The organism is Butyrivibrio sp. DSM 10294 (assembly GCF_028539135.1).
Taxonomy (GTDB): domain Bacteria; phylum Bacillota; class Clostridia; order Lachnospirales; family Lachnospiraceae; genus Butyrivibrio.
Genome location: NZ_JANSWL010000077.1, coordinates 1 through 57,671 on the forward strand (window position 1 = coordinate 1; position 57,671 = coordinate 57,671).

Sequence of the window (57,671 nt, forward strand, 5' to 3'; positions counted from 1 at the left end):
TACATGCTGGCATGTTAAGCATTTTGACTTTATGGCCCAAACAAATATGAGGAATTAGCAATTTACGCAGTAAATTAGCGGTTTCCGAATATTTGTAGAATTGCGAGAATGACGATAGTCATGGAGCAATTCGTATATCAAATGGTGTCAAAAGATACTTTTGACACCTACATCATATATATTGAATCAGCGAAAAGGAAGAACTTAAGATATTAACATATGAATAGGAGGGTTAACATGGGATCGGTTTCTAAGGTGTATTTTACAAGAAACATCACACCGGAGCAGGTGGTAAAAATGTATGACATTCTTGGGAAAAAACTTGAAGGCAAGATTGCGGTGAAGGTACATTCCGGAGAAGAAGGCAATCAGAACTATCTTAAGCCTGAGTTTTGGAAGCCAATGGTTGAGCATGTAGGCGGAACCGTTGTAGAGTGCAACACAGCCTATGATGGTGAGAGAAACAGCACTGACAAGCATGTTAAGCTCATTAAAAAGCATGGCTGGAATGAATATTTTGTAGTGGATCTGATGGACGCAGAAGGGCCTGACGTTGAGCTGCCGATATCCCATGCTGATCATTTGAAGAGTGATCTTGTAGGGAAAAACCTTATGAACTATGATTCAATGCTTGTCCTTTCACATTTTAAGGGACATCCTATGGGCGGATATGGCGGAGCTCTTAAACAGCTCTCAATCGGATGCGCTTCCACGGCGGGAAAGGTCAATATACATTCTGCAGGAAAATATGTTAAGGCAGAAGAACAGGGCGTGGTATGGGAAGATCTTCCTCCACAGGATGCTTTTCTTGAATCAATGGCAGAAGCTGCATCGGCTGTAGTGGACCACTTCCATGGAAACATGGTATTCATCAATGTTATGAAGAATCTGTCTGTCGATTGTGATTGCTGTGCTATTGCAGAAGATCCTTGCATGGCAGATGTAGGCATTCTTGCATCCACGGATCCCATTGCAATAGACAGAGCATGTATGGATCTGATCTATAAATCTGAGGATCCGGGAAAAGACCATTTCCTTGAAAGAGTACAGACAAGGAATGGCGAGCATACCATTGATGCAGCTGCCAAGATGGGCTTTGGCGTAAAGGAATATGAACTTATAACTATTTAAGCCCCTGCGCTGTTATAATGCCTAAGGCCGTAGTTCCAGAGCAGATATGCCGCGATACCGGTAATCACAGCAATTAGTGGTGATAGATAAGCATATTCCGGGTGGGGCAAACTTTTTCCTAGAAGGCTTGCCACAGGGTAATAGCCGGTAAAGGCATAGGGGATGATGAAGGTAAGAAGGAATCCGATTCCTTTGCCATAAATAGTGACAGGATAGTCCGTATAATTTTTTAACCCATGATTGTTATTGGTGAGGAGAGATACTATCTCCTCACTTTTTACTGCCCAAAAGCTGACAGCGCCGGTAAAAATTGTGATGGCAGAAAATATCACAAAGGAAGAGAGAATGTTTATTGCATAGTACAAGACAGCATAGACAGCCCATTCAATGGCTAGCGACCTCATACTGTAGATCCAGAAAAACACGGACAAAACCAGGCGGGGTATGAAGGTATACTGGAACTGCTGCAGCACCATATACAGCATGGGGCCTATGGGCCTTGTGAGATAGAGGTCAAATTTGCCGGTGCGGATCAGCTGGCCCATATCCTTCATGGGGCTCCAGAAAAAGAAGCAGCTAAGGCTGTAGGTCAGCCAGCTGGTGGTAAACATGAATAGGACTTCATTCTGCGTCCATCCAGCGATATTGTCGAAATTATGGAATATGACCATAAATCCCGCGAAGTACACACCTATCTGGATCGTGTTGGCGATTAGTTCAAAAACGAGAGAAAAGTGATAAGCCAGCTTCCCTTTCATATATATGATCACAAAATGTCTGTACATTTTAAGCAGATACATGATTCAGCCTCCCTGAATTACAAGTTTATTTTTTCCTACTATCCAAACAGCTTCCGATACCAGAAACAAAACAGCAAGCCAAATAAGCTGAATGAATATATTTTCGCAGATACTCTCATAAGACATTGGGGTGGTAATGAGGGTGACCGGTATTCCATATATTGCCCGGAAGGGAAGAAACATGTTTATCACGGTGAGAACCCGCGGGAACATTGCAGCAGGAATCCAGGACCCGGACAGGAGCTTGTAAATCGCTGCCAGTAGCATGTTCAGCGGCCAGGTGACGATCAGCCAGAAGGCCATCTGACCAATTATCAGGGAATATAAAAACTGGATCAGATAGGCCAGAATTATGGACAGAAATCCGTACAGCAGCTGCTCCCGGCAGATAAGCTCTCCATGGTAAAAGATGGAAATCAATATCCCAAGCGGCAGAGTATAGATCATAATTCTTGCAATGCTCGTTCCGATATGTTTGGCGAATATCATTGATCTATAGCCAAGCGGACGTATCAGCTGATTCGCCACATCCCCGGACTGAATCTGGTTATTGATCCATGCTATAACATCACATTCCATAAATGTGGATATTACGGTGGCCACAATGATATACCTTATGGTTTCATCCTGGCTTAAAGGGATATTTTTGCCTGTATTGGAGGAAAAAAGCCCGGTCCACAGAGCATACTGCATATACAGATAAACAATCTTAGCGAGAAAATTCGCCCATACAGAGTTCAGATACGCTGTATGTTCTTTTATTCCGATTATTGCCAGATCAGCATATTTTCGCATTTCCTTCTTCTCCTGCCAGATAGATTTTTTTGATAATCTCTTCCAGATCTGTGGTCCGGTAAATACTCTTTAGCTTTGGGAGAGTACCGTCATAAATAAGAGAACCCTTGTCGATAATGATCATCTTCTCACACAGGGATTCGATATCTGAAACATCATGTGTGGTCAGAATGATGGTGGTGTGCCTTTCTTCGTTTGTCTTTTTGATAAACTGCCTTATTCGCTCTTTTGACAGCACATCGATTCCGATGGTGGGCTCATCCAAAAAGAGAATATCAGGGTTGTAGATAAGCGATGCCGTCAGGTCAGCTTTCATGCGCTGGCCCAGGCTTAGGAGCCTTGGGGGCTGATTTATGAACTCATCCAGCCCAAGAATCTCAGTAAAAACAGCCATGTTTTCTTTATAAACGTCATTTGGAACACGGTACATGTCCCTAAAGAGTTTCAGGGAATCAATGACCGGAATATCCCAGCACAGAACGCTTTTTTGCCCAAAGACTACACCGGTTTTCATCATGATCTCTTTCCGGTTCTTTTTGAAATTCAATCCGTCTATGGAAACAGAGCCGTTATCAGGCACAAGAATTCCTGTCATCATCTTTATGGTGGTGGACTTGCCTGCCCCGTTAGGGCCGATGAAGCCTATGATTTCTCCGTCGGGAATGGTAAAAGAGATATTGTCCACAGCGAGCTTTTTTTGCCCGTGCTTTAGTCTGTAGATTTTTGTCAGGTTATTAACCTCTATGCTCATAGCCTGTTCCTCCTTGCCACAAGTGTGACAGTGCATATATAACTTGCTTTTATGTGTTCTTAAATGTACAATAGCATCAAACGATATATCAGTAAAATCGAAATAACAGATTGTAACCATCAAAAATATTGATATATATAAGAGGGCGATATGAATAACACACAGCTTGAGACCTTTTTGAAAATTGTTGAGACCGGGAGCTTTACAGCTACCGCAAATATGCTGGGATATGCCCAGTCAACCGTGACGACGCAGATCAAGCTCCTGGAAGATGAGTTTGGATGCCTTCTTTTCGAGAGACTTGGTAAGTCCCTTGTTCTGACTACCGAGGGAGAGAAGCTCATAGCCTATGCGGAGCAGATGTTGCAGCTTCAGAGGCAGATGCTGCTGGAGGTATCAGCTGCGGAGATTCCTTCCGGCATTATTAAGATTGGTGTTTCGGAGTCGCTATGCTACAAGCATTTTCCGGAGAACCTTATGGAATACAAGAAAAAATATCCCGGAATGGACATACGGATCCAGTTCATAGATCATGATACTTTCCCCGGACTTTTAAAGAATGGAGCGCTGGATCTGGTATACACCTTAAACCCGCTTATAGAGAATCCTGAGCTCAAACTGATCCACAAGAAGAAAGAGTCCCTTGCCTTTTTTGCAAGACCGGATCATCCAATTGCTAAAATGAAGAAGGTAAAAGAGGAGGATCTTGCTAACGTTCCCCTTCTTATCACATCCCATACCTGTAGCTTCAGACGTATGCTTCTTGATGACTTCTCAAGGCATGGCGTAACACCTAAGATCGAGCTTGAGACCAGCAGCAAGGAAATCCTCAAGGCCTTTGCCATGAACGGTCTTGGAATCGCCTTTATGCCTGCCATGACAGCAGAGGTTGAAATACATGAAAAGAAGCTTAAGAAGATTGACTGGGCAGGCGATGACTTTCCAATCTATTCTCAAGTTTTTGTCCACAAGGATAAACATCAGAACAGAGCGATAGAAGAACTGGTGGGATTGATTGTGAAAGGCTAGGAGTTATCAGTGAATTCCTGATTGCCTTTGGTGACCTATGTGGTACAATCATAGTATCAAAGCGACTTCAAGGGGCATACTCTATGGAAATTCTTGTAAACATCAAACAGCTTGGTAAAAGAAAAAGCAAGATCAATCAGCAGCAATTTCATATCGAAAATAAACCGGACACTGTAGCAGACCTGATCAGGGAATGTGTCAGTACCTGTGTAAAAGAATATAATGACCGCTTCGAAAAAGGAGATAACCCGCAGCCATTGTCACAGCAGCAGATCGACGATATGAGCGAGATCGGCAAGATTGCCTTTGGAATTAATTATGGGGAGAAAAAGGCAGACAGGGATAAGGCAATAGAGGATGCACTCCTTGCCTACGAGGACGGTCTTTTTCGTATCTTCATCGGAGAGGAAGATGCGGGGGATAAGGATAGCAAAGTGAATATTGAAGAAGGAACGGAGGTCACATTTATCCGCCTGGTAATGCTTGCGGGCAGAATGTGGTGAAAAAAGGTTAAAGGGAAGGTTATAGAAAATGGATTTTCGAAAAAAGTCAGATGACAAAATAAAAGTTTTACAGGAGGAGCTCAGGGGCTTTGTCTGTTCCTGTGACTATAACAAAGAAAAGTCACCTCTGTTTTTTAAGTTTGTAGACCATATTTCTCAGGGCAAAGCCCCTTCTGAGTTTATCAAAAGTAGCGCATCAGGCCTTTTCGGCGAGTTTATAAACCCACAGTTTGAAAAGCATGTTTATTATACTCTGGACCACCTGCATGAGTGGATATATCAGCATGGCATGGGAAGAAGATCCCTTAGGACCAGAGATCCGTATATTATTGCTGAGAATTCCATTGAGAAACTCAAGGAGTTCGGCACAGACAATTTTGTGGACTGCGATATCTGTGAGTATATCAAAAAGGACCTTCCGGAGGCTGAAAAGCATTACAGAAGCTATGATAATTACGTTTCCAGAGGCTGTGTCACGGATATCATGACAGCGGAGATTGATTTCGGGAACGATGAGCTTATAGGTCTTATCAAGGATTCTATCAATGGCGAAAATGATATTCGATTTGAAAGAAGCTTCATCTACGCAATTGTAAGGAGCCATGATCAGGGACTGTATGAGGAGCTGGGCAAGCTCCTTAAGGCTGCAGGGCTCCAGGAAGGTCTTCGCCAGGCAATCTGCGAGACCATGGATGAGGGAACGCCGGAAGCCTTTATATATCTTAACAAGATCATCATTGATAACAATTTCATCAGATTTTCTTCGGTAAAAAGAGCCTTTGCTGTATGGCTCTGCTTCTGGAACTATGACAATACCAAGATGGAACGCATCAGTAATAAGATGGCGGACTATGTCTATGACTGCATTTCGGATGAAAAAAAGCGTGAAGAATACCTTGCCTCAGAAGACTCCATGAAGATGCATATCGCGCTGTGGGCCATAGGATTCTATGAGGTTCGGGATCTTATTGCCAGGATCCGTGATATTTCTGCCAATGGTTCCAAGCATCAGATAATGACTGCAGCCTACACTATGGGGATTCTGGGTAACAGCAGACTTTACCACATGGCAAGTAAGCCCGTGGTGGAAGCGCATCACGATGATATAGATATCATGGTGGGATGTTTTAAGCCTTTTTTCATGTCCAGGTCAAGTTATTACGGCAAATGGGATGAGGGCGGTATCGCTGATTATTTTGAGGATGAAGATGAGGCTGTAAGATTCTATGGATACATGAGGGAGCTGTATAACCTTATTCCGGGAAAAGGAATAACCTGCGATCCCTATATATTCGAATGGAACAAGGACTCACTTGCAAAGGGCGATGTTACTATCAAGATGGCATATATCGCCAAGAAGCTCGGGAACAATGAAATGCTCGATGAGATCTGCGGAATGCTTAAGGAGGCAGATCCCTACTGTAGACTGTGGGTCATCAGAGATGTACTTAACAAACCTGCTACAACAATGCAGTTTGATACTCTTGTGGCTGCTCTTGCTGATAAATCAGATTCTGTACGTTTTCAAGCTTATAAAATAGTTGCGGAAAATACGCAGAAACTAGCTCCGGCGCATTATCTTCAGATGGAGTCTCTCCTCAGATATAAGGCTGCGGATGCAAGGGAAAACCTGATAAAGCTTTTGATGGGCAGAGGCGACGCAGATATAGAGGCCACTGTGGCAAGGCTTTTATCCGATAAAAAAGAAGAGAAGAGAACAGCAGCTTTGGATATGGTAATGACCCTTTCCAAGGATGAAACCAAAAAAGTTCTCTATGAAAAATGCCTTAAGCACGCATCAAATATAAAGGATCCTTCCTCATCAGAGAAGATCCTTCTGGCAAACTTCATTCCGGAGATGTCCGATACACATGACGAAAACAGTGCGGAAGAGATTCTTTACTCAGAAGAAGATTTCTATGAACCGGAGGAACTTGATGCAAATCTTTTTCAAGAGCATGTGAAAGTATTCATGGATTATTTTCCCGACTCGGAACTTGAGAGCTTTTTGAAAAGAGGAACAGCAGAAAAAGGCCTTATCGGTAAAATTGTTGATGTTGTCCGAGGCAAAAAAGACTGTTCAACATATCTGCAGGCCTGTAAGGACCTTGAGAATCTTGGCGAGTTTATAAAGCTTCATGAAAAGGATGAATATACCGACAGAACCGGAGAGAAGCAGATTATTGGCTGCGATTCCAGAATCTTTGGGATTCTTGATAAGGATTACAATCTGGTCGTACCACTGATGGAACTCTGGGAACAGTATTTTGCAGAGCATATACCGGATAAGAGGCGCATTCTCAGAATGTATGCAATGACTGCGGATTATCTTTTCAGGAGTATAACCAATTTTTATTCCACAGAGGCTGTGGACAAGCTGTACGGACAAGGCTTTTCCAATAAGCCCGCTTGTATCTATGCAGAGCACAGTAAGAGAATACTCGAAGCAATCATTAAAGAATATGTAACCACGGAGGAGCTTCAGAGTCTTGCCATAGCGCTGGCCTGGTTCTTTGTTAAGGGTAATTCCATAGATCCACAGTTTATCAGGAGTATAACTACAGCCAGCCATTACACTGAGGGTATTTCAGATGTCAGGATTAACCGACTTCTTTCCAAAATCGACCGTATGGATGATAAGACTTTGCAGCTGACATTCCCGCTTTTTACAAGGTTGTATTATATTCACAGGGAGTTTAAGCCAAAGATCAGGTCTTTGGATGATAAAGCTTCGGGAAACAGATTCAATAACAGAGGAAAATATCCTTCGTATATGGTCATTGAACCGAAGCTTGCAATTTATGCAGCGTATAAAGGGATTATTACGCGGCAGCAGATGTACAAAATTCTTTTTGAAGATGATCTGGGTGCTGCCCTCAGGTTCCTGTCGTCAGCCATTACGATTATTCGGGAGAAGGACAGGCTCGTTTCCACAAGGGCTAGGGACTACTGGAAGAAGACCATTGGTAAAATACTGGAGCAGCATGGTGAAGAGGGATATCTGCAGCTTATAGATGAAGCTTACGATAAGGTTTTGGGAAAAGTACTGCCTGTGGAGCTAAGACGCGGCGACACCATGACAGAATATTCCAAAGCTGTAAGCAATATTTCAAGAATATACGGTGCGGAGAATTTTGTGGCAATTCTATCTGCTCTTGGTAAAGATAAGTTTGAGCGTTATGAGTTCTGTTCCACAGAGACTAAGAAGGGAGCGTTATCCCATCTGCTGGCAGTCTGCGTTCCCGGGCCCGATGATAATGCAGACAGGCTTAAGGTACTGCTTGCGGGTACGGATATTACTGAAAAGAGACTTGTTGAGGCCTCTGTTTATTCTCCCGAGTGGCTTGAAATAGTAGAGGAATACCTTGGGTGGAAGGGTTATATCTCTACCTGCTATTACTTCATGGCCCATATGAAAAGTGATGAATATGGCCGTGACGCAGATCCTAAGAAGGATGCCATAATAGCAAGATATACACCTCTTACCTCTGAGGAATTAAGCGACGGAGCCTTCGATATTGAGTGGTTCAGAAGTGCCTTCGAGGAGCTGGGAGAAGAGCATTTTAACCTTGTTTATGATGCCGCTAAGTATATCTGCGACGGAGCAAGACATGCCCGAGCCCGCAAATACGCTGATGCTGCTCTTGGAAGATATACCCCTGATGAACTTAAGGAGATAGTAGCTGATAAGAGAAACAAAGACTTCCTGATGGCATATCCCCTTATTCCACTTAAGAGTGAGGACGACATCTGCGAAAGATATCAGTACCTTCAGCAGTTCCTTAAGGAGAGTAAGAACTTTGGCGCCCAGAGGATTGTCAGCGAGGGCAAGGCAGTTGCCATGGCAATGCAGAATCTTGCAAACAATGCAGGCTTCAGTGATGTTACAAGACTTACCCTTAGGATGGAAACGAAGGTTATGGAAGACTCCAGGGAGGTCTTCGAGGATATAGAGGTTGAGGGCGTTCTCTTAAGACTGAGCGTTGATGAATTTGGTAAGACAGAGGTTGTTGTAAACAAGGATGGCAAAACACTTAAGTCTATTCCCGCCAAGATAAAGAAGAACGACAAAGTTAAGGCACTGTTGGAGACTAAAAAGAGTTTCACAGAGCAGTATCGCAGAACCAGGTTAATGTTTGAGCAGGCTATGGAAGAGGGAACAACCTTCACTGCTAAAGAACTTACTCTTTTAGAGGACAATCCAATAGTATCCCCTATCGTAAAATCACTTCTTTTTATTGAAGAAGGAAGTGGCAGATTGGGCTTCATCAATGGCGGTAAACTCTCAGATCATGAGGGGAAAGAGATCAGTCTTAAGGAAGAGGCAGAGCTTAAGGTTGCTCATCCATATCATATTTATAAGGATGGTCATTGGAGTGAGTATCAGAAGCTCCTGTTTGATAATAAGACAGTTCAGCCCTTCAAGCAGATTTTCAGAGAGCTGTACATCAAGACCTCAGAAGAACTTGAGATGGAAGATACCAGAAGGTATTCAGGCAATCAGATCCAGCCTAAGAAGACTCTTGCCTGCCTCAAGGGACGCCGCTGGGTGGCAGATATAGACTTCGGCATTCAGAAGGTTTATTACAAAGAGAATATCATCGCCACAATATATGCTCTGGCAGACTGGTTCTCCCCTGCGGATATAGAAGCGCCGACTGTTGAATGGGTTTCTTTTATGGACAGAAAGACCTGGGAGCCCATAAGGATTAAGGATATCCCCGACATTATCTTTTCTGAGGTAATGAGAGATGTGGATCTTGCAGTCAGTGTTGCTCATGCAGGCGGCGTTGATCCTGAAACAAGCCATTCTACAATTGAGATGAGAGCAGCACTTGTAGAGTTTACACTTCCGCTGTTTAAGCTTACGAATGTAACCATTGAAAAAAATCACGCTCACATTCAGGGAAAATATGGTAACTACTCGGTGCATCTCGGAAGCGGTGTGGTTCATAAAATGGGTGGTAGTATGATAAATATTTTACCGGTACATTCTCAGCACAGGGGCAAAATGTTCCTTCCTTTTGCCGATGAGGATCCAAAGACTTCAGAGATAATAACAAAAATCCTGTTTTTGGCGGAAGATGGCAAAATTAAGGATCCGTCTATACTTGAGCAAATTAGATAAGGCAAGAATTATCATTGAATAACGGTCACAAATGTGTTATAGTACGTGTGAATTTCTACGCAGTTACATTATATGTGGCTTACTAGTATTATCGGTAGGTCGTTTTTTTATCCTAAGTACTGAAATTTTATTCTTGAAAAAGAGGGGTAATTATGAACGAAAATTTTGATGCTACAAGTAAGGATAATGTTACTACAAAGGAAGATGCAGATGTATTAACTGAATTAAGGGATCTGACCAGGAAGAAGCTTAGGCTTCAATATATATCCACCGCATGCATAGGGGGTATGCTCGCGGTATTGATTATATCAGTACTTGTTATGGTGCCAAGAGTCAGCACAACACTTGCTCATATTAATAATGTTGCCGCCAAGGCGGAGGAATCACTTGCCAAGGCGCAGGAGTCCATTGAACAGATTAACGATATGACTAAGAGCATGGAACAGGCCAGCAGTAACCTTAACAAGCTCGTCGATGAGAATGGGGAATCATTGGGAGCGGCCATCAAATCCATGACTGAAGTCGATTATGAAGGACTCAATCAGGCAATCAAGGACCTGCAGGATGCAATTGGTCCCATGGCAAATTTTATGAACAGGTTTAGATAATTATATATATCTACATTTTCTTTTGGGGAGAAAAATAAAGTTTTGTGGGAGGAGTTCTCAAGACATGAAGAATTACGTAGTTAGAAGATTGTTGGTGGGAGCATTGGCTTTGACCACTTTTTTCTCCACCTTTGAGTCGGCTGTAGTGTTTACAGTTGACGGAGAAACCGCTATTGCAGCCGAGTATCAGAGTGATGACTCAGACTGCTCATTAAAAGACATTTCTTTTGCAGAGAAATCAGACTCTGCATCTGAAGGTTCGGCTCCTGAGGCGTCTGAAGACGCATCTGCCGAAAGTTCACAGGATAACAATACACAGGTATCCGCAGAATCTTCATCAGAAAGTTCTGCAGAGGCTTCATCAGAGAGCTCCTCAGAGAGCTCCTCAGAGGGTCCCGAAGAGAGCCCTTCAGAGGCATCAACGGAGAGCTCTGTAGAAGTATCGCCCAAGGCTCCCGAAGAGCCGGGGAATGCTTCATCAGAGAGCACTTCTATAGAACCTGCCGCTGAGGAATCCTCTGCCGCAGCATCTTCTGCAGAAGATGCCGCAGATGAGGCTTCATCTGAATCATCAGAGGACGCATCTTCATCTTCCTCTTCTGAGGAGACACCTTCTGAGAATAAGCCTTCAGAAGAATATCATGCAGCCAACGATCTCAATAATCCTGAATTTGGAATAGTTGATAACTTTGAGCTTCCGGATGAAATCGGGGATATCAATGAGGAGATCACACTTTCCTTTGATTTCCATGTATTCGATGCCGAGGCTATTCCTGATGGTATATTTACATATACACTTCCGGATGAACTTGATTTTTCCGGTATTCTTGGCAAGGAAATTGAGGTAAGGGATGGTGATGTGCTGATTGGTAAGGCAGTGTTTACCGATCCTCATGTCATTACTTTTATAATCGATAAGAAGTATCTTGAGAATAAGCCCAATGGAATAAACGGCAGTGTAAAACTTGAGTGCAAGATAGCAGATGCCGGCAATCACGGCGATGAACCCATCAGAATTGAGTTCCCGGGTGAGCAGGTTAAGGTTATCACAGTGAAGAAACCTGTTATCACAGCTACCAAGGCTCCTGTGGTTATCAGTTCAGGAGAAGCGAGCTTCGAGGTTGTTTTTGATGTATCAGCAGATACAGATGATTTCACCATCACTGATGTTCTTGGAGAGAACCTTGAGTTTGTACCCGGTTCCTGGACCTTTAAAACATCGAATTACGGCAAAGTTCCGGCTACCTTCAGTCTTGCTGACAGTCACACTCTTAACGTTAATGTCGGAAAAATAAAAAAAGGCAAATATGTTCTTTTCTATAGAGTCAAGGCAACCAAGCTTCAGGACGCTGTAGCAACCGATGCTATTGAAAAAGGCTATGGAAATACTGCTACGTGGCAGTGGAAGGGCTGCACCGGTGAGCATGAAGTTATCAGTTATGCAACCTGCTCAATCAAACACGACTGGTTAAGAAAGAATCGTATCGGTGCGATTTCCGCAGACGGAGTAGCAGGCTGGTACGTCTATATTAACAACGGAAGCCGCCAGGAGATGGCCGGCAAAAAATTGGTGGATATCCTTGATAGCAGAATGGAATTCTCATCAATGTCCGTTGAGGTTGAATACTCTCTTGATGGTAAGATCTGGAGACATTATGACTATGCTACAGACATCAGCAAGGACGGTGATAACTGGAAGCTTCAGTACACATTCCCGGATGATGCACCTGCTTATGGTTACAGACTCAAATATTATACTAAGATAACTAATCTTCCTACTGACACAATTGTGTATAGCAACAGTGTATATCTGTATGATGGTGACACACTTTTGGATGAAGCTACTGAGAAGAATGGATATTATCATGTGGGTAAATTTGATTCCCGCATTGAGAAGAATGTCCTTGAAAGAGATAACGCGACAGGTATCGTTACCTGGATCTCAGAATTTACCGTAAACGGTGAAAGAGCTAATTATCCTATCACCATTAAGGACAATATTGCTCCTGCAGTAGCTGAGTTTGCGGGTAAGAAGATCGGAGTTAAGATGCTTGAGGGCATCGAGCTTGTTAAGGTGAATGAGGACAATACAACAACTCCCATCACCAAATTTAAGGTTACCTATGGTGAGTCATCCTTTACTCTTACCGTAGATAAGCTTGTGCCCGGCAGCTACAGATTGTACTACAAGACACAGCACTATTACGGATCTGAGGGCGACCTTTCATTCCCTCAGGGAAGTACAATTGATATTATCAACCATACAGAACTTATCATCGATGGCAGAAAGGTCCAGGATGATGCATCTTATCCCATCACAACAGAGGGACTTCCTCTTATGAAGGAAGCTCTTAAGGGATATTCTGAGAATGGTCGTTACATTATTCCATGGAAGGTCTATATCAACAAGAATGAGCTGGGACAGACCAATGGAGATATTGAGAGCGGTGCCAAGGCCACAGTAACCGAGATACTTCCTGACAAGCTCCGGTACCTTGCCGGATCTACTGTTATTACCAAGGCCGACGGAACAACATTTGGTGTTGAACCTGTAGCAGAGAAATCTGCCGAGCTTGGTGATGTTCTTAAGTGGAACTTCACTTGGGAGAAGGCCGGAGATAACTACTATGTACTTGAGTTCAAGTCCTATGTAAAGGATGAGTATCTGAGCGAAATCAAGAAGATGGCTCAGGACGATGGTACAGCCACAGTATCTTTTGATAATAATGTTATTGCAACCGTAGGTGGCAGCATCGGTGGAACCAATGCCAGCGCTGTTGAGGAGTTCAAGTTCCTTAAGAAGACTGCGGGATTTGACGAGAATACTCAGCAGATCGAATATGAGATCGTGGTTAACAGAGAGGCTGTTGATCTCAAGGCCGACAGTGATACTCTTGTTCTCGGAGATACACTTAAGAACGGCTTCTTCGTGGAAGACAGTCTTAAGGTATACTACTACGGAACAGAGACAGAGGTTGATCTTGGTGAGAACGGCGTTGGAGTATCCTATGACCGCAAGACCTTCAAGATAACTGTTCCTGACAGCACCGCACTTCTTGTAAAATATGCTGTTAAGGCAGATACGGATTACGGCACTGATATTGGTGATTCCAAGGTTGAGGTAGAGGTTTCAAATACAGCGACACTCTACGGCGATATTGAGAACTCCTCCAAGGTCGATAAGCAGTACGCTGTAAAAGATGTTCAGGCTAAGATCACCAGCAGTAAGGGCAGCGTCAAGGTTGTTAAGGTCGATGCAGATGAACCTTCCAAGGGTCTTGATGGATGTAAGATCGGCCTGTACAGAGTTGATCTTAAGACCGGTGAGAGCAGCCTTGTGGTAGAGAAGACCACTGATGATATTGACTATAGCGTAGTATTTGATGTAGACGGCAAATACAACTCACTTATTTTTGATACACTGTACTATTATCAGGAAATTGAAGCTCCCACGGGATACATAGGTGATTACACCAAGCATTATTTTGTCTTCAAGGCAACCAAGTTTGACAAGGTAGATTCTCAGATAAGAGCATTCCTGACTGAGGAAGAATATGATAAGCTTGAGATTATCGTGGTTGATAAGAACAATGTTTATCATGAATTCAACTTTACGAACAAGAAGAAAACGGAGCCCGGGCCTGATCCCACACCGGATCCCGATCCTACACCGGATCCTGAGCCCAAGCCGGATCCTAAGCCCGATCCACAGCCTACACCCGCTCCTAAGCCCACACCTACACCCAAGCCAAATCCGGAACCTGCACCGGAACCGACTACGGAGACTGAGCCTACACAGGGCGTGGTTGTAACCACATCTGAGAGCAGCGTTATTCCTGATCTTCCTGAGGTTCTCGGAGCCTACAGAGATGACCTTGATCTTCCGGAAGTTCTGGGAGCAAGAAGAGGAGAGACCTCAGACAGAGATATGACATCCTCTTACATTATTTTGCTGATGGCGCTTGTGGTACTTGCCGGTACTTTGACTAAAGTGTTTAAAGAGACTAGAATTAGAAAGAAATCATAATTTTAGCATTTATGCTTTGGAAGGGGGACAACATGGACAGAAAGCAGGCAGAAGATAAGATTAAGGAACTTGCTAAGGAAGTAACAGAGGCGGCAGAACCGGTTATCAGAGACTTAAAGACCAAGGCCGAGCCTGTTTATGGTGAAGTTAAGACCAAGGCTGAGCCTGTGATCAAGAAGGTTAAAGAGACAGCGGCTCCCGCTGCGGAGGTAGTCAGGAAGAGATCACAGAAGGCCACTAAGGTTGCCAAGGCAGTAGGACAGGATATCACTCTTCGAGCTGCCAAGCACAGATGCAAGGAAGAGGTTTTTGTTCAGTACAACAGTCATGAACTTAGGACCACAGATATTATTGAGAAGGCTAAGAAGGATTTCGTCAGCCGTGGCCACAACATCACGGATATTAAGGAGATTCAGGTTTATATCAAGCCTTCGGACAATGCGGCTTATTATGTTGTAAACCACAGCGAAACAGGCAGGGTTGGATTTTAATGGCAATTGAGTTAAGTACTTTTTTTAATCTGATGCATTATGAATACGGAGAAGCCTTCTTTGGCAGCTACAAGGGAATGAGATACAGACTGGCAAGAGAGCCTCTTGAGAATGTCAAATTCGTTCCCGTGGACCAGAGAGGACCGGCATCACTTCTTGCGACGGTATGGCCGGAGCCCTATTCCTATGCACAGACAGATAAGGCTCTTATGACCTCTGAGGAATTCGAGGTTTCACAGGAGGGACTTGAACAGGCAGTGGCCTGGTTCAATCAGCAATATGAAGAGAGGATCGCCCTTTGGAGCAATCCGGAACAAATTGTTTAAAATTTTTTGAAAAATAAAAAGGATTTTGAAATCCCACGTCGAATAATTAAGATGTGGGATTTCTTTTTTTAACATTGGACAAAAAAGGATGAGCTAAAATTGAAAATTCGCGAACAACTTGAAGAACGAGAGACCAGAATCTTAAGTAAACATGCTACTCTCAGCATGAATTCCAAAGGTAGGGAAAGAGAAGAGAAGCCTTGTGACATCAGGCCTTGTTTTCAGCGCGACAGGGACAGGATACTTTATTCCAAGTCCTTCAGACGCCTCAAGGACAAGACCCAGGTCTTCCTGTCTCCTGACGGTGATCATTACAGAACCAGAATGACCCATACCCTTGAGGTATCACAGAATGCCAGAACCATAGCCAAGGCTCTGATGCTCAATGAGGACCTGGCTGAGGCAATTGCACTGGGCCATGACCTGGGACATACCCCTTTTGGACACGCAGGCGAGAGAGCGCTTAATGATGTCAATCCGGGAGGCTTTAGGCACAACGAGCAGAGTCTTCGCATTGTGGAGAAGCTGGAGAACTACGGAATCGGTCTTAATCTGACCTGGGAAGTAAGAGATGGTATTCTTAATCACGAGATGAACTTAACACCGGGGACCCTTGAGGGCAAGGTGGTAAGGCTATCCGATAAGATTGCATATATGCATCACGACATGGATGATGCCATAAGAGGTGGGATCCTCAGTGAAGAGGACGTGCCTGCGGACCTTCGCAGGGTAATAGGTGAGTCCAAGAGAGAATGGCTTGATACCTTTATCCATGACATAATTTCCAACAGCATGGACAAGGACAACATTCAGATGTCGGATGAGATCTATGATGCATTTCATAAGCTCAGGAAGTTTATGTTTGAAAGAGTATATACCAACCCGATTGCCAAGAGTCAGGAAGGCAAGGTTGAAGATATGATCAAGACTTTGTACAGCTACTATCTTGACCATATAGACAAGATTCCCGAGTATCTCAAGAAGATGATGGATGAAGGGGAAGCCAAAGAGAGAGCTGTCTGTGATTATGTCAGCTCCATGACTGACAGATATGCGGTTGCGGTTTTTGAAGAAATATATGTGCCTCGTTCCTGGGGCGTTTTGTAGTAGTTTTTGGGGATGAAAAGAGGAGAGTCAGTTGCGTTATTCTGAGGAAATATTGGAAGAAGTGCGCTCACGGAATGATATTGTGGATGTCATAGGTCAATATGTCCATCTGCAAAAGAAGGGAGCAAATTATTTCGGACTGTGTCCGTTTCATAATGAAAAATCCGGTTCTTTCTCTGTTTCGGGCCACAAGCAGATGTATTACTGCTTCGGCTGCGGAGCCGGCGGAAATGTCATTTCTTTTTTGATGAAATATGACAATCTGACCTTTCAGGAAGCAGTAAAGCAGTTGGCGGACAGAGCCGGCATCAAGCTTCCGGAGGAGGATGACTCCCCCGCGGCCAAGGCTATGCGGGACAAGCGTCAGATACTCCTTGATATCAACAAGGAGGCTGCCAAGTATTACTATTATCAGCTCCGAGGCAGAACCGGTGAGAAGGGGCTTGAGTATTTCAGAAAGAGAGAGCTGACGGATGAGACCCTTCAGCATTTTGGACTGGGCTACGCCAATGTTACCAGCGATGATCTGGTGAAGCATTTGCGGGGCCTTGGCTACAAGGACAGTCAGATAATAGAAGCAGGTCTTGCGTCCCACGACGATAAGTTCGGGACTCATGATAAATTTTGGAACAGAGTTATGTTTCCGATTCAGGATGCTTCCAACAAGGTCATCGGCTTTGGCGGAAGAGTAATGGGAGATGGCAAGCCCAAGTACCTGAATTCGCCGGAGACGATGATCTTTGACAAGAGCCGAAATCTCTTCGGCCTTAATTATGCCAAGAACTCCAGAGCAGGTTACATGATAATCTGTGAGGGTTACATGGATGTTATAGCCATGCATCAGGCTGGCTTTAACATGGCGGTGGCTTCCCTTGGAACAGCTTTTACCACGGGGCAGGCCATGCTGCTTAAAAGATATACAGATGAAGTCATCCTATCCTACGACAGCGATGAAGCCGGTACCAAGGCAGCGCTAAGGGGAATAGGAATCCTTAAGGAAGTGGGAATCAAGGGCAAGGTCCTTAACCTGCAGCCCCACAAGGATCCCGATGAATTCATCAAAAACGAAGGCAGGGAAGCCTTCGAGGAGAGGATCAAGAATGCCGAGAATCCATTTTTCTTCGAAGTAAGGATATTGGAGAGAGCGCATGACATGTCCGATCCGGATTCCAAGACCTCTTTTTACAAAGAAATAGCCAAGAAGCTATGCGAATTCGAAGAGGCTCTGGAGAGAGAAAATTACATACAGGCGGTGGCCGCAAGGTACAACATTCCGGTGGATGACCTGCGGCGCATGGTTACCGGATTTGCAAACCGTGGCGGAATAGTAAGGCCTGCAGAGAGACCCAAAACAGGCATTCAGAAGAAGATGACTCCCGAGGACGGTGCAAAGAAGAACCAAAGACTCCTTCTTACGTGGCTTACGGATGAGCCGGGTCTTTACCCCAAGGTGATAAAGTACGTGTCACCCGAAGATTTTTCGGATGATCTGTACAGGAGAGTAGCCGGGGAATTATTTGAAGGACTAAAGAGCGGTGGATTCTCCCCCGCGGCAATACTGGATCATTTCCGGGATGAAACGGAACACGCCCAGGTGGCGGAGATGTTTAATACCAACCTGGTGGACATCGAGACCAGGGATCAGAGGAAGAAGGCTTTCCACGATATCATCTACGGCGTCAAGCTGGCAGGATACGAGAGGCAGAAAAAAGAGTTAAAACCTGACGATCCCCAATATCTCATCAAGACTATCCAGGGGAAAAAGGATCTGGAAAAACTCTCACATACGGAAATATCACCGGACGACTAATTTACACAAAAACAATTAGAAAAGGAAAGATAAAAAAATGGCAAAGAAAGAAACTGTAAGCAAGGATACCGAGAAAGCAATAAAGTCAGCTGCCAAGACTACCAAGTCTGCCGCAGCGAAAACAACAAAAGAAGATACAAAGGCTAAGAAGACCTCCAAGAAGGCAGCAGAAGCCGAGGAAGAGGTTAAAGAGACCAAGACAAGGAAGACCTCCAAGAAGGCAGCAGAGGCTGAGGAAGAGGTTAAGGAGCCTAAGGCTAAGAAGACCTCCAAGAAGGCAGCAGAGGCCGAGGAAGAGGTTAAGGAGCCTAAGGCTAAGAAGGCCTCCAAGAAGGCAGCAGAGGCTGAGGAAGAGGTTAAGGAGCCCAAGACCAGAAAGACCTCCAAGAAGGCAGCAAAGGCAGAGTCTGAGGATGCTCCCAAGGTATCAGCAGACGGAGAGCTTGACGAAGCCACAAGAGAAGTATTCACCCAGAGAATCAAGGATATACTTCTTCTTGCAAAGAAAAAGAAAAACGTACTTGAGTACGCAGAGATAAATGATTTCTTCACTGATCTTAATCTCAATGAAGAACAGCTTGATAACGTACTTGAGGTTCTTGAGAACTCCGGAATCGATGTTCTCAAGGTATCCGAGAGTGACGATGATGATGTTATTCCCGATGACGACGATATGCTCATTTCCGATGAGGATGAAGTTGATATGGAGAATATCGACCTCTCTGTTCCCGATGGAATCAGCATTGAGGATCCTGTAAGAATGTACCTCAAGGAGATCGGTAAGGTTCCTCTTCTTACAGCTGAGCAGGAAATTGACCTTGCCAAGGCTATGGAAGCCGGAATCGATGCCGAGAAGGAGATCGAGGAAGATAAGGGCAAGAACAAGATGACAGAGGCCAGAAGAAAAGAGCTGGATGCTATCATCTATGAAGGTAACGAAGCCAAGAAGCGTCTTGCAGAAGCTAACCTTCGTCTTGTTGTAAGTATTGCAAAGAGATATGTTGGCCGTGGAATGCTGTTCCTGGATCTTATCCAGGAGGGTAACCTTGGTCTTATCAAGGCTGTAGAGAAGTTTGATTTCCGTAAGGGCTTCAAGTTCTCAACCTATGCTACATGGTGGATCAGACAGGCTATCACAAGAGCCATCGCCGACCAGGCCAGAACCATCCGTATTCCTGTACACATGGTTGAGACCATCAACAAGCTCATCAGAGTCAGCCGTCAGCTCCTTCAGGAACTGGGCCGTGAGCCGCTTCCCGAGGAAGTTGCCAAGGAGATGAACATGCCTGTTGAGCGTGTACGCGAGATCCTCAAGATTTCCCAGGAGCCTGTATCCCTTGAGACACCTATCGGTGAGGAGGAAGACAGCCATCTTGGTGATTTCATCCAGGACGACAACGTGCCTGTACCTGCCGACGCAGCTGCATTCACACTTCTTAAGGAGCAGCTTGTGGAGGTTCTCGGAACTTTGACAGAGCGTGAGCAGAAGGTTCTCCGTCTTCGTTTTGGTCTTGATGACGGCAGAGCAAGAACCCTTGAAGAGGTAGGAAAAGAGTTCAACGTAACCCGTGAGCGTATCCGTCAGATCGAGGCCAAGGCTCTCAGAAAGCTTCGTCATCCCAGCCGCAGCCGCAAGCTTAAGGATTATCTTGACTGATGAATATTGAAGGAAAAATGTCGCAAAGGCTGATAACCATTGCGGAGATGTTAAGAGGGGAACACCCGGTGGCCACAGCAGCTGATGTAGGCTGTGACCACGGATATGTTTCCATATATCTTGTTCAGAACAATATAGCAGATAAAGCCATTGCAATGGATGTGAGAAAGGGCCCCTTGTCAGGAGCTCTTTCAAATATTAAGGACTATGGTTATGAAGACAGGATAACCACGAGACTATCTGATGGTCTTAAGGAGCTTGGTGAAGGGGAAGCAGATGCTCTTGTTATTGCAGGAATGGGAGGAGGCCTTATGGTCAGAATCCTAAGTGACTGTGACATCAATAAGCTTGGCATTAAGAAGGCTGTTTTGCAGCCCCAGTCAGAGCTCTGTGAATTCAGGCGCTATATCAGAGGCAAGGGCTATTCAATAGTCCGGGAGCAGGTTGTCCTTGAGGATGGAAAATATTATTTTCCCATGGAGATTGATTTTACCGATGGCTCCAAGGACAGATCGGCAGAGTGTGTGGCAGAGCTTATGGAGAAGACAGGGTGCGATAAAGAGTGCGCCGAGAGCCTCTGTGACCGCTTCGGAGAGTCCAATATTCTTCGCAAAGACGCTCTTTTAAGAGATTTCGTAAGTCATGGAACGACTGTAAACGAATCTATTCTGAAGAGCCTTTCCAGGGAAGAACATCCGGAGAGATATGAACAGGTGGCTTCAGAAAACGAAGAGAACGGAAGGCTTCTTTTTTATCTGAATAATTAAAGAATCAGGAGGCAAATATATGCCTATAGTTACAATAAACGGGGTTTCAAAAGAATACGACAAGGGAACATCCTTTGAGACTATTGCAAAGGAATATCAGAAGGACTTTCCCTGCAAGATTGCGGCCGTTATATTTAACGGCAAGATAAGAGAGCTGTTTAAGGCTGTTAAAAAGGACGGCGAGCTCTCTTTTGTCACCTTTGCGGACAGCATCGGCTATGAGACCATGAGAAGGACTGCGGTGATGATACTGATCAAGGCGGTTCGTGATGTGGCGGGCGTCGGCAGCAATGTTAAGATCAAGGTGGAGTTTACTATCGGCAACGGATATTACTGCACAGTGGTTGGCGTGCCTGTAACCGATGAGTTTGCCGCCAAGGTCACAGAGAGATATCAGGAGCTGGTTGACGCGGATATTCAGATCACCAAGAAGGTATATCCCCTTGATGATGCCATAGAGATCTTCAGAAATCAGGGCATGGATGACAAGGTAGCACTTCTGAAATACCGCAGAAGTTCTGAAATCAACGTCTACAGAATTGATGATCTCTATGATTATTTCTTTGGCTATATGCTGCCCAGAACCTCTTATATCGAGAAGTTCAGGGTGGATAAGTATCACGACGGCCTGATGCTGACGCTCCCCACAAAAAAGAATCCGGGTGAGCTGGTGGTATCAGAGCCCAGAGAAAAGCTCTTTAATACCATGATGCTGGCCAGTGACTGGGGCAGCATGATGGGAATATCAAACGTGGGCGATCTTAACAACATGGTCTGCTCCGGCAGGATCAATGAGATGATGCTGGTGCAGGAAGCGCTGCAGGAGAGCAAGATCGCGGACATCGCCAGGAAGATATTCCAGAGAGTTGACGTCAAATTCGTTATGATTGCAGGTCCCAGCTCCTCCGGCAAAACAAGTTTTGCCAACAGATTGTCAATTCAGCTTCGTACCTACGGACTGGTGCCGCATCCCATAAGCCTTGACAACTACTTTGTAAACAGAGAGGATACACCTCTAAGCGAAGACGGCAGTTATAATTTCGAATGTCTTGAGGCTCTTGATGTTGAGCGTTTTAATCAGGATATGACAAGGCTCCTTAAAGGCGAGAGAGTTGAAATGCCCGAGTTTAACTTTGTTACCGGCAAAAGGGAGATGAACGGAGAGTTCATGCAGCTTGGCAAAAATGATGTGCTGGTGATCGAGGGAATTCACGGACTTAATGAAAAGATGAGTTATTCACTTCCAAGTGAGTCCAAGTTTAAGATCTATATCAGTGCTCTTACAACCTTGAGTATTGACGATCATAACAGAATACCTACAACAGACGGCAGACTCCTTAGAAGAATCGTAAGGGATGCCAGAACAAGAGGCGCTTCCGCCAAGAAGACCATCAGCATGTGGGGCTCAGTAAGAGCCGGCGAGGAGGCCAATATCTTCCCCTTCCAGGAAGGCGCGGATGAGATGTTCAACTCAGCTCAGATCTACGAGCTGGCAGTTATCAAGCCCTTCGCAGAGCCTCTTTTGTTCAACATCGGTAAGGATGAACCGGAGTATTATGAGGCCAAGAGACTTCTTAAGTTCCTTGACTATTTCGTCAGTGTAGACAGTTCCATGCTTCCCAAGAACTCCATCTGCAGAGAGTTCGTCGGAGGAAGCTGCTTCAAAGTCTGATAATTTACTATAGTAAAGTGACAGGCACTTTGTTCCGCTAAAGTGCCTGTCACTTTTTTTTACTAAAGTCTGCAACATTTTGGCTCTTCTCTTTGTATATATAGTAGGAAGGCAATTTATGTTATACTGTCTAAGGAGTGCGGACTTATTGGTTAAGGTTCGCGGGATATGGAAAAAGAGTTGAGGACAGTAAACATGGTTATGACTAAAAATGGCGAATATATGCCATATGGCGGCCTTCTGTGGGAACTTCCCGGATTACTTGGGAGTGCTGTAGGGAAAATAAGGAAGCTTGCTTTATCTTTATTTGCTGCGCCAGCTAAGGTGGACAGGCCTGTGGCAGGGGCGACGGCAGCGGAGAGAGCAGGATTACTTATTGATAGATATGGCAACAATATTCTCAGAATGGCTTATTCCTATCTGCATAATATGAGCGACGCAGAGGATATTCTGCAGGATACTTTGATCCAGTTTATCAAGAACGATCCGGCCTTCGATAGCAGCGAGCATGAGAAGGCATGGCTTCTTCGTGTGGCAGCCAATCTCAGTAAGAACAAGATCCAGTACAACAAGCTTAGAGAAACCGACGAGCTGGCTGAGGAACTGACAGGAGAGGAACAGGACGACCTTGCCTTCGTATGGGATGCGGTAAAAGAGCTCCCGGAGAACTACAGGGAAGTTGTTCATCTTTTTTACCAGGAGGGCTATGCTACTAAGGAGATAGCTGAGATTCTTGGCAAAAATGAGTCAACAGTGCGCTCGGATCTTCGAAGGGGAAGAGAGAAATTAAAAGAAATTCTGAAGGAGGCGTATGACTTTGAGTAAATATAATGAAGTTATGGATAAAGTCAAAGTTACTGACGATATGAAAAAGCGCATCCTTCAAAACATTGAGGATACGAACTTTGATGACGTTAAGACTTTTGAATCGGTTCCCAAAAAAGAAAAAAAGGAAAACAAGATAATAAGTTTTGTAAGGACCTACGGCGCAGTTGCCGCTATGTTCGCAGTGGTACTGGTGGGTGCTTACGCAGTATTTGGCAACATGTCCGGCAGGAAATCCATGGAATCAGCTACGTCCGAAGCACCTGCTGCAACCTATGAAATGGCTGAGGAGACAACAGAAGCAGCTTATGCGGATGAAGAAGCAGCTACAGATGAGGCAGCTCCGATCATGGGAGCTCAGGGAGGTGATGCTGTGAATTCAGCGCCAATGATGGAACCATCTGCTATGCCAGCTCCCGCTGCTCCGTCCAAGAATGATAAGACTAAAGACACTGCCAAAAATGAGTCAGTTGAAACAGAGCAGGATGAAATGGAAGTTCCGAGCATGGTGACGGAATTTGCATCCGCCAAGGAATTGTCCGCTGAAGCAGGTGGAACAATAACCGATATCGACAGCCTTCTTAATGCGTCAACCGAGAATCATTACCTTCTGTATGACAGCGGTATGATGGAGATCAATTATTATATTGACGGAGGAAATGTATATTACAGAGTGGCCTCCGAGGAAGCTGCTTCCGAGTATGTAAACGGCGATATCGCAGGTGATTTTATTGATTATTCGACCAAGACCGTAAGAACCATAAACGGAGTGGAGGTTACCCTTCAGGGTACGGAAACTGCCTTCAATGCCGCAGGCTGGGAAAAAGATGGAGTGCACTACTGCCTTCTTCATGAAAAAGGCCTTGATGACAGCGCTATGACAGAGCTTCTTATTGAAATACTCGGTAAGTGATTTTTTCGTTGACTTTTAAGTGTATCAGAATATAATACTTATGAGCAGGATGGATGATCGCTGCCATGCAAACGAAAGGGCATGGGAGAGGAAAGTCCGGGCTTCGCAGGGCAGGATGCCAGATAACGTCTGGTGGAGGTGACTCCCAGGATAGTGCAACAGAGATATACCGCGTACTAAATGAGGCGGGCGACCATGACAAGATGGGACATATTCATGCTTGCATGAAATATGTCACAGATTGGAAGGGGCATGCGGCGAATGCCGCGTAACGAGGAATGCTTGCATTCCGAGTGACCGCCGTACTACCTCATGTGCGTAAGGGTGGAAAGGCAGTGTAAGAGACTACCGTGCTGGTGGTAACATCAGTAGCCATGTAAACCCCATCCGAAGCAAGACCGAACAGAAAGCTATGAGCCGGCCCGGTTCGCTTTCAGGTGGGTCGCTTGAGGCTGTCGGCGACGGCAGTCCTAGATAGATGATCATTCACGACATAACCCGGCTTACAGTTCTGCTCATATAGTTTAAAAAGGCGGTCTTCTGCGGCTTATATATGCGCCCAATCCTCCGATGATGGGAAAAATAATCAAATCGGATTGGTCACATATATAAGCCGCAGAGGACCGCCTTTTTCTATATAAGCTGCGCAATCTTTTTGGTGGCTCTTTTGGGTAGACAAAACCGGAGCGAGTGGGTAAAATGTAAGAAATATGAAAGCACTTACATTGTGTCAAGATTTGCAAGATTTTGATGCAAAAATGAACTGACAAAGAAAAAAATATACTATATGATACAAGAGTCAATGATAAAAGAGCCTGATAAAGGGCTATATTTATAAAACTATTTACCGGTTTTGCCGGAGAAGGTGGAGGAAAAATGGAACTTAGAACTGCATGTTCACCTAAGGACGAGAAGTATTACGACACCAAGAGACTGAGAGAGGAATTCCTTATCGATGATCTTTTTCAGCCTGATACCATCAAGCTTGTTTACAGCCATATCGACAGAATCATCACAGGTTCAGCTGTGCCTGTAAAAGAGGAGCTTAAGCTTACAGCAGGAGATGAGCTTCGTGCTGAGTACTTCCTGCAGAGACGTGAGATGGGTGTTATCAATATCGGCGGCGCCGGTGTAATCACCATCGACGGCAAGAAATATGACGTTGACTACAAGCAGGGAATGTACATCGGAATGGGGGCAAAGGATGTTTCTTTTGCCAGCGCAGATGCGTCCAAGCCTGCTAAATTCTATATCAACAGTGCACCTGCACACAAGACTTATCCTACAGTTCTCATTAAGAGAGAAGGAACTCCTTCAGAGGACGTTGTCATCATCAAGGATGAGAACAAGAAGGAACTTGGAAGTCTTGAGGGTGCAAATCACAGAGTTATCAACAAGTACATACTTCCCGGTCAGGTTGAGACCTGCCAGCTGGAGATGGGTATGACAGAGCTTAAGCCCGGCAGCGTATGGAACACAATGCCTTGTCACACACATGACCGCAGAATGGAAGTATATCTTTACTTCGATATTCCCGAGGATGCAATGGTAATGCACTTCATGGGAGAACCTCAGGAAACAAGACATATTATCATGAGAAACGAGCAGGCTGTAATAAGCCCCAGCTGGTCAATTCACTCAGGCTGCGGCACACAGGCCTACACCTTCATCTGGGGAATGGTTGGAGAGAACCAGGACTTCGATGATATGGATGACTGCGCAATGCAGGATTTAATGTAAAACTAATAACATCAAATATATTTAGGAGGGATTTACAATGGGAGACTTTTTAAAGAATTTTTCACTTGAAGGAAAAGTAGCATGGATCACAGGCGCTTCTTACGGCCTTGGACTTGCTTATGCAGTAGCTTTCGCAGAGAGCGGAGCTAAGATCGTTTTCAACGATATCAATCAGGACCTTGTTGATAAGGGACTTGCTGAGTACGCTAAGCGCGGCATCGAAGTTTACGGCGCGGTTTGCGACGTAACAAATGAGGAGCAGGTTCAGAAGTTCGTTGCTGACGTTAAGGAGAAGGTTGGTTCAATCGACATCCTCGTTAACAACGCTGGTATCATCAAGAGAATTCCTATGCACGAGATGACTCTTAAGGAGTGGAACCAGGTTATCGACGTAGACCTTACAGGTCCTTTCGTATGCGCTAAGGCAGTTCTTCCTGACATGATGGAGAAGAGATCAGGTAAGATCATCAACGCCTGCTCAATGATGTCTGAGTTCGGACGTGAGACAGTATCTGCTTACGCAGCTGCTAAGGGCGGACTTAAGATGCTTACAAGAAACATCTGCTCTGAGTATGGTCAGTACAACATCCAGTGCAACGCTATCGGACCCGGCTACATCGCAACACCTCAGACAGCTCCTCTTCGTAAGAGGCAGGAAGATGGATCAATGCATCCTTTTGACAGATTCATCCGTTCCAAGACACCCGCTCAGAGATGGGGCAAGACAGAGGACCTTATGGGACTTGCTGTATTCCTTGCATCACCTGCATCTGATTTCATCAACGGTCAGGTAGTTTACATCGATGGCGGTATCTCAGCTTACATCGGACAGGATCCTTCTAACCTTGATCCTGCTAAGATGGAGTTCGTAGACGAGGAAGACGCACAGTAATCTTGATTAACAATGTCTCAAGTTCAATGTGCAATTGTGCTTGCACAGAATTGCACATTTGAATTTGAGATATGCCCACCAATGAGGGAAAAAGACATACGAATGAATATGAGTATGTCGATTTCCGAATGGATGGAGCGATTACGAGAACGAAGTGGAGTAATCGCGGTGTTAATCAATATGAATAGATTAATTAAGATAAAGAAAGGCAATAAAAATGGATAAGATTTGCGAAGAGTTATACAAAATCGGTATTGTTCCCGTAATCGCTATTGACGATGCTAAGGACGCAGTACCTCTTGCTGAGGCACTTATAAAGGGAGGACTTCCCGCTGCTGAGGTTACCTTCCGTACAGCAGCTGCTGAGGAGGCAATCAGACTTATCTCTGAGAAGTTCCCTGAGATGATCGTTGGTGCAGGTACAGTTCTCAATGCTGAGCAGGCAGACAGAGCTAAGGCTGCAGGTGCTAAGTTCATCGTTAGCCCCGGTTTCAACAGATCAAACGTTGAGTACATTCAGTCAATCGGAGTACCGGTTGTTCCCGGAACAGCAACTCCCGGTGAAGTAGAGCAGGCTATCGAGCTTGGTCTTGACTGTGTTAAGTTCTTCCCTGCTGAGCAGAACGGCGGTATCGCCAAGATCAAGGCTATGGCAGCACCTTACACAAAGATGCACTTCATGCCTACAGGCGGTATCAACAAGAACAACCTCAATGATTACCTTTCATTCAATAAGGTATTCTGCTGCGGTGGTAGCTGGATGGTTAAGAAGGATCTTATCGCTGCAGGTAAGTTCGATGAGATCGAGGCTATGACAAGAGATGCAGTTAATGCAATGCTTGGCTTCACAATGAAGCACGTTGGAATCAACCAGCCTGATGAGGCTTCTGCAGTTGCTACAGCTGAGAAGTTCGACAATCTCTTTGGCTTTACCAAGAAGGTTGGTAACTCTTCAGTATTCGCAGGTTCAGTAGTTGAGGTTATGAAGTCTCAGGGACGTGGAACATGCGGACACATCGCAATCGGAACCAACAACGTAGACAGAGCTGTTTACCACCTTGGCAAGCAGGGCGTTAAGTTCGATGAGAGCTCATTTGCATATGATGCAGAGGGCCACCTTAAGGTTGCTTACCTTGCAGATGACTTCGGCGGATTCGCAGTACATCTTGTAAAAAACTAAGTTAAACTGATTTTTTTAAAAGAAAAGAGGATATAAATCATGTCAAAGAAAGTTGTTACATTTGGTGAGATCATGCTTCGTCTTCAGCCTGATAACTATTTAAGATTCGTTCAGGTTGATCATCTTGAGGCTACATTCGGCGGCGGTGAGGCTAACGTTTCAGTTTCACTTGCTAACTATGGCCTTGATTCAGTATACGTTACAAAGCTTCCTAAGCACGAGATCGGACAGGCAGCTGTTAACTCTCTTAGAAAGTACGGCGTTGACACCTCCAAGATCACAAGAGGCGGCGACAGAGTAGGTATCTACTACAACGAGAAGGGTGCTTCACAGAGAGGCTCAAAGTGCATCTATGACAGAGCACATTCAGCAATCGCTGAGGCTGTTCCTTCAGATTTCGACTGGGATGATATCTTCCAGGGTGCAGAGTGGTTCCACTTCACAGGCATCACTCCCGCTGTAAGTGATTCTCTCGCAGCTATCACTCTTGAGGCTTGTAAGAAGGCTAAGGAGCACGGTCTTACAGTATCCTGCGACCTTAACTACAGAGGAAAGCTCTGGAGCAAGGAGAAGGCAGGCAAGGTTATGGCTGAGCTTTGCCAGTATGTTGATGTATGTATCGCTAACGAGGAGGATGCTAATGATGTATTCGGTATCGCAGCTTCTTCAACAGACGTTACAACAGGTAAGCTTAACAGAGAGGGCTACATCGAGGTAGCTCAGAAGCTTACAGAGAGATTTGGTTTCAAGAAGGTTGCTATCACACTTCGTGAGTCTATCTCAGCTAATGACAACAACTGGAGCGCAATGCTCTACACAGATGGTCAGGCTTACTTCTCAAAGAAGTATGCACTTCACATCGTTGACCGTGTAGGCGGCGGTGATTCCTTCGGCGGTGGACTTATCTACAGCTGCGTAAACTGCTTCGATCCTCAGGCTACAATCGAGTTTGCTGTAGCAGCATCTGCTCTTAAGCACTCAATCGAAGGCGACTTCAACCTTGTAACCGTTGATGAGGTTAACAAGCTTGCAGGCGGCGACGGATCAGGTCGTATTCAGCGATAATCGCTTATTGAGTTTTTCGAATTTATAATGAGACCATACTTCTTTAACCGAGGAGTATGGTCTTTTTTTTATGCAGCTGTGTTTGGTTTATCAAAATATAATAATTGCAAACATGATAATTTTAGAAGCCGGATAGTATAATGTACTTGTAGTATTATGCGGTAATATGCACAGAATTGGCAATTGGTGACGGAATGAAGATTAGCAAAGCTCTCGATACATTTTTTCTGTATTGTGTAGTGATCATTATCCTTATAACTGCATATTTTGCTGAAAAAGTATCTTCGGAGAACAGAGTGGATTCCACGGTGGAGGATGAGATAAGCCTTACCGGCGCAAGACTCTCCGATGAGCTCTATGGAAGTGTGCGCAAAACCGGTGAATGGAGAAGATTCGGAAGTACCAGCAGCCAGTTCGAATTCGTGATAAAGAACCTGGGAAGTGAGGCTATTACCAATTGGAGATTGTATCTTGAGGTTCCTGAGGATACAACCATAGACAGCAGCTGGAACATAGAATTGTCCAAGGACAGCAGGAACAATCTTTTGCTGTTTATTCCCCAGAATGCAAATATTACTATTAAGCCCGGAGATAATCTGGAATTCGGAGCAGTGGTGAGATCAAAAAAAACGATCGATCCCTCAGTACTTCATATAATAGGTTATAAAGCCGCCGGGAGAAATAATATCATCAAGAATTTAATCCTGTTTATGATACTGGTGTGGCTTGTGGCCTTCGTAGGCTACCTTGTTACAAGGTTCAATCTCCGAAACTATCGTGAGAGGCAGAAGAACGACGTAAGGATCATTCTCCAGTCTATGAATACTTTCATAAGCTTTATTGATGCCAAAGACCCCTATACCCGAGGCCATTCCAGGAGAGTAGCCATGTACGCAGCGGAGATCGCCAAGCGAATGGAATTGTCTGAGGATGAGGTTCAGAATATCTATTACGGTGGACTTCTTCATGATGCCGGCAAAATAAGTATTCCCGATGCTGTGCTCAATAAACCCGGCAAGCTTACAGACGAGGAGAGAAAGACTATACAGAGTCACACGGTGGCAGGTGGCAAGATGCTCAAGCAGCTCTCCTCCATAAAGGGGATTCGTGAGATCGCTCTGTACCATCATGAGAGATATGACGGAAAAGGCTATCCTGAGGGACTTAAGGGAGATAAGATCCCGATATATGCAAGGATTGTCGGAGTTGCGGATTCCTATGACGCCATGTCAAGCAACAGAGTATACAGAAGGCATCTTAACAAAGATGAGATAATTGAAGAGATACAGCAGGGCTCCGGAACTCAGTTTGACCCGGATATAGTTAAATACATGGTGGATATGATAAATGACGGATATGTAAACGTTGTTAAGATGGAAACAGCAGAAAATGAAGACGGGACCAATGACATTCATATCCATGAAGAAGATCTGCCGGGTGTATATATGGGATTCTGATAAAATCCTGTTGACATAGCCGTAAATATCACATATGATTGAATTGAAATCGGTTTCAGACAGTCCCCAAGACTCGGAGTATTTATGGAAAAAGTTAGACTGAACACCGGTAAGACAATTACAATCTATGATATAGCCAAGGAGGCCGGAGTCTCGGCTTCTACAGTTTCCCGTGTCCTTACTGGCAGTGCTTCGGTGCGCCAGGAGAAGAAGCAGAGGATACAGGAGATTATCGATAAGTATAATTTCAAGCCCAATGCACTTGCCAAGGGGCTTTCCGATACTGCCACCAATACCATTGGTATCATCGCAGCGGATGTCAGAAACCCTTATTATTCGGCGCTATTCGTGGCCTGCGAACTGGCGGCTGAGAAGGCAGGCTATAACGTGGCTCTGGCTAATTCCCTTAATGAAAAAGAAAAAGAGATCAAAATGCTTGACTTCTATCTTCAGCAGAAGATGGATGCCATCATTCTTATGGGCGGAAGAGTAGACGACCTTATTACCGATGACGCTTATGCCGAGAAGGTCAGGAATGTCTGCAAGACTACACCTGTCATAGTTACCGGCAAGCTTGATAAGGCGCCTGTTCACTGCGTAACTATTGATGAGGCAGAGGGAATGAACCTGGTAATGCAGCATCTCATCAATCTGGGGCATGAGAAGATTGCGCTGGTGGGCGGTGAGATGAAGGTTGCATCAACCTATTATAAGTATCAGCGCTATCAGGAGAATCTCAAAAAGTACGGTATAGAAGTACGTGGCGAATACGTTGTAAACGGCAGCTACGACCCGGATGCGGGCTATATGGCCACCAACAGGATCCTGGATATGCAGGACAAGCCCACTGCTATCATAGCCATCAATGACTTTGCAGCCAGTGGAGCTCTTAGGAGCATAAGAGAACATCATCTTCATGTTCCCAAGGATATTTCGGTAATAAGCTTCGACAACACCTACATCACCGATCTTACGGTACCCAAGCTTACCAGCATTGATTACAATTATGAGGACTACGGCGAGAAGCTGATAAATACAGCGATTGCGGTCTCCAAGGGGGAGAAGGTGGATGATATGCAGATGGTTACACCAAGTCTTGTCCTCAGGGATAGCACCGGTTCCTGCAAGAAATGATTTCTACGAAAACAAAAGTTTCTGAAACGGATTTCAAACTTTGAATCGTATCTTTGTATACAATATACAGCAATATAAACAAAAATGAGAGGAAACAGACAGATATGTTTCCTCTTTTTTGTTGTAAATGTACAAAATTGCAATCGGTTTCAAAAATGAGGTTGACGTATTGTTGTGATTAATGATTAAATTAAAATATGAAATCGGTTGCAAATAGTAAAGTTGCACAATAACGGGGACTGTGTGAGATTTCTGCAATCGTCAGTAAGTGGGAGGCTCTAATGGGTAAAAAGACTAATTCATCTTCTACTACAGGAATAAAAAAGCGCGGAGTGCTGGAGACTTTGTGGAGATACAGAGTGCTGGAGCTGATGTGCCTTCCTGCAGTAATCTTTTTCTTTATGTTCAGCTACATGCCGATGCCCGGTATCTGGGTTGCATTCGTTAAGTACAACTACAGAGACGGAATATTTGGAAGTAAATTTGTGGGACTTAAGAATTTCGAGTTCCTGGCTGAATCAGGTAAGCTTTTTGATCTTACCAAGAACACAATCCTGTACAACATAGCATTTATCATCCTGGGTAATTTCTTGGCAATCCTTGTTGCTATTCTTCTTAATGAGATGCAGAGCAAGATGTTCAAGAAGGTTTCCCAGACAATGATGTTCCTGCCTTACTTCATTTCTCAGGTTCTTGTAGGTATTCTTGTTTACAACCTTTTAAACTATGACTACGGTTTTGTTAACGAGATCCTTGCATCAATGGGAAGAGAGAAGTGGGGGCCCTATTCGGATCCATCGGCCTGGCCGGTTATCCTGGTAATCGTTCATCTCTGGCAGCAGACAGGTTACAACTCAGTTGTATACTTCGCAGCCATCTGCGGAATCGATGCTGAGATCATAGAGGCAGCCAAGGTTGACGGTGCCAATGCTTTCCAGAAGATCAGATACATCATTCTTCCCGGACTTAAGCCTACAATAGTTATCCTTCTTCTTTTCGCTCTCGGCGGAATCGTAAAAGGTAACTTCGGTCTGTTCTACAACATCATCGGTACCAACTCTCTTCTGTATCCTACAACGGATATCATTGAGACTTATGTATACCGTGCGACTATAACGGACTTCAATTTCTCAACTGCTTCGGCCGTTGGTCTGTATCAGTCAATTATCGGATTTGTAATGGTTATGCTGGTCAACTTCATTGTTAAGAAGATTGATCCTGACTATTCATTATTCTAAAGAAGGGAGGTCGGAAAAATGTCTAAGAACAATCAGCCGATTGAAATGACAGGCGTAAAAGTTAAGCTTGGCGTTTCGGATATTATCATCAGAGCTTTTGGATATATACTGATCACCTTTTATGCACTTGCATGTATATTTCCTTTTTTGATCATTATCGGTACATCTTTTACAAGTGAAACAATAATAAGAGCTGAGGGTGTACAGCTTATTCCCAAGGAATTCACCACCAAGTCCTATGAAATGGTTATGAGGGGCGGAATGATCTGGAAGAGCTACGGTCTTACCATTACCCTTACTCTTTGCGGAACAATAGTCGGACTTCTTGTCATCGCCATGACAGGTTACGCCCTTCAGAGAAAGGATTTCCCATTAAGAAATGTGATCTCCTTCTACATCTACTTTACATCACTGTTTTCAGCCGGACTTGCTCCTTACTACCTGCTGATGACGCAGACCTATAAGCTCAACGACAGCTACCTGGCAGTATTTTTCCCTCTGCTGATGTCGCCCTGGCTTATCATCCTGATGAAGAACTTTGTTAAGGCTATCCCTCATGAGATCACCGAATCCGGTAAGATTGACGGAGCAGGAGATATGGTTATCTTCACAAGACTCATTCTTCCGATGCTTAAGCCGGCACTTGCTACGATCGGACTTTTCCTTGCACTGGGATATTGGAATGAGTGGTATCAGTCATCACTGTTCCTTAGCTCCAGGATCGCAGTTAAGCCTCTTCAGTTCCAGCTGTACAAGGTAGTTAACGAGGTTCAGTCCCTTAAGAATTCAATCGCGGGACAGTACATCACACTTACTGATGTGCCTACAGAGTCCCTTAAGATGGCAACCGCAGTTATGGCTACAGGTCCTATCGTATTCCTGTATCCTTTCGTTCAGAAGTACTTCATTGGCGGTATCACCGTAGGTGCGGTAAAGGGCTGATGGGGTGAGTAACTAATTGTAAATGCAACTCCGGAGCGGAGTTCAGATATTTTTCTTATAAAAAGGAGGATTCAAATGAAGAAAAAGTTATTAGCAACATTACTTAGCGCCAGCATGGTAATGGGTATTGCAGCTTGCGGTTCATCAGACGGCGGTGCAACTACACCTGCAAGCACTGACACTGCTAACACAGAAACACAGACACAGACACAGACAACAACAGACACAACAACTGCAGATGCAGGATCACAGGAAACAGCATCAGCAATTGACACTTCTGAGCACGTAGTTATCACATATATGACAACCGGTGGTGCTCCAGAAGGAAACATGACAGATGAGATGCTCAGCCAGCTCAATGCCATCCTTACAGAAAAGGTTAATGCTGAGCTTGAGATCTACTACATCGACTGGACAGATTATCTTTCCAACTACAACCTGACACTTGCACGTATGGATGGCACAGTAGACCTTGTTGGTACAGCTTCTGACTGGCTGGATGCATGGCCTAATGCCAAGAACGGTGCTTTCCTTGAGCTCTCTGAGGATATGCTCAAGACCTACGCTCCTAAGACTTGGGAGAGCGTATCACCTGAGCACTGGGATCTCTGCAAATATGATGGCAATATCTATCTTATGCCTGAGGACAATTATGCACAGTGGACCAACCACGGCTACGCATATCGTCTTGATTGGGCTAAGGAAGCAGGACTCGCTGACGGCGTAAAGAGCTGGGAAGACCTTACAACATACTTCAAGTATGTAAAAGAGACATATCCTGATGTTATTCCTTGGGATTCAGACGGCACACAGTATGGCCAGATGGTAAGCGGTTGGATCGTATCACATTCTAACTATGTACCGATCGACGGTATCAATTCAGGCGCTATGTGGGGCGGCAAGAAGGATGACCTTTACACAGTATATTCACCTTTCATGACAGATACAGACTCTCTTGTAGAGTATGCTAAGATGATGAAGGAGTGGGATGAGATCGGCGTTTGGAAGACAGACGTTCTCAACAACACAGCTTCTGATAACAGAGAAGATTACAAGATCGGCCGTGTAGCAGCTGAGCAGCACCACACACAGACTTGGACAGACCTTTGCTCACACAAGGACGGATACACAATCTATGACGATCCTAACGCAGAGACAGGCTTCTTCTACTTCGGTGAAGAGACAGGCAACATCGTAGCTCTTTCAATCACTCACGGTGCAATGGCAGTTTCAGCTGCTTCCAAGAACCCTGAGAGAGCACTTATGGTTTATGACCTCCTCAGAAACGATCCTGAGTGCTACAGACTTATCAACTACGGTGTAGAAGGTGTTTCTTACGAGATCGATGAGAACGGCATGAGAAAGAACCCTGAAGGCTATGACGGAAACACAGACGGCATCACAACCAACTTCTGGTGGGGACGTAACGATGACCTTGAACTCAAGGATTCAACTCTTAACTGGGATGCAATCAACAAGCTCTATGCTGAGTATGACAAGATCAAGATCGACTATCCTTACGGACAGTTCGTTCCTAACGTAGATGATATCCAGTCCAAGATTGAGAACATCAACGACATTCATACAACATACATGAAGCAGATCTCCTTCGGTAAATACCAGGGATCAGCTGAGGATATCGTTGCTGAGTACCAGGCAGCTCTTGAGAAAGCCGGAATCGCAGATGTAACAGCAGAGCTTCAGAGACAGTTCGACGAGCTTTATAAGTAATACTCACTTAGCGAGTTAACATTAAACCATTAAAAGGGAATACTGTGTTATCTTTGGCAGTATTCCCTTTTCTTAAAACAGAAGGAAACTGATTTTGTTATAATGGTTTTTATATGTATATAAATGTTTTTTGGATGAGAGCACTTATATATGTGTAAAAAGCGATTATGAAAAAGTATTATAGGAGGAATTATGGGAAAATTTGAGATCAAGGATACGTTTTATCTAAACGGAGAGCCATTTAAGGTAATATCCGGTTCATTCCATTATTTCAGGACTGTACCTGAATATTGGAAGGACAGACTATTAAAGCTTAAAGCTCTTGGCTGCAACACAGTTGAGACCTATATTCCCTGGAATCTGACAGAGCCTAAAAAGGGTGAGTTTAACTTCGAGGGCTTCTGCGATATTGAGAAATTCATACAGACCGCCACTGAGCTGGGCTTGTATATCATCATCAGACCTTCGCCCTACATCTGCGCAGAGTGGGAGTTCGGCGGACTTCCTGCGTGGCTTTTAAAGGACAGAAATATGCGCCTTCGTGTCAGCTACAAGCCTTTCCTTGACGCTGTGGAGGACTATTACAAGGTTCTTATGCCCAGGATCACCAAATATCAGATCGACAACGGCGGAAATATTATCCTGATGCAGATCGAGAATGAGTACGGATACTATGCCAATGACCATGAGTACATGAAGTTCATGCATGATCTGATGGTCAAGTACGGCGTTACAGTTCCTCTTATCACTTCCGACGGACCATATCATGAGAGCTACAGAGGTGGTTATGCTGAGGGCGCTCATCCCACAGGGAACTTTGGCTCCAAGACAGAAGAGCGTTTTGACGTGATAAAAGAGTATACAAACGGCGGACCACTTATGTGCGCCGAGTTCTGGGTCGGCTGGTTCGATCATTGGGGCAACGGCGGTCATATGAGAGGTAACCTCGTTCAGAGCACAGAGGATCTTGATAAGATGCTGGAGCTTGGAAATGTCAGCATCTATATGTTCCAGGGCGGAACCAACTTTGGCTTCATGAACGGCTCCAACTACTACAATGAACTTACTCCCGATGTCACCAGCTATGACTACGACGGAATCCTTACTGAGGACGGACAGATCACCGAGAAGTACAGAAAGTACAAGGAAGTCATCTCCAAATATGTAGATATTCCCGAAGTAGAGCTTGAGAATAATATTCAGAGAAAGTGCTATGGAACCCTTACCTGCAAGGATAAAGTAAGTCTCTTTTCTGTGGTGGACGATCTTAGCACACCGGTTCATCTTCCTTACACAGTAAACATGGAGGAGCTGGATCAGTGCTACGGCTATATCCTGTACAGATCAAGACTTCATTCAGAGGCAGGAATTGCCAAGCTTAAACTCTGGGAGACAGCAGACAGAGCCAATGTCTTTGTTGAAGAAAAGCCCCTTATCACCCTCTATGACCACGAGCTTGATAATGAGCATGACATACCTATGGAAAAGTTCCTTGCCTGCAGTCAGCCCGCTCAGATGTTGGCCGGCAAGTTCATGATGGAACATGGCCTTACTCCCGAGACTGCAGCTGCAGCAATTGGAGAAGCCGGTCTTTCCACAGGCACATTACAGGGCCTTAACGAGAAGTTCGATATTCTTGTAGAAAATATGGGAAGAGTTAACTTCGGTCCCCGCATGGAGACCCAGAGAAAGGGCATCGGTCGCTGCGTTCAGATCAACGGCCATATCCACAACGATTGGGATATCTATACACTTCCTTTGGACAATGTGGACAAGGTGGACTTTGCAAAGGATTATGCTGAGGGAACTCCTGCCTTTTACCGCTTTACCTTTGATGTTACGAAGAAGGGAGATACCTTCCTTGACTTCGAGGGCTGGGGCAAGGGAGTAGCCTTTATCAATGGCTTTAACCTTGGAAGATTCTGGGAGATCGGCCCTCAGAAGAGGCTCTATATTCCTGCACCTCTTCTTAAGGACGGAGAAAACGAGATCATCATCTTTGAGACCGACGGCAAAGCCAGAGACACCATAGAACTCAAGGATGAGCCGGATATCGGATAATCCGTAATCTGATCAGTATTAGATAAGTTTACCGTAGAGATGACCGTTAAATTCGCCAAAGTAGGTTTCTTCGATCTTACGCATGAAAACGGTTATCTCTCCATCTTCAAAATATAACTGGAAGCGAAGACTTCCTACACATTCACCTATCAAATGGACTCTTATGCAGAGCACGTTATCCCTTGTAAAAAGGGCGCCGGCTGTATAGTCTGTGTTGTAACGGGAGAAGGTTCCCGTGCACATTCTGTCAAGGCCAAAGCTGATTATGTGCTTTGTATCGGAGTCCTTTTCTGTTAGCGTCATGCGGGATTCTCCCGTCTCCTTAATATCAAGCAAAAGCTCTGCAAAAATGCTGCCCTCACCAAGAAGTTCATACTTTCTTTGACCATAGTATTCCCTGCCTGTAACGGCTGTGTTGCTAATGGGAAGCCTGGGGAGACCTATTGCAAGATTCTTTTTATATTCTTCCAGTTCCGGGCATGCTCCTGATTCTATGGGAGTATCCTGAATATTTGGAAGGAGCTCTTCATAGATGGCGTCATAGATTAGCTGATTGCCTCCCTGCATTCCCTGGGTATCTGCAGTGGTCATTATTAGAAGATTCTTATCGGGGATTGAGATTCCTAGCTGGCCGCCCATTCCGTAGAGCACGAAGCCGCCTTTTTCATTCTGCCATATCTGCATTCCGTACCCCATGGATTCGCTGGGAAGCGGACCGGTCATGAGAGTATCTGACAGGTTGGAGGTGGCTTTTTCAATAAGAGCGGGAGATATCAGAGTTCTGACCTTGCCATCGGAGCAGGTTATGGTCCCTTTTTTATCAAGTATATAGAGAACCTTCAGAACATCCATGGGAGTTGCCATAAGGCCGCTTCCGCCGATGGAAACACCGAAGGGATCTTTTACCATGTAAGAATTGTCGCTGAAGTCCACGAATTTCAGCATCTTCTCCTTGAGAAAGGACAGCAGGTCAGTTCCTGTTAGCTTCTCGACGAGAGCGCAGAGTACATGGGCTGCTGAGGTATCATAATGGAACACTGTTCCCGGTTTGTGGGTGGGAGGTACGGTAAAAAAGCTCTCGACCCAGTCAGACTTCATATCCACCTTATAGGTGGTGGATGCGTGGCAGGTTCGCATCATCAGCATATTTTCGATGGTGGTCTGTTTTATCCAGGGATGAGTTTTTTCATTTGTATACTCGGGGAAGAACTTTACTATTGAGTCTGACAAAGAGACTTTTCCTTCATCAATAAGAAGAAAGATGGATAGAGCGGTGAAACTCTTACTTATGGAGAACATTCTGTGAAGAGTATCTGCTCTGTAGGGAGCATAATACCCTTCGAAGATAAGCCTGTCCTTTCGCATGACAAGAAAAGAATGCATCGGAACATCCTTTTTATCTAGTCTTTTTAATGTATTTAAAATAGCCTGTGAGGGAACCCCCACTTCTTCCGGTCTGCAACGATTAAATGAGAACATAGTATGCCACCTTTTTGATTTTTCTTTTTTTATAATTCTCTCATTTCATAGGTAATCTTGCAAAGGGAACTTATTTTTAATGAGTTGAACATGTTGGAAGTTCTGTGCTATAATTTATTGCTAGTGAATAAAGTTATGTGAGGTTCCTATGTCTACAATTATCCAGAACAATCAGGTTTTTAATAACGAAGTCCCTTTCTGCAGGGTTTACAGCCTTGAGAGCAAGAAACAGCTTGAGGAGAGATTCCTTGCCCACCGCATTTCATATTTTATCGAGTGGCAGGACAAGTCAATTCTTCAGAGGATCTTTGATAGGAAGGGCAACAAGATTGTCTGCACCTTCAGGATCAACAAAGGGGAGATACTTCGTGCCAGAGAGCTGGCTCAGGGCATCGAGGGAATCAAGTTCAAGGATTACGGAATCATCAAGGATGACCGCATTCGCAGAAGAAGCGAGGCTGTCAAGGAAGCGGATACCGGTCTTGATGTGCCTGATGAGCTTAAGTTTGAGAATGATCTGAAGAGAAACAATTCAGACGAAGATTGATCGAGAATCGATATGGTAGGGGATGCAGATGGCTCCCCTACTTTTTTTAGCATTAGTATTGGAGAAGAGATGGAAGATAAGAAGAAACAGAGTACAGCAAAAAACAGAAAAAACGATACGGATAAAAGAGCCTTTGAAAAAAGGGACAGAAAGCCGGCAAACGGATCTGACTTCAAGGCTTCAAGTCGCTGCCCCGTATTTAAGAAGTGCGGCGCCTGTCAGATGATAAATACTCCTTATGACAAGCAGCTTAGGCAAAAGCATGCCCATGTAGCAGAGCTACTCGAGCCCTATTGTAAGGTTGCCTCCTTCGTTGGAATGGACAAGCCGGAGCACTACAGATGTAAGGTTCACGCTGTTTTTACCCATGACAGAAAAGGTAATCCCGTATCCGGTATATACAGCGAGGGAAGCCATGATGTGGTGCCTGTGGACAATTGCCTTTTGGAGGATCAGAAGGCCGATGCCATCATCGCTTCCATCAGAGGGATGCTTAAGTCCTTCAAGATCAAGACCTATGACGAGGACAATGGCTATGGACTTCTTCGCCACGTTCTTATCAGAATCGGAAAAAATACCGGGGAGATCATGGTGGTTCTTGTTACAGTATCACCGATTTTCCCTTCCAAGAATAACTTTGTGAAGGCCCTTCGCAAAGAGCATCCTGAGATCACCACCATTGTCCTTAACGTCAACGACAAGCAGACCAGCATGGTACTTGGCGACAAGGAGAAGCCTCTCTACGGCCCCGGATTTATCTATGACACCTGCTGCGGTATGAAGTTCAAGATAAGCCCCAAATCCTTCTATCAGGTTAACCCTGTTCAGCAGGAGGTTCTGTATAACACTGCAATCGAGATGGCAGAACTAACCGGAAATGAGACAGCCCTCGACTGCTACAGCGGTGTTGGCACCATCGGAATCATCGCAAGTCCTCATGTTAAAGAGGTTATTTCCGTGGAGCTTAACGCGGACGCTGTCAAGGATGCCAAGATCAATGCCAAGATCAACGATGTGAATAACATCACCTTCTATGAGAATGACGCCACCAAGTTCATGCAGCAGATGGCGGCTTCAGGAGATAAGGTTGACCTGGTGTTCATGGATCCTCCAAGAGCCGGTTCAACACCGGAGTTCATCACTTCTTTGAAGGTCCTGGGCCCTAAGAAGGTTGTTTATATTTCCTGCAGTCCCGATTCTCTGGCAAGAGATCTGGAGCTCCTAAAAAAGAGCGGTTATAAAGCACAAAAGGCGGTTCCTGTGGACATGTTCCCTTTTACCAGATCTATTGAGACTGTGGTTCTTCTTACCAAGGATACAGAGGAAGAAAAGAGCGCAAAGAAGGCTAACGGCGGTACCAAGAAGATCGTGAAAGATTCCGGAAAGTCTGCATCTTCCGGGGGACAGGCCGGGGCGAAGACGCCTGCAGCTCCAAAGGTTGCGCCACCTCCAAAGGTTCCTGAGAAGGGCAAGGCCACAGATGCGGACATAATCGCATGGGTTAATGAAGTGTTTGAAATAACCGTGACGGCAGCAGATATTTCCAATGTTAGAAGTAAAAAAGGCACCGGCAGCAGCGATAAGGACATGGCAGTAAATACCGCACTGAAGCACTTTAAAATGCTGTAAACTGAGCAGGGAGGAGTAATGAAAAAATGATAAGAGCACTACTTACCATGGATGATATTTCCAGCAGAAATACATCGGCAATTGTTGATTATCTTAAGGAGAAGAAGATCCCGATCCTCATGTTCGCCTGGGGAGAGAATATTGAGAGGTATCAAGAGGAGGCTCTTTATGTCCTTAAGAACGGAATCATTCTAGGTAATCACAGCTATACCCACCCGAATTTCTCTGAGATTTCTTTTGAAGAAGGGGTAAAAGAGATCGAGAAGTGCGAGAAGGTTCTTGATGATCTGTACAAAGAGGCAGGAGTAGAGCGTCTGTACAGGCCTTTCCGTTTCCCCTACGGAAATAAGGGCGGCGCTAACAAGGAGCTGTATCAGAAATATCTGGCGGAACACGGATTTCATAAAGTCGACGACAGGGATATCACCTACCCCTGGTGGAAGGAAAGCGGCCTTGATAAGGATATAGATACGCTGTGGACCTTCGATTTTGCTGAGTATAACATCAGGCAGGGGAGCGGCTTTACGATTGATAACGTCTATGGCAGGATGACAGACCAAAATCCCGCTTCAGGTGCGGTATTGTTTGCACCGGGCGGTAATCATATTCTGCTCATCCATGCTCACGATGAGACAGAAGAGCTGGTGCCTGAATATTACAGACACATTTTGGATAAGTGCCTTGAAAAAGGAGTCACATTTGTGGCGCCTGAGTTTATAGAGAATTGAGAGATTATTTTTTGAATCGCGAACGCATGAGAGATTATCGGTCTTGGGCCGGGCTTTCATGCGTTTTTGTTATGGATTATACTTATTTTGGGACAAATGAAGACGTTATATAGTATTATTAATATATGGGATTAAAACCCATCACAGGAATACTATAAGGAGATGGCTATGCTTCATAATATCGGCGAAAATACTAATTATTTGTCACAGACTATTATCTACCTATTGGCAGTCATAGGTTGCTGGAAGATATTTGTAAAGTGCGGGGTTAAGCCATTCTGGGCAATCATTCCCTTTGCAAGAGAATATCATCTTGGGCTCTGCGCCGACAGGGAAGAGGATGGGCGCAGATATGCAATTCTGTCGGTTATTACAAATGTCATAGGGGGCTTCTCAGGACTGTTTAAGACAGACGATATAAGAGTGACAGCGACGTTACTGATCCTGTTGCTGATATTTATCATACCTACCATGATCTATGAGTTCAGAGTATACATGGGGCTTATCGCCATGTTCGGCAGGTCCAAAAAGTGGATACTTCTCTTCGTATTTTTTGAAGCTCCCACCATTTTTGCCTGGGGAATGCTTAAGCGATTTGTGCCCAAGAGGAAGGTTACGGACTACGCCGGTCTTACCGAGGCCAAGACTCTTGACGAGGACGTGAGCCATGACGATGACGGCCTTACCGTCAATATTAATGAGAGAACGGCTATAGATTTCTTCAAGAGAAAAGTCCTTCTTAAGGACATACATATGTCAATTCCCAAGGGCCACATGGTACTTCTCCTTGGCGGCTCCGGAGCCGGCAAAACCACGTATCTTAATGCTGTCACAGGCTATGAGAAGGCCAACGCCAGCATCAAGCTTGGAAACGACGATGTTTACAAGGACTATTCCAAAATGCTCTACGACATAGGCTTTGTTCCCCAGCAGGATCTCATGCGCGGAAATGATACCGTTGCCCTTACCTTATCCGATGCTGCTACCCTGCGCCTTCCTTCCAGCGTTCATCTTTTTGACAGAATGAAACGTGTGAATGAAGTTCTCGAGCAGTTCGGTCTTACCGCTGTTAAAAATAATCTGGTGGAGAAACTATCCGGCGGACAGAGGAAAAGACTGTCGATCGCCATGGAGTTTATTTCCGACCCCTCACTTTTTATCCTTGATGAGCCGGATTCGGGCCTTGACGGAGTTGTGGCAAGAGGGCTTTTTGAGAAGCTAAGAGCCATAGCTGACGAAGGCAAGATTGTAATAGTTATTACCCATACCCCCGACAGAGTAATAGATCTTTTTGATGATGTGATAGTGCTTGCCAAGGATGCTAAGAGAACAGGGCGTCTTGCCTGGTACGGACCGGTAAAAGAGGCATATGAGTTCTTTGGCAAGTCTACAATGGAGGAGATCCTTCTTTCAATTAATCAGAAGGAAGAAGGCGGAGAGGGCAGAGCCGACGAATTTGTCGAAAAGTTTGCCGATTACATGAAGGAAAGGGTGGGGTGATAAGATGAGTACTGAAAATATGGCAAGCACCAAAATAGTTAAGCATCCCGGCCGCTTTTCACAGACCTTTATCTATCTGGGCAAGCTATTTAGAATGTTCCTGTTCCAGAATGACTGGAAGGTACTGCCCATGGCAGCGATTATCTCAGGCCTGGTGGCCTTTGTAGTTGGCGGGAACCTGTATAAGACCATGGAAGGAACCATGACCGGTGCCTTTGCCCTGGCCTGCGTATGTATCTGGAACGGATTTTTTAACTCCATTCAGGTGATATGCCGTGAAAGACCCATTGTAAAAAGAGAACACAGATCAGGACTTCATGTCAGCTCCTATGTGGCAGCCCATATGATCTACCAGGCCTTTCTCTGTGCTGCCCAGGCAGCAATAACTCTTTTCGTATGCATTAACCTTAAGGTGACGATTCCGGGTGAGAGTCTGATAACGAGGTGGCCCGTCGTGGATATTGGAATTACGCTGTTTCTTGTGACCTACTGTGCTGATATGTTGGCGCTTTTAGTATCCTCAATTGCCAGAACTACCACAGCAGCTATGACGGTTATGCCGTTTTTGCTGATTGTGCAGCTCCTTTTCTCGGGAGGATTTTTTAACCTTCCCCAGCAGGCTATGCCCCTTACCAACCTGACCGCCACCAAATGGGGCCTGACAGCTCTGTGCATCCAAGGGGATTACAATTCCCTGCCCATGGTCAGCATCTGGAACAGTGCAGTTAAGCTGAAAAACGTGGAGGTGGAAGGAGAAAAACCCTTATTGGAAGTGCTCAGTTATATTGAAGAAAACAACCGGCGCGACGAACTTCTTATGATGTCCGCGCAGCAGAATCAGAAGCCGGAATACACTTTCGATAAATCGCTTCTCATTGAATGCTGGATATGGCTGGCGTTCTGGACTATTGTATATATTGTTGTAGCAGTAGTGCTACTTGAATTTATTGATAAAGATAAGAGATAAAATATGAAAAACGGCCCTTTGCGGATATATCTGCAGAGGGCCATATTTTATGAAAAAATTATAAGTTTTTCTGCAGACCTTTTTTAGACTAAGTTAATTAGACATTAGGCATGGCATCCGTGATAATGGAGTTAAAGATTCAATTAATTATGGATTATTGAAAGATTATTTCAGTAATGCATGTCGCTATCGGCTTTCACTCGAATTTAAGATAAGGAGGATGGAAGATGAGAGGACTTTTGAAAAAAATATCAGCAATAGCTCTGGCGACTCTGATCGCATTTGACACGCCGCTGTGTTCCCTGGCCTATGACGAAGCTCAGTGGGAGGCTGAGGAAGCGGGGGGAGGCTCCTCCTATGATTATTTTGGAGATTCTGAAGGCAGTACAGATCCGGACATCTGGGGGTATGACTATGACACAGATGTTTCCGACGACGTGATTTCCGACGACGTGATTTCCGACGACGTGATTTCTGATGACGGGATTTCCGTTGGCATCGATGATTTCCTGATTGAACAGGAAGCGGATGTGGCAGAGGAGGATGCATCTGAATCTGAGGATGCTGATACATCCGGTGAAGTAGAAGAAGCTCCGGATGTAATAGTTGAGGAAGAGGAGGCAGAAGTTACCGATGCAATCTCCGACAATGATGCAGAAATGGTTGTTACAGGGGATGATCTCGGCAATCTGAAGGCTTATGATGATGACATAGTTCATCTTGTTATCGGACAGAAGGTTGATCTTGGTGAGTACCTGAAGAATAAGGTTACAGAACTGGGATATGATCTTAATCAAAAAGGAGCTAAATTCACCCTTGAAGATGGATCTGTTATATCCCTGAGTGCAAAAGGTGTGGTAAAGGCAAATAAAAAGGGTGTGTGCCGCATTTTCTGGTCCACGCTTAATAGTCATGGCAAACTGACAAGGCAGGCCATGCTTATAGACACCAAAGTCCATAAAGCTGCACTGTTTGATAAGACAAAGACCCTGACCTATGTGGGACAGACCTATGACTATAACTACAATGTTCAAAATGATTATGACTGTCCTCCGGTATCCTTTGAATCCGCTAATCCGGATGTCTGCACCATTGATCCGGAGACCGGTGTTATTACTGCTGTCGCAAAAGGTTCCGCCAAGATTTCCGTAATATGGGGCGGTGGTACCTACAATATCAGTAAATATAAACTTACCGGAACTGTGAAGGTCAATGTTCCAGCTCTTTCCAAGACCGAAGCAAAAGTATTATCAGGAGCAAAGCTTAAGCTTATAGTTAAAAATGTTCCTAAGGGTACCTATGTTTATTGGGGTACAAAAGATGGTGACGACTGTATAGATATTAATTCCAAGGACCTTACCTGTACCGTTACAGCGCTTTATCCCGGTACCCAATATGTATACGCCGAGATAGACGATCATCAGTATGAGTGTAAAATAGAGGTTCCCGGTGTAACAGTCAAAAAGGAATCCTTTACACTTGACCCCAAAAAGACCGCTACAGTCACCCTTAAAAATACCAAGTATAAAGCTTCCGCCTTTAACTGGAGCAGTTCTGCACCAACAGTTGCTACAGTCAGCAACAAGGGTAAGATCAAGGCTGTGGGCAGAGGCTACGCTACTATTTTTGCAGAAAAAGATGGTATAGAATGCGCTGTTTTGGTTACAGTAAATAAATCAAAAAAGAACAATAAGAACCTTCCGGTAGATAGCACAGAGGGTATAGCGAAGTCCACAGTACCTGCCGATGCTTCGGAAGATACAGTGCTTGGAAGCGTAAGTAACGGATGCCAGCTTACTGTGGAAGCCGGTACCTTTGAGAAGGATGCCAATATATCTGCATCGCCCATCAGCACCAAAAAACTTACTTCCATGGGTGCCTATAGGGAAGGTGTGTTTGAAGAGATCATTTCGCCTGTAACTATTTCCTGCGAAGGATATACAGAGGGAGACTACTTCGGAACTAACGTTGCTCTGACAGTTCCTATGGGCAAGCCCGGTGAGACCATCACTGATCCGGAGGCTTATGTATTTGCGTATTACGATGAGAATACCAAGTCCATAAGATATCTGTATCCTGACAGCTATGACCTTGAAAAGAATGAAATGACCATCAATCTGCCTCATTTCTCATCCTGGTTTGGTGCCAAGCTTACCAAGGAAGAAGAGATAGAAGCATTCCTTAACAGCTACTGTGCAAAGCGCGCTGTTGAAGAGGGAAAATTCTCTCAGGCTGCTTCAGAACTTGAGCCCTATATCAAGGCAAAGGCAAAAGCCCTTAACCTCAGGGATGAGGCTTTCAAAGATCTGGTTCAGGCTACAATTAATATCATTGCAAGTGAAGGCGGTAAAGCACTTGCTGACGGCGGCTACAGTAAAACAGGTGCAGCGGCAAGCTCTGTCACTAAAGCTATGACCGGTATAGCAAGAAGTCTGACTGATGGTGATGAGCTGGCTGCCTCGGACGGATTTGAGGCTATGGCAGTTGATGCATTACAGAAGGCATGGGATGAGCTGGGATATTCAAAGCGGGCAGGAGCTGTTTTTGATCCCGAAATAGCAGAAGGCTTCTCAAGCCAGGCGATAGGCGGCACCTATGGCTTATATAAAGTATTTAAGCACCTTAATGAAAATGAAACAGAAGATGCAATGAAGGAGCTGGGGAATGTTATGATGGGCGTTCATCCTGCTGTTGAACTCGGAACCAAAGGAACGAGATTTGTTGCTACCTGTTTAAATGTAGAGTTTACCTATTGGAAGGCCAATGAAGTTGAAGAACTTTATCATATATACAAAAACGGTTTTGATAGAGACTTCTTCGGAAATTTCGTACTACCTGCTAACGAGGAATCATTCCTTACTTACCTTAATTGTTCCAGCGGTTTTACCAAGGCTAAAGGAATCAACCGCTTCTATCAGATGGATAAAAGAGAGGAAATGTGGGCAGAATTAAAGGAGCGTGATTCCAAATGGGCAGAATATGGTTCTTACGATTCTCTTCCTGTGGAAGAAAAAAGCAGGGTTGAAGCATATCTTGAAAAGGAGCTGATTGACTATTTTGAACTGCGCAGGCAGCAGGAGGGTGTGGCTGCACAGATCAAAGCCAAGGAACAGGTAATAATTCAGACTATGCTGAATGATAATTTAGGAGCTTTAAAGCTTACAGACGAAAATACAAGACGGTTCTTCAGAGAGGAAACCGAAAAGGACTATAATCTTACCGCAAGATTGGAACGTCTGGTAAAGATTCGTTCTCATATTTCAATGTATATTGATGAAGAGGCGCTTGAGAGATATGCAAGGGATGAGGGCGGATACAATTATGGAGATATGATGAATCACTGGGTAGACTGCTGTGCAAGGAATCAGATTTGGAACCATCCGGAGAATAGGCAGCAGGCCCTTGATGAATTCCTTGAATATGTTGAGATGGCCAACGTTCTGAAACCCGGTATTAACACTAAGTATTCAGGGCTTAATAAGGGCGTTCTGGCTAAAAGCTTTTGGACTGAGCACGAAGGCACAACGATATTGTGGATGATAGGATACTTCGATGATCATATCTGGGATGAAGATGGAAACGAAGATATTGAAGCAGAAAAGGTTCCGTTTAATCAGGATGTAAGGCTTGATATCTCTGATGGAGAAACTCTAAATAAGAAGATTTCAGGAATAGAAAATATGAAACTAAAAGAGGATGGAACCTTTAGCTATAACGCGGATGGAGTTTCCATAAGCGGTTACCTTAATACATCCACTTACATCGGCAGCGGTACATTTACTTTTACTTCCGAGTATGCTAAGAACTATGGCTATTCATCGGATGAAGTCGATGGATTCCTTAGAAAAGGGGATGAATTCCCTGACGGATGGAATTGTTTCCGTAATCCGCTGTCATATGAAGAAAATCTGACTTATTCAGGTTCATTTAAGATATCGCCTTCCAAGTCAGATTACCTCCAGTTCAATATGACCGGAAAAGCGACTATGGAATACTCTGGAACTTATATATCAGAGGTTAAGGACTATAGTCTTAGATTTGACAGGAGCAAGGCTACCTGTGTACCCGGAGACTTCTATGGAACTAAGACCTGGGATACTTATGAGAGCAGCATGAGATGGTATCTTGTTCCCAAAAAGAAAACCAGTACAGGGACAGGAGAATAAATAAGAAAATAGAATTTGATTAATTTAAAGATGCGCTGTACTTCATAACTGGAGGTACAGTGCATTTTTCTGTGGTAATGAAAGGTGACACGGGGATGGTTCTTTTGTCATCGTGATAACACAAGCACTGACCTTCTAACAGAGAAGGCAGTGCTTTCTTTTATGATTGAAGCCCCCTTAGTTTACCGGATTGAATTTTAGGTATCGACGCACAGCGAAGTAAGCGTCAGGGGCAGAGGGGGACATCCGGAGGGCAGGGCTGGAAGAGGCAGCAGAAGGGCAGAAATATTCGCCTCTGACGGAGCGTATAGATTCATGAGCATTTCAGAAAGGTCCCAACGGGTCTGTTCGCAGCTCCGTTGTTTGACGTCGGGCAGAAAACATCCGGGAAACTATAGCATAATAATCCGGACGGAGTTTAGGAGTTGCAGACCTGTTGGGACCTTTATGAAATGCCATGTAATCTAAGCGAAGGAGGGGCGAATATTTCTGCCCTTCTGCTGCCTCTTCCTGCCCTGCCCCGGATGTACCTCTGCCCCTGAACTTACTTCGCGTGTGGGAAAACGGATGTGAACTCAACCGGGTAACCCAAAATTTAAGGTGGTAAAGTAGTAAAGATTGTGGTAGAATAGTCGAAAATTGTATACACGTAAACAATTAATGAGGAGTAGGTGAAAATGGCCCAGAAAAATAGTGAAAAAAGCGTTGAAAAGCAGAAGAAATACGTCGAGATGAGCAAGGCAGAGCTCGAGCAGGAGCTTGTCAAACTCAAGGCTGAATACAAGAAGTACCAGGAGATGGAGCTTAGCCTTAACATGGCAAGAGGTAAGCCCTGCAGAGAGCAGCTCGATCTTTCCATGGGAATGATGGATGCCCTCAATTCAGAGGCTGATCTGTCCTGTGCTGACGGAACTGACTGCCGTAACTACGGCGTTCTTACAGGTATCGAGGAGGCCAAGGAGCTTATCGGTGCCATGATGGAGAACAAACCCGATAATATCATTATCTATGGCAATTCTTCTCTTAACGTTATGTATGATACTGTTTCAAGAGCTTTTACCCACGGTGTTATGGGCAACACACCCTGGTGCAAGCTTGATAAGGTCAAATTCTTGTGTCCCGTTCCCGGTTATGACAGGCACTTCGCCATCACCGAGTACTTCGGAATCGAGATGATCCCTGTACAGATGACCCCTACAGGCCCTGATATGGACGAAGTTGAGAGACTCGTTGCCAACGACGAATCCATCAAGGGTATCTGGTGCGTGCCCAAGTATTCCAATCCTCAGGGATACTCCTATTCAGACGAGACCGTAAGACGTTTTGCACGTCTTCGTCCCGCAGCAAGAGATTTCAGAATCTTCTGGGATAACGCATACGGAATTCACCACCTCTATGACGATGATCAGGACTACCTCATTGAGATCCTTGAGGAGTGCAAGAAGGCAGGAAGCCCTGATCTGGTTTATAAATTCTCCTCCACTTCCAAGATCACTTTCCCCGGAAGCGGAATTGCAGCTATCGCCACATCCCTCAATAACCTTGAGGAGATCAAGGCTCAGCTCAACTATCAGACAATCGGTCATGACAAGGTTAACCAGCTTCGTCATGTTCGCTACTTCGGAGATTTCGAAGGCATGAAGGCTCATATGAGAAAGCATGCAGCCATCATCCGTCCCAAGTTCGAGGCAGTACTTGATGCCCTTGACAGAGATCTTGCTCCTGTCGGAGTAGGTGAGTGGACAAGACCTAAGGGAGGTTATTTCATCAGCTTCGATGCTCCCGAGGGTTGTGCCAAGGCAATTGTTGACAGAGCCAAGAAGGCCGGTGTTACCATGACTGGAGCCGGAGCAACTTATCCTTACCACAAGGATCCTCATGACTCCAATATCCGTATCGCACCTACCTTCCCTTCACTTAATGACCTTAAGCTTGCAATGGACATCTTCACTGTATGTGTAAGACTTGTAGCAGTTGATAAGATGCTTAAGGAGATGTAAAAAAGTGGACGATTTCGAGGATTTTGTCAGAGGCAAGTATCAAAAGATAACTAAAACGCTGATAGAAAAAAAGAAATATATTACCACCATGGAGAGCTGTACCTCCGGGCTCATCGCTTCTCTTATCACAGATACCGAAGGCTCCTCAGCCATAATGAAGGGAGCCTTCGTGACCTACAGTAATGAAGCCAAGATCATGCAGGGAGTACCGGAAACAGTAATAGCAGAGCATGGCGTATATTCCTGCGAAACCGCGACGGAGATGGCCAAGGCAGCAAAAACGGCCTACGGCGCCGATATAGCAATCGGTGTTACCGGGACCATGGGAAACATCGATCCTGCCAATAACGACAGCACTCCGGGTGAGATCTATTATGCTATAGCTTATGGAAGTGACGTTTTTGTTACCAAAGATAAGCTGATGTCCAAGGGAACAAGAGCAGAATACAAGCTGGTTGTGGCTAACCTCATAGCCGACAAGCTTCTTAGCATTCTATGACATGAGTTAACGAGGACGATTGTGAGTCAATGGGGACGGTTTTTATACCAATGGGGACGGTTCTCTATGGTAAAGTTTTTGCAAAGAAAAAACTTTACCATAGAGAACCGTCCCCATTGGTATAAAAACCGTCCCTATAGACAAGTTCAAGAAAGTCAAGAAAAGCTCCATCAAAACGGGTTTTTCTTGACTTCTTTTACATATAGAATAATCCAAACGCAAGAAAAGAAAGAAAAAAGGGGGTTATTCTATGTCAGTACATGTAATCGATGAGGCAAATCGCTGCCTTCAGTGCACCAATCCCAGATGTCGGGAAAACGGGTGTCCAATTCACACAAACATTCCGAAAATGATACAGCTTTTCAAGGAAAACAAGATGATGGAAGCTGCGGAGATGCTCTTTGCCAACAATCCGCTGTCCATGGTATGTTCTCTTGTCTGCAACCATGAGAATCAGTGCGAGGGAAACTGCGTAAGGGGTATAAAGGGCGAACCTGTGCACATTTCTTCAATTGAGAACTATATATCGGATTCCTGCTTCGAGAGGCTGGAGCTTAAGCCTGCTCCTTCAAACGGTATGAAGGCAGCGGTTATAGGTGCGGGACCTGCAGGTATCACCATCGCCATCATCCTTGCTCTTAAGGGATATTCAATAACTGTCTTCGAGACCCATGACAAGATCGGAGGAATCCTTCGCTACGGTATTCCTGAGTTCAGACTTCCTAAGTCCATTCTGGACAGATATTACAAAAAAATGAGAGAACTCGGAATTAAGTTCAGACCCAACTTCTCAATCGGAGGTTCCACCGGAATTCAGGACCTGTTAAACGATGGCTATAAGAGCGTGTTCATAGGAACAGGAGCCTGGCGTCCAAGAAAGCTAGGCGTTCCGGGAGAGACTTTCGGAAATGTATTCTATGCCATCAACTACCTCAACAACCCTGATGTCTATGATCTTGGTGACAAGGTAGCTATAATAGGAGCAGGCAACGCTGCCATGGACGTGGCCAGAACCGCCATCAGACACGGATCGAAGGAAGTTGTAGTCTATGTAAGAGGCGAAGAAGTCAGTGCCTCCAAGTCCGAATTTGAGTACGCCAAGGTTGACGGCGTAAAGTTTGAATACAAAAAGCAGATTGTCCGCATCCTGGATGAAGGCCCGGTATTTCTCAATGCAGAAACGGGAGCCGAGGAGCTTGTTCCGGCAGACAGCATCATGATCGCTATCTCTCAGGTTCCTCAGGACCGCATCGTAACCCACGAGAAGGACCTTAAGCTCAACGAGAAAGGAAACCTTTACACCAATGAATCCGGTGAGACCTCCCTTCCCGGCGTCTTCGCCTCCGGCGACGTAGTAACCGGCGCCAAAACCGTAGTTGCCGCCGTCGACGTCTCAAAAAGGATTGCAGAGGACATGGACAAATATATGCAAGGACTGTGATTGGCTTGTTAACATAGGCTAATATTAAGGGTGGCATATTTTCAGTGTTGGGACTATAATGTTAATGATAAAAGTTTTCAATAAGTTGGAGATATGCCATGACTTTAAGAGATGTAAAGATAAATGAAAGTGCAATAGTAACCGAAGTTGGCGGGGAGGGAGCTCTTCGCCAACATTTTCTTGATATGGGAGTGATCCCGGGCGCCCAGGTCAAGGTCGTGAAATATGCCCCCCTTGGAGATCCCATGGAACTTCGTATCCACGGCTATGAGCTGACACTTCGCCTTGCTGATGCCGAGAAGATCCAGGTTATGAAGGCCAAAGAGAGCGAAGATGAAAATGTCCGTAAGGCTGTGGAGGGCAATACATACTCCCATCCCGGCTTTGGTGAAGGCGGCAAGTATCATGACAAGAAGCATGAGAATCCGCTTCCCCAGGATACGGTCCTTACCTACGCCCTTGTGGGTAATCAGAACAGCGGTAAGACCACTCTTTTTAACCGCCTCACAGGCTCCAATCAGCACGTTGGCAATTTCCCGGGAGTTACAGTTGACAGGAAGGACGGCGAGATCAAGGGCTATCCCAATACGCTGATAACGGACCTTCCGGGAATTTATTCCATGTCCCCCTACAGCAGCGAGGAGATCGTATCCAGAAACTTTGTATTGGAGGACAGACCAAGGGCCATCATCAACATCGTTGATGCCACCAATATTGAGAGAAACATGTACCTTACCATGCAGCTTCTTGAGATGGGAATTCCCATGGTAGTTGCGCTGAATATGATGGATGAAGTCAGCGGCAACGGAGGTACCATCAAGATCAACCTTATGGAGGAAATGCTTGGAGTTCCCGTGGTTCCCATTTCCGCAGCTAAGGACAAGGGCATCGAGGAGCTGGTAAGCCACGCAATCCATATTGCCCACTATCAGGAGAAACCGCTTATCTACGATTTCTGTGATGAGAATGCCTACGGAGGCGCAGTTCACAGATGTATCCACGCTGTTGAGCACCTGATTGAAGACCATGCCAAAAGGGCCGAGATTCCCCTGAGGTTTGCGGCCACCAAGGTGGTTGAGGGCGACAAGCTCATTATGGATAAGCTTAAGCTGGAAGAGAGCGAAGAGGTAATGCTTGAGAACATCATCGCTCAGATGGAAAAAGAGCGCGGCCTTGACAGAAGCGCAGCCATCGCCGAGATGCGCTTTGACTTCATTGAAAAGGTCTGCAGCAAGACCGTAGTTAAGCCTCATGAGAGCAAGGAACACGCAAGAAGCGAAAAAATAGATAAGTACCTCACGGGTAAATATACTGCAATACCTTCCTTCATCATTATCATGGCACTGGTTTTCTACCTCACCTTCAACGTGATAGGAGCTTTTTTTCAGGGATTGTTAGAGACGGGAATTGATCAGCTGACAGGTGTTGTCAGTGACCTTCTCTTGGCTCATGGAGTTAACGAGGTTATTTACGGACTTATTATCGACGGAATATTTGCAGGTGTGGGCAGCGTCCTTAGCTTTTTGCCCATCATCGTCACATTGTTCTTCTTCCTGTCGCTGATGGAGGACAGTGGATATATTGCAAGAGTTGCCTTCTTCATGGACAAGGTGCTAAGGAGAATTGGTCTGTCAGGAAGAAGCATCGTGCCCATGCTGATAGGCTTTGGATGCACAGTTCCTGCGGTTATGGCCACAAGGACACTTCCCAGCGAAAGGGACAGGAAGATGACGATTCTTCTTACTCCTTTCATGAGTTGTACGGCCAAGCTTCCGATCTATGCATTCTTCGTTAATGCCTTTTTCCCGGGAAGAGGCGGACTAATCATAACAGGCCTCTATTTCCTTGGAATCCTTGTGGGAGTTCTGGTGGCCTTTCTTATGAAAAAGACTCATTTCAAGGGCGAAGCCGTTCCCTTTGTTATGGAACTTCCCAATTACAGGCTTCCCGGAGCAAGGAACGTGGGACTTCTTCTGTGGGAGAAGGCCAAAGATTTCCTTCAGAGGGCCTTTTCCGTCATTTTTGTAGCAACCATTGTAGTATGGTTTTTGCAGAGCTTTGACATTCACTTTGACCTGGTGAGTGATCCGGAGAATAGTATACTGGCCCTTGTTTCAGGAGGGCTGGCTCCCGTATTTGCACCTCTTGGACTTGGAGATTACAGAGTAGTGACAGCCCTTATTTCAGGCTTCATGGCAAAAGAGAGCGTGGTTTCAACTCTGGAAGTTCTCTTTGCTTCAGAGGGCGGTGTAACCGGTGCTCTCACCGCAGTTTCAGCGGGGACATTATTGGTATTCAGTCTTTTGTACACTCCCTGCGTTGCAGCCATTTCCACCATCAAGAGAGAGATGGGAGCAAAATGGGCTGTATTCACCGTTATATGGCAGTGTGCACTGGCCTGGGTAGTGGCATTTATCGTAAGGCTTATACTTGTGGCAGCTTTGTAAACTGACTATAGGACAAAAATTGAGAATACACTTTCGAAATATTTTACTTTTATTTCTTAGAATCGCCATTTACAATGGTATAGGAAATTATTGGTAATATAGCACGGAGGTGTATTTTTTATGCAGAAATGGGCAAGACTTCTTTATCAACCCGGTGTGCCGCTCTACGGCGATACCAGAGTTACCGGAAGTAAGGAACATATAGATATATCCAAAAGAGCTGCTGATGAGGCAGTGGTTTTACTTAAGAATGAGAACGATCTTCTTCCTCTCTCAGGTGATGCACCAGTTGCCATGTTCGGCAAGGCATCCTATGAGTACATTAAGGGAGGCGGCGGATCCGGAGATGTTTTCTGCAAATATATCCGATCCCTTTACGATGGACTTAAGGAGAGAGGCGTCAGAGTATATGAGCCTGTGATCGAGTATTACAGACAGGAGATAGAGAAGCAGTATGAGGCGGGAAGGGCTCCCGGAATGACCGCAGAGCCTGACCTTTCAGAGGATATGGTTAAGGGCGCCAGGAATTTTGCCGACACCGCCATCATTGTCATCAACAGATTCTCAGGAGAAGGCTGGGATCGCAGCAAGGTTGAGTCTCCAAGTGAGTTCAGCCCCTGGCCTGCAGCAACCAGCATGCCTACTCTTTCCGGTGAGGTTTTCCCTGATGGAGACTTCGTCCTTACCGCCAAGGAGAAGGAGATGGTATCCAAGGTCACAGCATCTTTTGACAGAGTAATTGCCGTTCTTAATATTGGCGGAACTCTTGATCTTAGATGGGTAAAAGAGGATGCTAAGATCGGAGCAGCTCTCTACATGGGACAGCTCGGTATGGAGGGCGGACTTGCCACAGCTGACGTGCTTCTTGGCAAGGTATGTCCTTCCGGAAGATTGTCCGATACCTTTGCAGGAACTCTTGAGGATTACCCTTCAACAGAAGGCTTCCATGAGTCCTATGAATACGTTGATTACAGCGAAGATGTATACGTTGGTTACAGATATTTTGAGACTGTTCCCGGAGCGGCAGAGAAGGTGGTTTACCCCTTTGGCTACGGACTGTCCTATACCTCTTTTGACATGGAGGTTGTAGATGCTGCAGCGGTAAAAGAGGTTTCGGGACTTAAGAAGACTGTGAACGCAGCAGATTTTACCGAGGGAAATGACGGATTCTGCTTCACTGTTAAGGTTACAAACACCGGAAAAGTAGCCGGCAAAGAAGTCGTTCAGCTCTATTACAGCGCTCCTCAGGGACTTCTTAAAAAGCCCGCCAGGGAGCTTGGCGATTTTGCCAAGACCAGGGTTCTTGCACCCGGAGAAGCTCAGCTCCTTACTCTTTCTGTAAGTAAGTATGAGCTTAGTTCCTATGACGATCTGGGCAAGGTTTCAGATGCATCCTATGTGCTTGAGAAGGGCGTTTACAGCTTCTATATCGGCGAAAATGTAAGGAATCTTACGAAGACTGATTTTGAATTCAATAATGAGGAAGACAAGGTCATTCAGAAACTTTCTCACAAGCTTGCATCTGTGGAACTCAAGAAGAGAATGCTTGCAGATGGCAGCTTCGAGGAGCTCCCTGTAGGTGAGCACAAGGACATAAATGCATGTATTTTTGAGAAGATGGAGCCCGGAACTGAGGAGGCTCTTGTACCGGCAGTTCGCGGAAGAGACAGCTATTTCCTTACTTATCCTTATAAGGAGGGGGCAAAGACTTTTGCCGAAGTTGCAGAAGGAAAAGTAACTCTTGATGAGTTCATGGCTCAGCTCTCCGATGAGGATCTGATCCACCTTTGCGGCGGTCAGCCCAACACCGGCGTTGGCAACGTATTTGGCTTTGGCAATCTTCCTGAGTACGGAGTGCCCAATGCGGTAACTGCTGACGGCCCTGCGGGTGTTCGTATCCAACCTGAGACAGGCGTTAAGACAACAGCTTTCCCTTGTGCCACATCCCTGGCCTGCACCTGGAACAAAGACCTGGTGGAGGAAGTTGGATTTGCCGGCGGCGAGGAGCTCAAGGAGAACAACCTCTGCGTATGGCTCACTCCTGCCATCAACATTCACAGAAGTCCTATGTGCGGACGTAATTTTGAGTATTATTCAGAGGATCCTTATCTTACAGGACGCCTTGCAGGTGCCATGGTAAGAGGTATTCAGAGAAACAATGTTGGTGCCTCCGTCAAGCATTTTGCCTGCAACAATAAAGAAACCAACAGAAAGCACTGCGACTCAAGAGTGTCTGAGCGTGCTCTTAGAGAGATTTATCTCAAGGCTTTTGAGATGATAGTTCACGAGTCTGCACCTTATACAATAATGTCATCCTATAACGTTATCAACGGAGAGCGTGCTTCAGAGAGTCATGACCTCATTACAGGAATCCTTAAGGAAGAGTGGGGCTTTACCGGATTTGTTACCACAGACTGGTGGACAAGGGGAGAGCACTACAAGGAGATCAAGGCAGGAAATGATCTTAAGATGGCCTGCGGTTTCCCTG

The 57,671-nt window shown here is 45.1% G+C and carries 40 protein-coding genes and 1 other RNA gene (1 of these 41 running past the window's edge); 37 read left to right on the forward strand and 4 right to left on the reverse strand.

The genetic code is table 11. The features are described from left to right. Positions 1-237: 237 nt before the first annotated feature. Positions 238-1,131, forward strand: coding sequence for a DUF362 domain-containing protein (locus NXH67_RS09235; RefSeq protein WP_022778174.1), 894 nt, complete (start codon positions 238-240; stop codon positions 1,129-1,131). On the opposite strand, the gene NXH67_RS09240 is transcribed toward NXH67_RS09235, so the two are convergent. Genes NXH67_RS09240 through NXH67_RS09250 form a run of 3 tightly spaced genes read right to left on the reverse strand, consistent with a single transcriptional unit; the run spans position 1,128 to position 3,477 of the window. Next, positions 1,128-1,931 carry an ABC transporter permease gene (locus tag NXH67_RS09240; protein WP_272797205.1) on the reverse strand — a complete coding sequence of 268 codons (804 nt, stop codon included), beginning with the start codon at positions 1,929-1,931 and terminating at the stop codon, positions 1,128-1,130. The two genes, NXH67_RS09235 and NXH67_RS09240, sit on opposite strands and share 4 nt — an antisense overlap. A gap of 3 nt (positions 1,932-1,934) precedes the next feature. Next, positions 1,935-2,726 carry an ABC transporter permease gene (locus tag NXH67_RS09245; RefSeq protein WP_272797206.1) on the reverse strand — a complete coding sequence of 264 codons (792 nt, stop codon included), beginning with the start codon at positions 2,724-2,726 and terminating at the stop codon, positions 1,935-1,937. After that, the gene (locus NXH67_RS09250; RefSeq protein ID WP_272797207.1) at positions 2,710-3,477 is read right to left on the reverse strand and encodes an ABC transporter ATP-binding protein; all 768 of its coding nucleotides are present in this window, start codon (positions 3,475-3,477) and stop codon (positions 2,710-2,712) included. The genes NXH67_RS09245 and NXH67_RS09250 overlap by 17 nt, the downstream gene beginning before the upstream one ends. A 150-nt stretch (positions 3,478-3,627) precedes the next feature. Between NXH67_RS09250 and NXH67_RS09255 the strand changes: the two genes are divergently transcribed. The 25 genes from NXH67_RS09255 to NXH67_RS09375 all read left to right on the forward strand — a co-directional run bounded on the left by NXH67_RS09255 (position 3,628) and on the right by NXH67_RS09375 (position 37,780). Continuing rightward, complete coding sequence (locus tag NXH67_RS09255) at positions 3,628-4,506, forward strand: LysR family transcriptional regulator (RefSeq protein WP_022778170.1); 879 nt, start codon at positions 3,628-3,630, stop codon at positions 4,504-4,506. An 83-nt stretch (positions 4,507-4,589) separates the two neighbouring features. After that, positions 4,590-5,009 carry a hypothetical protein gene (locus tag NXH67_RS09260; protein WP_022778169.1) on the forward strand — a complete coding sequence of 140 codons (420 nt, stop codon included), beginning with the start codon at positions 4,590-4,592 and terminating at the stop codon, positions 5,007-5,009. 28 nt (positions 5,010-5,037) lie between these two features. Then, a complete protein-coding gene (locus tag NXH67_RS09265) occupies positions 5,038-10,137 on the forward strand; it encodes a DUF4132 domain-containing protein (RefSeq protein WP_272797208.1) in 5,100 nt (1,699 codons plus the stop codon). A gap of 152 nt (positions 10,138-10,289) precedes the next feature. Further along, entirely contained in the window at positions 10,290-10,745 is a 456-nt protein-coding gene (locus NXH67_RS09270) for a hypothetical protein (protein WP_022778166.1), read from the forward strand. A gap of 64 nt (positions 10,746-10,809) precedes the next feature. Beyond that, a complete protein-coding gene (locus NXH67_RS09275) occupies positions 10,810-14,772 on the forward strand; it encodes a hypothetical protein (RefSeq protein ID WP_272797209.1) in 3,963 nt (1,320 codons plus the stop codon). An 11-nt stretch (positions 14,773-14,783) separates the two neighbouring features. Further along, positions 14,784-15,263 (forward strand): DUF6465 family protein, encoded by a 480-nt coding sequence (locus NXH67_RS09280; RefSeq protein WP_272797210.1) that lies wholly within the window; start codon positions 14,784-14,786, stop codon positions 15,261-15,263. Continuing rightward, positions 15,263-15,589: a hypothetical protein gene (locus NXH67_RS09285; protein ID WP_022778163.1), complete on the forward strand. Its 327-nt coding sequence runs from the start codon at positions 15,263-15,265 to the stop codon at positions 15,587-15,589. Before NXH67_RS09280 ends, NXH67_RS09285 begins: the two co-directional genes overlap by 1 nt. 99 nt (positions 15,590-15,688) lie before the next feature. After that, positions 15,689-16,696, forward strand: coding sequence for a deoxyguanosinetriphosphate triphosphohydrolase (locus tag NXH67_RS09290; RefSeq protein WP_272797211.1), 1,008 nt, complete (start codon positions 15,689-15,691; stop codon positions 16,694-16,696). A gap of 31 nt (positions 16,697-16,727) precedes the next feature. Beyond that, positions 16,728-18,506 carry a DNA primase gene (gene dnaG / locus NXH67_RS09295; RefSeq protein WP_272797212.1) on the forward strand — a complete coding sequence of 593 codons (1,779 nt, stop codon included), beginning with the start codon at positions 16,728-16,730 and terminating at the stop codon, positions 18,504-18,506. Positions 18,507-18,984: 478 nt separating this feature from the next. Continuing rightward, positions 18,985-20,163, forward strand: coding sequence for an RNA polymerase sigma factor RpoD (rpoD, locus tag NXH67_RS09300; protein WP_026668657.1), 1,179 nt, complete (start codon positions 18,985-18,987; stop codon positions 20,161-20,163). 17 nt (positions 20,164-20,180) lie between these two features. Then, positions 20,181-20,930 (forward strand): class I SAM-dependent methyltransferase, encoded by a 750-nt coding sequence (locus NXH67_RS09305; RefSeq protein WP_272797388.1) that lies wholly within the window; start codon positions 20,181-20,183, stop codon positions 20,928-20,930. A 19-nt stretch (positions 20,931-20,949) separates the two neighbouring features. Beyond that, on the forward strand, positions 20,950-22,602 hold the full coding sequence (locus NXH67_RS09310) for a nucleoside kinase (RefSeq protein ID WP_022778158.1): 1,653 nt from the start codon (positions 20,950-20,952) through the stop codon (positions 22,600-22,602). Between the two features lie 168 nt (positions 22,603-22,770). Further along, complete coding sequence (locus tag NXH67_RS09315) at positions 22,771-23,427, forward strand: RNA polymerase sigma factor (RefSeq protein ID WP_242830347.1); 657 nt, start codon at positions 22,771-22,773, stop codon at positions 23,425-23,427. After that, positions 23,420-24,340, forward strand: coding sequence for a hypothetical protein (locus NXH67_RS09320; protein ID WP_272797213.1), 921 nt, complete (start codon positions 23,420-23,422; stop codon positions 24,338-24,340). The genes NXH67_RS09315 and NXH67_RS09320 overlap by 8 nt, the downstream gene beginning before the upstream one ends. Positions 24,341-24,381: 41 nt before the next feature. After that, positions 24,382-24,862: RNase P RNA component class A (rnpB, locus tag NXH67_RS09325), an RNA gene on the forward strand. Positions 24,863-25,216: 354 nt separating this feature from the next. After that, positions 25,217-26,080: a 5-dehydro-4-deoxy-D-glucuronate isomerase gene (gene kduI / locus NXH67_RS09330; RefSeq protein WP_022778155.1), complete on the forward strand. Its 864-nt coding sequence runs from the start codon at positions 25,217-25,219 to the stop codon at positions 26,078-26,080. Between the two features lie 37 nt (positions 26,081-26,117). After that, positions 26,118-26,972 (forward strand): gluconate 5-dehydrogenase, encoded by an 855-nt coding sequence (locus tag NXH67_RS09335; RefSeq protein ID WP_022778154.1) that lies wholly within the window; start codon positions 26,118-26,120, stop codon positions 26,970-26,972. Between the two features lie 217 nt (positions 26,973-27,189). Then, positions 27,190-28,152 (forward strand): bifunctional 4-hydroxy-2-oxoglutarate aldolase/2-dehydro-3-deoxy-phosphogluconate aldolase, encoded by a 963-nt coding sequence (locus NXH67_RS09340; protein WP_022778152.1) that lies wholly within the window; start codon positions 27,190-27,192, stop codon positions 28,150-28,152. 39 nt (positions 28,153-28,191) lie between these two features. Next, positions 28,192-29,217 carry a sugar kinase gene (locus NXH67_RS09345; RefSeq protein WP_022778151.1) on the forward strand — a complete coding sequence of 342 codons (1,026 nt, stop codon included), beginning with the start codon at positions 28,192-28,194 and terminating at the stop codon, positions 29,215-29,217. A gap of 194 nt (positions 29,218-29,411) precedes the next feature. Beyond that, on the forward strand, positions 29,412-30,674 hold the full coding sequence (locus tag NXH67_RS09350) for an HD domain-containing phosphohydrolase (RefSeq protein ID WP_272797214.1): 1,263 nt from the start codon (positions 29,412-29,414) through the stop codon (positions 30,672-30,674). An 84-nt stretch (positions 30,675-30,758) separates the two neighbouring features. Next, complete coding sequence (locus NXH67_RS09355) at positions 30,759-31,808, forward strand: LacI family DNA-binding transcriptional regulator (protein ID WP_022778149.1); 1,050 nt, start codon at positions 30,759-30,761, stop codon at positions 31,806-31,808. Positions 31,809-32,089: 281 nt separating this feature from the next. Continuing rightward, positions 32,090-33,046, forward strand: coding sequence for an ABC transporter permease (locus NXH67_RS09360; protein WP_022778148.1), 957 nt, complete (start codon positions 32,090-32,092; stop codon positions 33,044-33,046). A gap of 18 nt (positions 33,047-33,064) precedes the next feature. Further along, positions 33,065-33,988 carry a carbohydrate ABC transporter permease gene (locus NXH67_RS09365; RefSeq protein ID WP_022778147.1) on the forward strand — a complete coding sequence of 308 codons (924 nt, stop codon included), beginning with the start codon at positions 33,065-33,067 and terminating at the stop codon, positions 33,986-33,988. Positions 33,989-34,063: 75 nt separating this feature from the next. Continuing rightward, positions 34,064-35,719: a DUF3502 domain-containing protein gene (locus NXH67_RS09370; protein ID WP_272797215.1), complete on the forward strand. Its 1,656-nt coding sequence runs from the start codon at positions 34,064-34,066 to the stop codon at positions 35,717-35,719. A 192-nt stretch (positions 35,720-35,911) separates the two neighbouring features. Then, complete coding sequence (locus NXH67_RS09375) at positions 35,912-37,780, forward strand: glycoside hydrolase family 35 protein (RefSeq protein ID WP_272797216.1); 1,869 nt, start codon at positions 35,912-35,914, stop codon at positions 37,778-37,780. Between the two features lie 18 nt (positions 37,781-37,798). On the opposite strand, the gene NXH67_RS09380 is transcribed toward NXH67_RS09375, so the two are convergent. Next, positions 37,799-39,259, reverse strand: coding sequence for a serine hydrolase domain-containing protein (locus NXH67_RS09380; RefSeq protein WP_272797217.1), 1,461 nt, complete (start codon positions 39,257-39,259; stop codon positions 37,799-37,801). Positions 39,260-39,407: 148 nt separating this feature from the next. Here NXH67_RS09380 and NXH67_RS09385 point away from each other — a divergent pair, with 148 nt between their 5' ends. From NXH67_RS09385 to NXH67_RS09435, 11 genes are all read left to right on the forward strand, one after another. Then, positions 39,408-39,806: a hypothetical protein gene (locus NXH67_RS09385; protein ID WP_272797218.1), complete on the forward strand. Its 399-nt coding sequence runs from the start codon at positions 39,408-39,410 to the stop codon at positions 39,804-39,806. 69 nt (positions 39,807-39,875) lie between these two features. After that, entirely contained in the window at positions 39,876-41,435 is a 1,560-nt protein-coding gene (gene rlmD, locus NXH67_RS09390; protein ID WP_272797219.1) for a 23S rRNA (uracil(1939)-C(5))-methyltransferase RlmD, read from the forward strand. A gap of 26 nt (positions 41,436-41,461) precedes the next feature. Continuing rightward, on the forward strand, positions 41,462-42,163 hold the full coding sequence (locus NXH67_RS09395) for a polysaccharide deacetylase family protein (RefSeq protein WP_272797220.1): 702 nt from the start codon (positions 41,462-41,464) through the stop codon (positions 42,161-42,163). Between the two features lie 168 nt (positions 42,164-42,331). Further along, on the forward strand, positions 42,332-43,663 hold the full coding sequence (locus tag NXH67_RS09400) for an ATP-binding cassette domain-containing protein (RefSeq protein WP_022778140.1): 1,332 nt from the start codon (positions 42,332-42,334) through the stop codon (positions 43,661-43,663). A gap of 4 nt (positions 43,664-43,667) precedes the next feature. After that, positions 43,668-44,630, forward strand: a complete 963-nt coding sequence (locus NXH67_RS09405) for an ABC transporter permease (RefSeq protein ID WP_272797221.1) — start codon at positions 43,668-43,670, stop codon at positions 44,628-44,630. Between the two features lie 227 nt (positions 44,631-44,857). Next, complete coding sequence (locus NXH67_RS09410) at positions 44,858-48,796, forward strand: Ig-like domain-containing protein (RefSeq protein ID WP_272797222.1); 3,939 nt, start codon at positions 44,858-44,860, stop codon at positions 48,794-48,796. Between the two features lie 677 nt (positions 48,797-49,473). After that, positions 49,474-50,796, forward strand: a complete 1,323-nt coding sequence (locus NXH67_RS09415; RefSeq protein WP_330676671.1) for an aminotransferase — start codon at positions 49,474-49,476, stop codon at positions 50,794-50,796. A gap of 4 nt (positions 50,797-50,800) precedes the next feature. Continuing rightward, positions 50,801-51,295 carry a CinA family protein gene (locus tag NXH67_RS09420; RefSeq protein WP_272797223.1) on the forward strand — a complete coding sequence of 165 codons (495 nt, stop codon included), beginning with the start codon at positions 50,801-50,803 and terminating at the stop codon, positions 51,293-51,295. Positions 51,296-51,545: 250 nt separating this feature from the next. Beyond that, positions 51,546-52,736 carry an NAD(P)-dependent oxidoreductase gene (locus NXH67_RS09425; protein ID WP_022779193.1) on the forward strand — a complete coding sequence of 397 codons (1,191 nt, stop codon included), beginning with the start codon at positions 51,546-51,548 and terminating at the stop codon, positions 52,734-52,736. Positions 52,737-52,834: 98 nt separating this feature from the next. Next, a complete protein-coding gene (gene feoB / locus NXH67_RS09430) occupies positions 52,835-55,183 on the forward strand; it encodes a ferrous iron transport protein B (protein ID WP_272797224.1) in 2,349 nt (782 codons plus the stop codon). 120 nt (positions 55,184-55,303) lie between these two features. Continuing rightward, on the forward strand, positions 55,304-57,671 hold the 5' portion of the coding sequence (locus NXH67_RS09435) for a glycoside hydrolase family 3 protein (RefSeq protein ID WP_272797225.1). The gene runs 98 nt beyond the window's last position; the window shows 2,368 of its 2,466 coding nt (coding positions 1-2,368); it begins with the start codon at positions 55,304-55,306; its stop codon lies beyond the right edge, outside the window.

Excerpts from the sequence above, each read along its gene's own strand:
- NXH67_RS09355 (WP_022778149.1), top strand. The coding sequence starts at position 30,759 with ATGGAAAAAGTTAGACTGAACACCGGTAAGACAATTACAATCTATGAT.
- NXH67_RS09345 (WP_022778151.1), top strand. The coding sequence starts at position 28,192 with ATGTCAAAGAAAGTTGTTACATTTGGTGAGATCATGCTTCGTCTTCAG.
- NXH67_RS09285 (WP_022778163.1), top strand. The coding sequence starts at position 15,263 with ATGGCAATTGAGTTAAGTACTTTTTTTAATCTGATGCATTATGAATAC.
- NXH67_RS09250 (WP_272797207.1), bottom strand. The coding sequence starts at position 3,477 with ATGAGCATAGAGGTTAATAACCTGACAAAAATCTACAGACTAAAGCAC.
- NXH67_RS09415 (WP_330676671.1), top strand. The coding sequence starts at position 49,474 with ATGGCCCAGAAAAATAGTGAAAAAAGCGTTGAAAAGCAGAAGAAATAC.
- NXH67_RS09340 (WP_022778152.1), top strand. The coding sequence starts at position 27,190 with ATGGATAAGATTTGCGAAGAGTTATACAAAATCGGTATTGTTCCCGTA.
- rlmD (WP_272797219.1), top strand. The coding sequence starts at position 39,876 with ATGGAAGATAAGAAGAAACAGAGTACAGCAAAAAACAGAAAAAACGAT.
- NXH67_RS09280 (WP_272797210.1), top strand. The coding sequence starts at position 14,784 with ATGCTTTGGAAGGGGGACAACATGGACAGAAAGCAGGCAGAAGATAAG.
- NXH67_RS09365 (WP_022778147.1), top strand. The coding sequence starts at position 33,065 with ATGTCTAAGAACAATCAGCCGATTGAAATGACAGGCGTAAAAGTTAAG.
- NXH67_RS09315 (WP_242830347.1), top strand. The coding sequence starts at position 22,771 with ATGGAAAAAGAGTTGAGGACAGTAAACATGGTTATGACTAAAAATGGC.
- NXH67_RS09275 (WP_272797209.1), top strand. The coding sequence starts at position 10,810 with ATGAAGAATTACGTAGTTAGAAGATTGTTGGTGGGAGCATTGGCTTTG.
- NXH67_RS09380 (WP_272797217.1), bottom strand. The coding sequence starts at position 39,259 with ATGTTCTCATTTAATCGTTGCAGACCGGAAGAAGTGGGGGTTCCCTCA.
- kduI (WP_022778155.1), top strand. The coding sequence starts at position 25,217 with ATGGAACTTAGAACTGCATGTTCACCTAAGGACGAGAAGTATTACGAC.
- NXH67_RS09310 (WP_022778158.1), top strand. The coding sequence starts at position 20,950 with ATGCCTATAGTTACAATAAACGGGGTTTCAAAAGAATACGACAAGGGA.
- NXH67_RS09400 (WP_022778140.1), top strand. The coding sequence starts at position 42,332 with ATGCTTCATAATATCGGCGAAAATACTAATTATTTGTCACAGACTATT.
- NXH67_RS09260 (WP_022778169.1), top strand. The coding sequence starts at position 4,590 with ATGGAAATTCTTGTAAACATCAAACAGCTTGGTAAAAGAAAAAGCAAG.
- NXH67_RS09235 (WP_022778174.1), top strand. The coding sequence starts at position 238 with ATGGGATCGGTTTCTAAGGTGTATTTTACAAGAAACATCACACCGGAG.
- NXH67_RS09425 (WP_022779193.1), top strand. The coding sequence starts at position 51,546 with ATGTCAGTACATGTAATCGATGAGGCAAATCGCTGCCTTCAGTGCACC.
- NXH67_RS09395 (WP_272797220.1), top strand. The coding sequence starts at position 41,462 with ATGATAAGAGCACTACTTACCATGGATGATATTTCCAGCAGAAATACA.
- NXH67_RS09360 (WP_022778148.1), top strand. The coding sequence starts at position 32,090 with ATGGGTAAAAAGACTAATTCATCTTCTACTACAGGAATAAAAAAGCGC.
- NXH67_RS09265 (WP_272797208.1), top strand. The coding sequence starts at position 5,038 with ATGGATTTTCGAAAAAAGTCAGATGACAAAATAAAAGTTTTACAGGAG.
- NXH67_RS09245 (WP_272797206.1), bottom strand. The coding sequence starts at position 2,726 with ATGCGAAAATATGCTGATCTGGCAATAATCGGAATAAAAGAACATACA.
- NXH67_RS09375 (WP_272797216.1), top strand. The coding sequence starts at position 35,912 with ATGGGAAAATTTGAGATCAAGGATACGTTTTATCTAAACGGAGAGCCA.
- NXH67_RS09255 (WP_022778170.1), top strand. The coding sequence starts at position 3,628 with ATGAATAACACACAGCTTGAGACCTTTTTGAAAATTGTTGAGACCGGG.
- NXH67_RS09405 (WP_272797221.1), top strand. The coding sequence starts at position 43,668 with ATGAGTACTGAAAATATGGCAAGCACCAAAATAGTTAAGCATCCCGGC.
- NXH67_RS09335 (WP_022778154.1), top strand. The coding sequence starts at position 26,118 with ATGGGAGACTTTTTAAAGAATTTTTCACTTGAAGGAAAAGTAGCATGG.
- NXH67_RS09305 (WP_272797388.1), top strand. The coding sequence starts at position 20,181 with ATGTCGCAAAGGCTGATAACCATTGCGGAGATGTTAAGAGGGGAACAC.
- NXH67_RS09385 (WP_272797218.1), top strand. The coding sequence starts at position 39,408 with ATGTCTACAATTATCCAGAACAATCAGGTTTTTAATAACGAAGTCCCT.
- feoB (WP_272797224.1), top strand. The coding sequence starts at position 52,835 with ATGACTTTAAGAGATGTAAAGATAAATGAAAGTGCAATAGTAACCGAA.
- NXH67_RS09370 (WP_272797215.1), top strand. The coding sequence starts at position 34,064 with ATGAAGAAAAAGTTATTAGCAACATTACTTAGCGCCAGCATGGTAATG.
- NXH67_RS09240 (WP_272797205.1), bottom strand. The coding sequence starts at position 1,931 with ATGTATCTGCTTAAAATGTACAGACATTTTGTGATCATATATATGAAA.
- NXH67_RS09350 (WP_272797214.1), top strand. The coding sequence starts at position 29,412 with ATGAAGATTAGCAAAGCTCTCGATACATTTTTTCTGTATTGTGTAGTG.
- NXH67_RS09270 (WP_022778166.1), top strand. The coding sequence starts at position 10,290 with ATGAACGAAAATTTTGATGCTACAAGTAAGGATAATGTTACTACAAAG.
- NXH67_RS09410 (WP_272797222.1), top strand. The coding sequence starts at position 44,858 with ATGAGAGGACTTTTGAAAAAAATATCAGCAATAGCTCTGGCGACTCTG.